Consider the following 56,579-nt stretch of genomic DNA (forward strand, 5'->3'; position numbering starts at 1 on the left):
CCGGTAACAACAGTACCACGGCCAGAGATTGAGAATACGTCTTCGATTGGCAGCAGGAACGGCATATCGATCGCACGCTGTGGTTCTGGGATGTAGTTATCCAGATGCTCAGCCAGTTCGATGATTTTCGCTTCCCACTCAGCTTCGCCTTCCAGCGCTTTCAGAGCAGAACCACGAACGATTGGAGTGTCGTCGCCTGGGAAGTCATATGCTGACAGCAGGTCACGAACTTCCATTTCTACCAGTTCCAGCAGCTCTTCATCATCAACCATGTCACACTTGTTCAGGAACACGATGATGTAAGGAACGCCAACCTGACGACCCAGCAGGATGTGCTCACGGGTCTGTGGCATTGGGCCATCAGTCGCAGCAACAACCAGGATCGCGCCGTCCATCTGCGCAGCACCGGTGATCATGTTTTTCACATAGTCGGCGTGGCCTGGGCAGTCAACGTGCGCATAGTGGCGGGTTGGGGTTTCATACTCAACGTGTGAAGTGTTGATGGTGATACCACGTGCTTTCTCTTCTGGTGCGTTATCGATCTGATCGAATGCACGAGCCTGGCCGCCGTAAGTTTTAGACAGTACGGTGGTGATAGCTGCAGTCAGGGTGGTTTTACCGTGGTCGACGTGACCGATGGTGCCCACGTTTACGTGCAGTTTGTTACGCTGAAATTGCTCTTTCGCCATGGCGATAATTCCTTACGTTGTGCCTTCACCCTTTAGGTGAAGGCATCAGTTCAAATTTAAACCGTAGCTTATTTGCTACGAGCTTCAATAACGGCCTGCGCTACGTTGTTCGGCGCATCGTCATACTTCAGGAACTCCATGGAGTAAGAAGCACGACCTTTGGTCAGAGAACGCAGCTGAGTTGCGTATCCGAACATCTCAGACAACGGAACTTCAGCGTGAATCTGAACGCCAGTAGCGTTAGATTCCTGCCCTTTAAGCATACCACGACGACGGCTAAGGTCACCGATGACATCACCCGTGTTCTCTTCTGGCGTTTCAACTTCAACCTTCATGATAGGCTCAAGCAGGACTGGTGTCGCTTGTTTAAAGCCTTGTTTGAAGGCAATAGACGCGGCCAGTTTGAACGCCAGTTCTGAGGAGTCAACATCGTGGTAAGAACCGAAGTGCAGACGCACGCCCAGATCCACAACCGGATAGCCGGCCAGAGGGCCTGATTTCAGCTGTTCCTGAATACCTTTGTCAACCGCAGGGATGTATTCACCAGGAATCACACCACCTTTGATATCGTTGACGAATTCGTAACCTTTCGGGTTAGAACCTGGCTCCAGTGGGTACATGTCGATAACAACATGACCGTACTGACCACGACCACCAGACTGCTTGGCGTGTTTACCTTCAACATCGGTAACTTTGTTACGAATCGCTTCACGATAAGCAACCTGTGGTTTACCCACGTTCGCTTCAACGTTGAACTCACGCTTCATACGGTCAACGATGATGTCGAGGTGCAATTCACCCATACCAGCGATGATGGTCTGGTTAGATTCTTCATCAGTCCATACGCGGAATGATGGGTCTTCTTTCGCCAGACGGCCCAGAGCCAGACCCATTTTTTCCTGGTCAGCTTTGGTTTTCGGTTCAACGGCGATAGAGATTACCGGCTCCGGGAACTCCATGCGCTCAAGGATGATGACGTTATCTGGGTCACACAGGGTGTCACCAGTGGTCACATCTTTCAGGCCGATCGCAGCTGCGATATCACCCGCACGAACTTCTTTAATCTCTTCACGCTTGTTAGCGTGCATCTGAACGATACGGCCCAGACGCTCACGGTTTGATTTAACCGGGTTGAATACGGTATCACCCGTGTTAACAACACCAGAGTAAACGCGGAAGAACGTCAGGTTACCCACGAATGGGTCGGTAGCGATTTTGAACGCCAGTGCAGCAAACGGCTCGTTGTCATCAGAGTGACGAACAGCCGGCGTGTCTTTACCGTCGTCCAGCATACCGTTAATCGCGGTAACGTCAGTCGGTGCTGGCAGATATTCAACAACTGCATCCAGCATCGCCTGAACACCTTTGTTCTTAAATGCAGAACCACAGGTTACCAGGATGATTTCGTTGTTCAGAACACGCTTACGCAGAGATGTTTTGATCTCTTCTTCAGTCAGTTCTTCACCACCGAAGAATTTCTCCATCAGCTCATCAGAGCCTTCAGCAGCGGCTTCAACCAGCTTCGCATGCCATTCTTCAGCCAGTTCCTGCATATCAGCTGGGATATCTTCGTAGTCGAAGGTTACACCCTGATCTGCGTCGTTCCAGTTGATTGCTTTCATTTTCACCAGGTCAACAACACCGGTGAATTTCTCTTCTGCGCCGATAGCCAGCTGCAGAGGAACTGGAGTTGCGCCCAGACGAACTTCCATCTGTTTAACAACTTTCAGGAAGTTAGCACCCATGCGGTCCATTTTGTTAACGAACGCAATGCGTGGAACTTTATATTTGTTAGCCTGACGCCATACGGTCTCAGACTGTGGCTGAACGCCACCAACTGCACAGTAAACCATTACCGCGCCATCAAGCACACGCATAGAACGTTCAACTTCGATGGTGAAGTCAACGTGTCCTGGGGTGTCGATGATGTTGATGTGGTGTGGTTCGAACTGCTTTGCCATACCAGACCAGTAACAGGTGGTCGCAGCGGAAGTGATGGTAATACCACGTTCCTGTTCCTGCTCCATCCAGTCCATGGTTGCTGCGCCGTCATGTACTTCACCGATTTTGTGGTTTACACCGGTGTAGAACAGAACGCGTTCGGTAGTGGTAGTCTTACCGGCGTCGATGTGCGCACTGATACCGATGTTACGGTAGCGGGCAATGGGTGTTTTACGAGCCATTTGATTCCTCTGATTCTCGGGCGTTCAAGGTAAGTCGACCCCAGCGGGTTGGCTGATTGAGCGCCCGCTGGTTTAACTACGTGGTAATTACCAACGGTAGTGTGCGAACGCCTTGTTGGCTTCTGCCATGCGGTGAACGTCTTCACGTTTCTTCACTGCAGTACCTTTGTTCTCTGCAGCATCAGAAAGTTCGTTCGCCAGGCGAAGAGCCATTGATTTATCACCGCGTTTACGAGCAGCATCTACGATCCAGCGCATTGCCAGAGCATTACGACGAACCGGGCGGACTTCAACTGGTACCTGATAAGTAGAACCACCAACGCGACGTGACTTAACTTCGACAGTCGGACGCACGTTTTCCAGGGCTACTTCAAAAGATTCCAGTGCGTTTTTACCTGAACGCTGAGCCAGGGTCTCGAGCGCGGTATAAACGATTGATTCTGCAGTAGATTTTTTACCATCTACCATCAGGATATTTACAAATTTGGCCAGCAGCTCTGATCCGAACTTAGGATCTGGCAGAATTTTACGCTGACCAATGACGCGACGACGTGGCATGGAAATACTCCGTTGTTAATTCAGGATTGTCCAAAACTCTATGAGTTTATTATGACATTTAATTTAAAACGTTTGGCCTTACTTAACGGAGAACCATTAAGCCTTTGGCTTCTTCACGCCGTACTTGGAGCGAGCCTGCTTACGGTCTTTAACACCTGAGCAGTCAAGCGCGCCACGAACGGTGTGGTAACGCACACCTGGCAGGTCTTTTACACGACCGCCACGGATCAGGATCACGGAGTGTTCCTGCAGGTTATGACCTTCACCACCAATGTAGGAGGTAACTTCAAAACCGTTGGTCAAACGCACACGGCAGACTTTACGCAGTGCGGAGTTTGGTTTCTTAGGAGTGGTGGTGTACACACGAGTACAAACGCCACGTTTTTGCGGGCAAGCTTCCAGCGCCGGCACGTTGCTCTTTGCAACTTTGCGGACGCGTGGTTTGCGAACCAGCTGGTTAACTGTTGCCATTAAATAGCTCCTGGATTTGCTTTTGCTTCGTAAACACGTAATAAATCGCCTCGTAGAATTACGAGGAGGCAGAATTTTAGGGCTGAGTCAAAGGGGTGTCAAGAAATAACCAGGTTTTAGCCGATTACCACACGATTTGTTGCTGATGCCTGATCGTTAGCGTGACAAAGCCATTATAGTCTATTGACTGTACGCTGCTCGAAATTTGTCCAGCGAGACCGCGAGCCTGAACATCTTCGTCCAGCACCCACAGCGTCAGGCCGCTCTCTGAGAGCCGCATTAATGCACGGCTTCCGGTTAAGGCGGCCAGCACTCCATCCTGCAACAGCAGCAGGTCATCTCCGGCGCCCGCCATTAAAAGCAGAGTATCAAGATCACTGTAGGCCGGTGAGTGCATTAAAGTGTGCAGCATTAACGTCTCTTAGAAAGTAAGAATGCGATCGTAGCTGGCCAGCATCTGCCGCAGTGCCGGCGCGTCCAACAGGGTAACATCCAGCAACCGGTCAGCGTCAACCTTTAACCCTCGCGCAATCAGGGAGTCCTGGCAGAGATAGCACTGTTCAATGTCATACAGCGGCAGCACGCCAAAGGTCGCGGCATAGTGACGGCTCTTAATCGTCTCTGGTTGCTGATGAAGATTAAGCTGCAATACGCCATCACCAATAAAAAACAGGCCGATATCGTCACTGAGCGCGCCCGTGGCCAGCGCGGCATCCAGCCCTTCGCGCCCTGCACTGCTGCCGTGCGGCGCACGGGTAAAAACAAATGCGACACGATTCATCAGAACTGCACCATGCGTTCACAGCTCAGCGCGGCTTCCGCCAGCGCACCCAACCCACTCAGGGTAAAACCCGGCTGCAGGTTACTGCCCGCCAACTGGAGCCGGTCCGCTTCCTGCGAATCGCTGACGCCGCGACGCAGCGCGGCCGCGACACAGATGTTCAATGCCACACCGTGCTCCTGATGCAAGGCCTGCCACGCACGTACAAGGTCAAATTCATCACTGGCAGGCGCGGTGAGCTGATTAGCATTCAGCACCCCTTCGCGATAGAAGAACACGCTGTCGAGTTGATGGCCCGCCGTCAGCAGTGCACGGGCGAACAGGTATGCACTGGTCGCCTGTTGCGTCCCATAAGCCGGGCCGGTCACCATCAGGGTGTAGCGCATTACCGATCCTGTCCCACAAAGTCGCCATTTTTAAACTGGCGGATGTAGAGATAGACAGTGTGTTTCGAAATGTTCAGCCGATCCGCAACCTGGTTGATGGCATCTTTGATGTCGAAGATCCCCTTCTCATACAGGTTCAGCACAATCTGACGATTCTTGGCGTTGTTCGATACATTGCGGTCAGCACTCACCTCTTCAATGGTGAACTCCAGCGTCTGCATCACCAGATCATCAACCGAACTGGCGAAGTTGACATTGGAGTCAACCTGCTGCATCTCGGGTGGCATAAAGGTCGACATGATTTGTGAAAACGGCACATCAAGGTTCATGTTGATGCAGAGCAGGCCAATGACCCGTTGCTGACGGTTGCGAATCGCAATGGTGACAGACTTCATCAGCACGCCGCTTTTGGCGCGCGTAAAATAGGCACGGGAGACATTGCTGTCCGCGCCATGCATGTCGTGCAGCATACGCAGGGCTAAATCAGTGATAGGCGAACCGACTTTACGACCGGTGTGTTCTCCATTGGCGATACGTACGGCCGAACACTTAAGATCTTCAAGCGAATGCAGGACAATTTCACAATGCGAGCCGATCAGCATCGCCAGGCCATCCACGACAGCCTCGTACGATTTCAGAATATCGTAATCGGATTGTTCGAACGGGCGCTGCTCCAGAAGATCGAAGTCGCTCAGTTCACCCGGATTGAATGGATTAGACATTGAAGAGTATCACCCTGAATGGCTGGAGCCTGTCACAGCGGCTTATGGGCAGACTCAATATTGGGATAATTAGGCAGGCATTAGTCTGGCAAATGTCGTCGGCTTATGCCAGAGGTTTGTCGTGAAGCTAAAATGAAACCGCCGCACGGAGGCGGCGGTCAGCAGATTACTGCGCTTTTTCTGCCGCAGCAGGCGCAGGCGCCTGTGCTTTTTCATCTGCTTTAGGCGCTGGTTTGATATCAAGCAGTTCAACATCAAATACCAGGGTGGAGTTAGCCGGGATGCCCGGAACGCCATTTTTGCCGTAAGCCAGATTTGGTGGGATCACCAGCTTGATCTTGCCGCCTTTCTTCACATGCTTCAGACCTTCGGTCCAGCCTGGGATAACACCATCCAGACGGAACGAGAGTGGCTCACCACGGGTATAAGAGTTGTCGAATTCAGTACCATCAATCAGCGTACCTTTGTAGTTCACCACTACGGTATCGCTGTCTTTAGGTTCGTCGCCGGTCCCTTCTTTCTCAACTTTATACAGCAGGCCGCTTTCGGTTTTCTTCACGCCGCTCTCTTTAGCAAATTTGGTCGCGAACGCTTCACCCTTTTCAGAGTTCTCTTTCGCATCTTTTTCCATTTTCGCTGAGGCTGCGCCTTTCACGCGGCCTTCAAAGGATTGCAGCGTCTGCTCAATCTCTTCATCAGACAGTTTGCTCTTACCACCAAATGCATCCTGAACACCAGCAATCAGCTGCTGCTTATCCAGTTTGATGCCCAGTTTTTCCTGCTCCTTCAGGGAGTTGTCCATGTAGCGACCCAGTGAAGCACCCAGTGCGTAGGCAGACTGCTGGTCTTCATCTTTGAAAGCAGCATTCTTAGGTGCCTGTGGCGCGGACTGTGGCGCAGCAGCGGGTGCAGCCTGTGGGGCCGCAGCGGTGTCTGCCGCCATTGCCAGCGGAGCATTCAGTGCAACAGCCATGGTGGTAGCTAACAATGTGACTTTAAACAGTGATTTCATCCATTCTCCAAAACCGAAGCGTCTAACCTCGGGAAACATTGCGGACTTCAGGGTCCACACTATAACTTTACGTGGCAGTGGCGAACACTCCCACAATGTAATTACCCGGTCTACCTCCGACCTTTATAACATCGGGAAGTTTCATCAGAGATGATGCCGCGCAGCCTTTTTTCAAGCGCAACGCTGGAGGTAGTGAAAAAAACAGGTGATTCCTGGCATTCAGGTCGTAGAATCACGCCCCGAGTCGCACCTTAACAGAGGAACAGGTCATGCAACAATCTGAGTGGGAACAGCGTCTGGAGACGTTAGAGAGTAAACTGGCCTTTCAGGAGATGACGATCGATCAGCTAAACAGCGCAGTGGTTCAGCATGAGCTTGAGATGAATAAAATGCGTGAACAGATGCGCATTTTGACTGACAAGCTCAAAGCGAATGCGCCCTCGATGGTCGCCTCACAGTCTGAAGAGACGCCACCCCCGCACTACTGATCGCGGGCCATCTGGCCCCGGTTCAGCCGGGCTGAACCAGAGTAACGACCAAAAGAAAGGCCACCCGGAGGTGGCCTTTAAAGGACTGTTGAGACTTAGTGGCTGCAACCGCAACCGCCAGTTCCGCAACCGCCTTTACCGTGATCATGGTCGTGGTCGTGATCATGGCCGTGATCGTGGTCATGATGATGGCCATCTGCACCGTGAACATGGCCATGAGCCAGTTCTTCTGGTGTGGCTTCACGGATAGCAACCACTTCAACGTTGAAGTTCAGGTTCTGACCCGCCAGCATGTGGTTACCATCAACCACGACGTGTTCATCTTCAACTTCAGTGATTTCTACTGGCACCGGACCCTGATCGGTCTCTGCCAGGAAACGCATGCCAACCTGCAGTTCATCAACACCCATGAACACGTCTTTAGGAACGCGCTGCACCAGGTTGTCGTCATACTGACCGTAAGCATCGTTTGCCGGGATATGCACGTCAAACTTGTCGCCGGCAATGTGGTTTTCCAGCGCATTTTCCAGACCAGAAATCAGGGAACCATGACCGTGCAGGTAGTCTAACGGTGCACTCACCGGTGACTCGTCAACTAACACGCCGTCTTCTGTACGTACCTGATAGGCCAGGCTTACCACCAGGTCTTTTGCTACTTTCATGATATCTCCTAACCGTTGAGAGCTGAGATCCCGTCTCATTGGTCTATTCTTGCGTGCAATAACACCAACCAGAAAGGTTCGGGGCTGAGTACAAGAGGGATTTCACATTCTCTTGCGACTTAAGCCTTAATGGCGGTAATTGTAACGGAATTCAATCCCGCTGTAAGTTCAAGCGTAAAAAAAGCTGCCCGATTCCGCTACTCAGGATGGAAAATGCCAATAACCTGTTCATTTGAGCGAACCTGATCGCGCGCCTGCTTATCCGCCTCGCGCATCTGATGACCACACTTCACGCACTCCACCACATCAACATTATTTTCACGCCACATCGCCAGCGTGTCCTTTTCCTGACAGTGCGGGCATGTCGCACCGGCAATAAAACGTTTACGCATTAGCTTCTGCCTGTTTTAAGAGATTATTGGTCATCGTCCCAGCCGTCGAACTGCCGCTTCTCGTGCTGCATTTCGCGCTGGAAGATATCTTCCAGTTCACGCCGTGCTTCACGGACTCGTGAAGCCTGCGCCGCACTTTCAGAGAGATTAGGCATCAGCTCACGCAACATCCGCATATCAAGCCGGCGGAAATGTTGCTGGGCGCGGTGCGCCTGATGCGGATGCATCCCCAGCGTCATCAATGTTTTACGTCCCAGCTCCAGCGCACTGGAGAAGGTCTCACGCGAGAACTGCGTGACGCCTGCCTGTAACAGCTCATGGGCTTCGACGCGGCCACGGGCGCGCGCCTGAATCTGCAGCTGCGGAAAATGCTGCTGGCACAGATGCACGATCGTCATCACATCTTCAGGTTCATTGCAGGTGATGACAATTGACTGCGCGTTGGCTGCACCGGCTGCCCGAAGTAACTCCAGTTCGGTCGCATCGCCGTAATAGACCTTATAGCCATATTTCCGCATCAGACTTACCACACTGATGTCGCGCTCCAGCACGGTGATGCGTTTATTGTTCGCCATCAACAAGCGTCCCACCACCTGACCGAAGCGACCAAAGCCCACCACAATCACCTGTGGCTGATCATCTTCAACAAAGTGTTTTTCTGCATCTTCATCCGTCTCGTTGAAGCGGCGTGCCAGCAGACGATCGACTCCCTTCATCAGCAGCGGCGTGGTCATCATCGACAGCGTCACCGTCACCAGCAGCATCGGCAGTTGCTCGCCTGAGAAGAGCTTTGCCGAGGATGCCGCTGAAAATAGCACAAAGGCGAACTCACCACCCTGACTCAGCACACCCGCGAACTGCTGTCGCTCTGAACTGCGCAGGCCATAAATACGCGCCAGCACATAGAGCACCCCTGTTTTCACCGCCACCAGCGTCACCACACCCAGCAGGATGGTCACAATATGGGTATAGAGCACACCGAGATTGAGCGCCATGCCTACCGAAATAAAGAACAGGCCCAGCAGTAAACCTTTGAACGGGTCGATAGCCACTTCCAGCTCATGGCGGTATTCGCTCTCCGCCAGCAGGATCCCGGCAATAAACGTACCCAGCGCCATCGACAGGCCCAGCGCATCCATAAACAGCGCGGAACCCAGCACCAGCAGCAGCGACGCCGCGGTAAAGACCTCGCGCACGCCCGATGCGGCGATGTAACGGAAGATTGGTCGCAGCAGATAGCGTCCGCCTACCAGCATGCCGGCAAACGCCAGCACTTTCATGCCAACCTTCATCCAGTCGATATGGCCGCTGTCGGTCCCGGCCAGCAGCGGGATCAGCGCCAGGGCAGGAATAACCGCGATATCCTGGAACAGCAGCACCGAAAAGCCCAGCTGACCCGCTTCGCTGCGGTTCATGCCTTTATCCATCATCAGCTGCAGCGCCATGGCGGTCGAGGACATCGCCAGGCCAATCCCACCGATGATCGCCGCCTGCCAGCTAAAATGGGTCAGCCACAATAAGCCGCCGAGAATGGCTGCGGAGAAGATGACCTGCGCCGCGCCGACCCCAAAAATGGAGCGGCGCAGCGCCCACAGCTTTGCCGGGTTCAGCTCCAGCCCGATAATAAACATCAGGAAAACCACGCCGAGCTCAGAGAAGTGAAGAATCTCGTCGACGTCGCTGATAAAACCTAATCCCCACGGGCCGATGGCGATACCCGCCACCAGATAACCCAGAACTGCACCAATACCGAGGCGAGCCGCCACCGGTACAATCAAGACCGCCGCGACCAGATAAATCACCCCCGCGGTCAGCAGCGTTTGCCCTTCCATCTATACCCCTCCATTCAGCAGCGGTGCCGCGAGCCAGTCACCATAAGCGCGGGCGTAATTTTTCAATAATTCAGGACTCTGACGACGTGCCATGTAAACAATCATCGGCGGCATCCAGTGCATACGGCACATCCGGGCGGTCAGCTCAAAAGGCCGCATAATGTCATTGAGCGAATAGCGGTTCAGACCCTGCTGCTTAAAGGCACTTTCCGGTTCGCCGGTCGTCACCACGCTGCGCCAGTATTTACCTTCAAGTGCATTGCCATCCACGCCATTGGCGAAGCCGCGGGACAGAACCCGATCCAGCCACTCTTTCAGCAATGCCGGACAGCTGTAGGTATAGAGCGGATGCTGAAAAATGATCACGTCATGTTCGCGCAGTAACTGTTGTTCATGATGAATATCGATAAAAAAATCCGGATAGGCCGCGTACAGATCGTGCACGGTGACGTGTTCCAGTGCCTGAGCCGGCTGTAACAAAATCCGATTCGCGATCGAATCCTGTGATTCCGGATGAGCATAAAGCAGCAAAACCCTGGGTGGCTGCGACATCCTTTCCCTCCAAAGCGTCGTCATTGGTGCGGTTTTCAGCTACCATGCACGACGCAGCAAAATCTCATTATGTTGCCAGTAAATTAACATATTCTGACGATACGGCGCTTACATGATTGTCTTCTCAGCCTTACAAATTCGCCGCGGCATCCGCGTCCTGCTCGACAATGCCACCGCCACCATTAATCCCGGTCAGAAGGTCGGGCTGGTGGGTAAAAACGGCTGTGGGAAATCCACGCTGCTGTCGCTGTTAAAAGGTGAAATCACCAGCGATGCCGGCACCGTCACGTTCCCCGCTCACTGGGCGCTGGCCTGGGTGAATCAGGAAACGCCAGCGCTGGATAAAGCCGCGCTGGAGTACGTGATTGATGGCGATCGCCAGTTTCGTCAGCTTGAAGCCGAGCTGGCGGACGCCAATCTGCGTGACGATGGCAATGCCATTGCGCTGCTGCATGGCCAGCTGGACGCGGTGCAGGCGTGGAGCATTCATGCGCGCGCCTCAAGCCTGTTGCACGGCCTGGGCTTCAGTCAGGAGCAGTTGCAACGGCCGGTCAGCGACTTTTCTGGTGGCTGGCGCATGCGCCTCAATCTGGCACAGGCGTTGATTTGCCGTTCCGATCTGCTGTTGCTGGATGAACCGACCAACCACCTCGATCTCGATGCGGTGATCTGGCTGGAGCGCTGGCTGAAAAGTTATGAAGGCACACTGATCCTAATCTCGCACGATCGTGACTTCCTCGATCCGGTCATCGACAAAATTATTCATATCGAACAGGAGTCGATGTTCGAATATACCGGCAACTACAGCTCCTTTGAACGGCAGCGCGTCGCCAAGCTGGCTCAGCAGCAGGCGCTGTATGAGAGTCAGCAGGAGAAAGTCGCGCATTTGCACAGCTACATTGATCGCTTCCGCGCCCAGGCGACCAAGGCGAAGCAGGCACAGAGCCGCATCAAGATGCTGGAGCGCATGGAGATGATTGCGCCCGCCCATGTTGATAATCCATTCAGCTTCACCTTCCGCAAGCCGGAAAACCTGCCTAATCCACTGATGAAGATGGAGAAGGTCACCGCAGGTTATGGCGATCGCATCATTCTCGACGCGATCAAGCTCAACCTGGTGCCAGGCTCACGCATCGGCCTGCTGGGACGTAACGGAGCCGGTAAATCCACCCTGATTAAGCTGCTGGCAGGTGAGCTGGAGGCGATGCATGGCAAGATGGGGCTGGCGAAAGGGATCAAGCTTGGTTACTTCGCCCAGCATCAGCTGGAGTACCTGCGGGCCGATGAGTCACCGCTGCAGCATCTGTCGCGCATTGCGCCTGACGTGCTGGAACAGCAGCTGCGCGACTATCTGGGCGGCTTCGATTTCCGCGGCGACAAAGTCACGGAGAACACTGAGCGCTTCTCCGGCGGTGAGAAAGCGCGACTGGTGCTGGCGCTGATTGTCTGGCAACGCCCTAACCTGCTGTTGCTCGATGAACCAACCAACCACCTGGATCTTGATATGCGCCAGGCGCTGACCGAAGCGCTGATCGACTTCGAAGGTGCACTGGTGGTGGTCTCGCATGACCGTCACCTGCTGCGCGCGACCACGGACGATCTCTATCTGGTGCATGATGGCAAAGTGGATGTGTTTGAGGGCGACCTCGAAGATTATCAGCAGTGGCTGAGCGATCTGCAGAAACAGCAGGCGCAACAGGATGCCGCGCCGAAACTGGATAACGGTAACAGCGCCCAGGCGCGTAAAGATCAAAAGCGACGTGATGCCGAACTGCGCACCCAGACCCAGCCGCTGCGCAAAGAGATAGAGAAGCTGGAAAAGCAGATGAGCAAATGGCAGAGCCAGCTGGCCGATGCCGAAGCGCAGCTCGCAGACAGTGCGATTTATGATCAGAGCCGAAAAGCGGACCTGACCACTGCACTCAAGCGGCAGGCGGAAAGTAAATCTGCGCTGGAAGAGGTTGAGATGGCGTGGCTGGAAGCACAGGAACAGCTCGAACAGATTATGGCCTCATAAAAAATCTCCCCGCTTGCGGGGAGATGCTTTTTAACGGGGTTTGTCGCCCAGTACCGTTGCCCGCTGCATGATCCGACGGGCCGGATAATAGTCGGCATTGGCATAATGCTGCGTGACCCGATTATCCCAGATAGCCAGATCGTCTGGCTGCCAGCGCCAGCGCACCTGAAACTCCGGTTTGGTGGCGTGCGCAAACAGGAAGCCCAGCACCGCATCACTCTCCTTCTCGCTTAAATCCAGGATCCGCGTGGTAAAGCCTTCATTCACAAACAGCGCTTTTTTGCCGCTGACCGGATGCGTGCGGATTACCGGATGCTGCACGGGTGGATGTTTTGCCACCGCCTGCTGCCAGCGCAGATGTTCTTCCTCCGTTTTGCGGTACTTATACTCCTGGAATGATTTTTTAAAATCATGCTCGGCGCGGAGACCCTCCAGCAACTGCTTAAAAGGCACTGACAGCGCCTCGTAAGCGGCGATGCCACTGGTCCAAAGCGTGTCACCGCCCGCTTCCGGTAAGACTTTGGAGGCCAGCAGCGCGACAGCCGGCGGTGTTTCGATAAAGGTGACATCGGTGTGCCAGTTGTCATTATCCGGCGGATTATCCTGATGGGTATCGAGCACGATAATCTCTTCGACGCCCTCCGCATGGGGATAGACCGGATGGATATGCAGGTCGCCAAAACGGATCGCCAGTGCGCGATGCTGTTCCGGCGTTATTTTCTGGTCCCGCAGAAACAGCACCTGATGACGCAGCAAGCCATGATACAACTGCTCAAACTGCGCATCACTCAATGGCCGTGAGACATCCAGGTTTGAGACCTGCGCGCCTATGTAAGGGCCAAGCGGGGTAAAACTCAGACGTTCATTCATGATTGTTCTCCACTCCAGGGCGTCAGACGGCGCTGCAACGCACGAAGCCCGAGTTCTAAGCTAAAAGCGATAAAAGCGATCACGGCGATACCCGCCAGCACCACATCGGTGGCGAGGAATTCTCCCGCTGACTGCACCATAAAACCGAGGCCACGCGTGGCGGCAATCAGCTCCGCCGCCACCAGCGTTGACCAGCCCACCCCGAGCCCAATGCGCAGGCCGGTCAGAATCTCCGGCAGCGCGCCCGGCAGAATCACCCAGCGCAGCAGCTGCCAGCGGTTAGCTCCCAGCGAGCGCGCCGCACGAATCCGTACCTGCTGGGTGTTACGCACCCCGGCCAGCGTGGAGAGCGTCACCGGCGCGAAGATGGCCAGGCTGATCAGCAGGATTTTCGACGTCTCACCAATGCCAAACCAGATCACCATCAGCGGCAGATAGGCAAGTGGCGGAATCGGGCGATAAAGCTCAATAAGCGGATCAAGCAGACCGCGAGCTACCGGGCTGAGGCCCATCATAATCCCCACCGGAATGCCGCTGACGGCCGCCGCGGTCAGCGCAATCAGCATCCGCGTCAGGCTGGCGGCCAGATGCTGCCACAGCGTGGCATCCATAAAGCCCTGGGCGCTGGCAATCAGCAGCAGCTTGCTGAACACCTGCTGTGGCGACGGCAGGAACAGCGGAGCAATCAGGCCCAGCGCGGTCACGCCCCACCAGAGCAGCAACAGCAGAGAGAGACTCAGCATGCTCAGCGTGAACGTGGTTGAAAATGGCCAGCGCAAACGACGGCGCACCGGCAGAGACTTGTCGTGGATTAACGCGCTCATGCAAACGCCTCCCGCTGGTCAAATACGCGGCTCAGCACATATTCGCGCTGGGCGATAAACTGCGGATCGGATTTTATGCTGCGGCACGACTCACCTGCGGCAAAGCGCTGACCAAAGCCGGGCCGCAAGCGTTCCACGATGCGGCCGGGTCCTGGCGACAGCAGAATCAGTTCGCTGGCCAGGAAAATAGCCTCTTCTATATCGTGCGTAATCAGCAGGATCTGTTTACCGCTGTCGCGCCACAGCGTCAGCAGCAGGGTCTGCATCTGCTCGCGGGTAAAGGCATCCAGTGCGCCAAATGGCTCGTCAAGCAGCAGCAGTTGCGGATCGGTCGCCAGCGCGCGTGCAATGCCGACCCGCTGCCGCTGACCGCCTGACAACTGCCAGATGGCGCGCTTCTCCGCCCCTTCCAGCCCCACCTGCCTGATGAGCTTCCGTGCGATGGCCTCGCGCGCCGGACGCGACATCCCCGCCAGCTGCAGACCAAAGGCAACGTTATCCAGCACGTTACGCCATGGCAGTAAGCCTTCATGCTGAAACACCACGCCGCGCTCCGCACCAGGCCCCGTCACTGGCTGGTTATCCAGCGTGATGCTGCCCGACTCCACCGGCAGAAATCCGGCAACCAGATTGAGCAGCGTGGTTTTGCCGCAGCCGGAGGGGCCGAGCACCACCAGCAGTTCATGGCTATCCAGCTGCAGATTGATATCCTGCAACACCGGTTGTCCGGCATAACGGGCATGAAGATGAGCGATACGCAGCATCGTGCCTCCTTAGGGTTTAACTAATGGTGCGACGAAACGGGAGGTCACATAGCTGCTGTAGTCGTTATCCGCCTGCGGCACCCGGCCCTGTGCTTTCAGAAACTGCGCAGTATCGACGATCGCTTTATTGACCGGTTTGCCCAGCTGCTCAACCTGCTGCTGCGCCGTGAGGTAGGTATTGCCCTTCACCAGATCCGGCACCTGCGCTTCCGGCACACCGCTAAGGCGGGAGAGTTTGCTGAGATTATCGGGCTGCTTCAGCCAGCTATCGGGGCTGTTAAGATAGGCCTGCTGCGCATCAAGCGCGCTGCGGGCAAATGCGGTCACGATCTCCGGATGCTGCTCAGCGAAATCTTTGCGGACCACCCAGACATCCAGCGTCGGCGATCCCCAGCTCCCCACTGCCGCCGAGTCGGTCAGCACTTTGCCCTGTTTTTCCAGTTCATTCACCGCAGGCGCCCAGACGTAAGCGCCATCAATGTCGCCACGCTGCCACGCCGCGATAATCGCAGGCGGCTGCAGATTAACCAGCTGTACCTGCGACGGCTTGATGCCCCAGTGTTTCAGTGCAGCAAGCAGGCTGTAGTGAGTGGTAGAGATGAACGGCACCGCGATGCGCTTGCCGATGAGATCGTTGGGAGTGATGATGTTCTTCTTTACCACCAGCGCTTCAGAGTTGCCCAGCTGTGAGGCAAGCAGAAACGCTTCGATTGGCAGCTTTTGCGCCGCTGCGACCGCTAACGGACTGGAGCCGATATTGCCAATCTGGACGTCGCCGGACGCCAGCGCGCGCAATACGCCTGCACCGCTGTCAAACTTACGCCAGTCGACGCTGGCCCCGCTCTCTTTGGCAAAACTGCCATCAGCCTGTGCCACTTTCGCCGGTTCGGCAGAGGTCTGGTACGCAACGGTGACATTGACTGCATCAGCCCGAAACGCCAGCAGCGCCATCGCTGCGGCTAAGAAAGTTAAACGTGTTGCTGCCATGATCACTACCCCACCGGTTTTATCGTGGAGGCAGTGTCTCTGCACGCAATAGTTTCATAAAGGAATTAAAAATTATCCCTAATAGAAATAAGTTCTTAGATTACTATCTGCAAAACTAAGCTGAAAATCGCAAATGCTGAAAATAGCTAAAGTAAGCAAAAATGTCAGGCGCTCACATTGTGCCTGTGTTATTGATATGCGTTCCCAATTATTGCCTGTTAAGGTCTTTAAATCCGATGTCGATCGAGAAAGTCGCTCAGCTGGCTGGCGTTTCCAAAGCCACGGTATCGCGGGTTCTCAACGCGCATCCCGGCGTAAAGCCCGATACGCGTGAGAAAGTTCTGGCGGCAATCTCTGCCTGCGACTATCAGCCCAACTTACTGGCACGTCAGCTGCGGACGGCACAAAGCCACATGCTGCTGGTGCTGATCTCGGATATTACCAACCCCTTCTGTTCGCGCGTGGTTCAGGGCATTGAAGCCGAAGCAGAACTGCACGGCTATCACATTCTGCTTTGCAACTCCGCCTCGCAGCTTCAGCGTGAAGCCGCCTATCTTTCGCTGCTGACCGGAAAAGTGGTGGATGGTGTAATAACGATGGATGCCGCATCAGGGTTGCAGGATTTGCAGGCGCTGATCGCCGGGGCGCCCTGGGTGCAATGCTGTGAATTTGATCCGGATATTCCCGCCTCCTCGGTCAGCATTGATCACCTTGAAGCCGCGCGTGACACCATCCATTACCTCGCGGGTAAAGGGCGGAAACGCATTGGGCTGGTCAATGGCGACATGCGTTACCTCTACTCGCATCATCGTGAAAAGGGCTACCGCCAGGCCATTGAGGAGCTGGGCTATGCGTGGTCCGCCGTCTCCTATACCTATGAAATCTCCCCAGAGGCAGGCATTCAGGCGATGAAGGAATTAATGGCATTGCCGGAACCGCCGGATGCGGTGTTTGCGGTTTCAGATGTGCTGGCGATGGGCGTGGTGCATGCGGCGCTGGAAGCGGGTCTGCGCGTGCCGGAAGATCTGGCGGTGGTGGGGTTTGACGGAGTGCCCTTTACCCGCAGCCTGAATCCGCCACTGACTACCATTGAACAGCCGATGAATCAGCTGGGCGCACGCAGCGTACAGCTGCTGCTGCAGAAGATCCGCAACCCGAACGCGCCGGTGATGCGTGAGGTGCTGCCCTGGACGCGCGTTGAACGCGCATCCAGCTGACTCAGTGCCAGATTAATAGCACGCAGGCAGCGGTCAGCAGCCCCATGGCGAGGTTAAATATTCTCCAGGCGCGGCGACTGCGCAGAATGCGACCAATCATCGCGCCAAATCCCATCCAGATGACGCCCGACACCAGATTAACCAGAAACATACCGACGCTTATGGCCATCACGGAATGACGATACGCATCACCGGCCAGACTGAAGCTGGCGACCGCGCCCAGCGCCATCAGCCAGGCTTTGGGGTTGATCAGCTGTAGCAGCCCGCCCTGCCAGAACGGCATTGGCGCATCCGGTGCCTGGTCAGTTTCCAGCTTTGCATAGCTGGCGGTGGCTATCTTCCACGCCAGCCAGAGCAGATAGAGGCTACCGGCGATTTTCAGCATCAGATGCAGCGAGGGATAGAGCAGGATCAAACCGCCTACGCCAAAGGCCACCATCAGCAGCATCACCTGCATGCCGATCATGATGCCGATCATCAGCGGAATCGTGCGCAGAAAGCCAAAATTAGCGCCCGAGGCGGTGAGTAACATATTATTGGGGCCTGGCGTAATGGCCGCGACCCACAGAAATCCCAACATTGATAAGAAAAGACTCAGTTCCATGGCAATCGGGTACTCCTTACCCTGCAATAAAAAACTTATCGAAGCTAACAGTGTGATATGGAACAGACAAGCTTTTACCACATGAAATTTACCGGCCCGGAAAACGAGCAGTTCAGACCACCTGACACGCTGCGTAACGCGCATCTGCAGACGATGCTGCCGCGCCTGTTACGTCGCCGTATCACCTTCGCTCCTCACTGGCAGCGTCTCGATCTGCCCGATGGCGATTTCGTCGATCTCGCCTGGAGCGAAGATCCGCAGCTGGCGCAGCATAAACCGCGCGTGGTGCTGTTTCATGGACTGGAGGGCAGCTTTCAGAGTCCCTATATTCATGGCCTGATGGCGATCTGCCGCGCACGCGGCTGGCTGGCAGTAGTGATGCATTTTCGCGGCTGCAGCGGCGAACCTAACCGGCTGAACCGCATCTATCACTCCGGCGAAACTGAAGATGCCCGCTTCTTCCTGCGCTGGCTGCGCACCCGCTGGGGTCATGTGCCTACCGCCGCCGTGGGTTTCTCGCTGGGCGGCAACATGCTGGGCTGCCTGCTCGGCCAGCAGGGTGCCGCAGCGGAGGTAGATGCCGCCGTGATTGTCTCCGCCCCGCTGCTGCTGGAACCGTGCAGCGTGAAACTGGAACGCGGCTTCTCGCGCTTCTATCAGTACTACCTGCTGGCGCAGCTCAAGAAAAATGCCCGCCGCAAACTGCATGCCTGGCCGGACACCCTGCCGGTTAATCTGGCACAGCTCAAAGCGATGCGGCGACTGCGCGATTTTGATGATGCGATTACAGCCCGCGCCCACGGTTTTGTCGATGCAGCAGATTACTATCATCGTGCCAGCGCCATGCCCTGGCTGAAACACACAGAGAAACCGCTGCTGATTATCCACGCCAAAGACGATCCCTTTATGAGTGATGAGGTGATCCCGCACAGCAGCCAATTATCTGCCACTATTACTTATCAACTGACACCCCACGGCGGCCACGTCGGTTTTGTCGGCGGAACGCTACGCCAGCCTGAAATGTGGCTGGAACAGCGCATCCCGCAGTGGATCGCCCCTTTTCTGGATAACTGATCTTGTGATTATTCCCTGGCAACAGGTCTCACCTGAGACCCTTGAAAATCTGATTGAAACCTTTGTGCTGCGTGAAGGCACAGACTACGGCGAGCAGGAACGCAGCCTGCTGGACAAGGTAGCTGATGTGCGACGCCAGCTGGAAACCGGTGAAGTGGTGCTGGTGTGGTCGGAACTGCATGAATCGGTCAATATCATGCCGCGCAAAGAATTTCGTGGCTGATGCACCCGGCATCATTTCATGATAACAATGCTCATCGCCCGATCTCACAGGGAGCTTTTCTATGTCTGCACGTCATCCCATTATCGCGGTGACCGGTTCCAGCGGTGCAGGAACCACCACCACCAGCCTCGCGTTTCGTAAAATCTTTCAGCAGCTCGATCTTCATGCTGCTGAGCTTGAAGGCGACAGCTTTCACCGCTTTACCCGCCCTGAAATGGATATGGCGATTCGTAAGGCGCGCGATTTAGGACGTCACGTCAGCTACTTTGGCCCGGAAGCCAATGACTTTGGTCTGCTGGAGCAGAGCTTTAAAGAGTATGGTCAAAGCGGACAGGGCCAGTCGCGTAAATATCTGCACACCTACGATGAAGCCGTACCGTGGAATCAGGTGCCCGGCACCTTTACGCCCTGGCAGCCGCTGCCGCAGAACACTGACATTCTGTTCTATGAAGGACTGCACGGCGGCGTGGTGACGGCGCAGCATAACGTGGCGGAACAGGTTGATTTGCTGGTGGGCGTTGTGCCCATTGTTAACCTGGAGTGGATTCAGAAGCTGGTGCGCGACACCGGCGAGCGCGGTCATTCACGCGAAGCAGTGATGGATTCCGTGGTGCGTTCGATGGAAGATTACATCAATTTCATCACGCCACAGTTCTCGCGCACCCACATCAACTTTCAGCGCGTCCCGACCGTCGACACCTCAAACCCGTTCGCTGCCCGCGCCATTCCGTCACTGGATGAGAGCTTTGTGGTGATTCATTTCCAGGCGCTGGAAGATATCGACTTCCCCTACCTGCTGGCGATGCTGCAGGGTTCGTTTATCTCGCACATCAATACGCTGGTCGTGCCCGGCGGCAAAATGGGTCTGGCGATGGAGCTGATCATGGGTCCGCTGGTGAAGCGGCTGATGGAAGGTAAGCGGATAGAGTAAGAGGTCAGCAAAAAAAACGCAGAGAGCAGAGGCCTTTCGCAAAGAGGTAAAACTGGCATTTCTGCGGGGAAAGGCTTACTGCTGAGCTGGCTTCAGGGAGCATACACCTTTCGCAAAGACGCAAAACCGCCATCCCTGGCAGGCTCAGCGCGGGCCATCCCTGGCCCGCTATGCTTTGCTACAGGCATATGCTCCCTTCGCTTCACGTCCGGCAGCCACATCCGTTTTCAGAAAGGTCGCCACTGAAAAAACCTGGTGACAAAGAATCTGACAGCAACACCTAAGCTCAACACGCCGGGAACCGGGTCAGAAGAGGAAAGCGTCCCGCGACTGGGACAAAAACGCCGGGAGCGTTTTTGAACAACGCAAAGCGTTGGCCCGGTATGGGCGCACCTCAGGGATGAGGTGCGTAATAGCGCGGGCACAGTCTTAAAGCGGACTCTCTATGCAGGAACGGCCCGACACCAGACCGACTCCGAATTGGCCCGCGACTTTAAAATGCCCTTCAGCCTGTTACAGCTCAATCACTTCATAGCTATGCGTAATCGTCACGCCTTTACCCAGCATGATGGCCACCGAACAATATTTTTCAGCAGAAAGATCCACCGCGCGTGAGACCGCTTTATCCTGGAGCGCTTTACCACTCACGATAAAATGCAGGTTGATGTGCGTAAAGATTCGCGGCGCCTCTTCACGACGTTCTGAGATCAGTTTTACTTCACAATCAGCCACATCGTTACGGCCTTTTTGCAGAATTGATACCACGTCAATCGCGCTGCATCCGCCGGCCGCCATCAGCACCATCTCCATTGGGCTGGGCGCTTTATCGCCCGAATTTCCATCCATCAGTATCTGATGGCCGGATGAGGATTCTCCGAGGAATGTCAGTCCTTCTACCCACTTCACTCTTGCCTGCATGATTTTTGCTCCGGAATACGCTGTTTTGTCGCCAGAGTACGCTTTCGCCTGGTAAACAGCAATCCAGAGAAATCCGCCTGTAGCTGAAGCGAGACAACACAAGACAGTCGGCAAAAGCTGTGCTACAAACAGTGCTGAAAATATTTTTCGTCACCCGATGGCGAAGCCGGGAAGAATGATGCGCACTGCGCCTGATGCGGCCCGAATAATTTCCTGAAAGGGAAACGCTTGAAGCTTTCACCGCCTGACAGGGAAAACTGCCCCCTGTATTTTGGGCACGATTACAACAGAGGATAATAGCGAATGGTTCTCGGCAAACCGCAAACAGACCCTACACTCGAATGGTTCCTGTCCCATTGCCATATTCACAAGTATCCATCCAAAAGTACGCTGATTCACCAAGGTGAAAAAGCAGAAACGCTTTACTACATCGTGAAAGGTTCCGTCGCGGTTCTGATTAAAGATGAAGAAGGCAAAGAGATGATTCTTTCCTACCTGAATCAGGGCGATTTCATTGGTGAGCTTGGCCTGTTCGAAGAAGGCCAGGAGCGCAGCGCCTGGGTACGTGCGAAAAGCGCGTGCGAAGTGGCGGAGATTTCTTACAAGAAATTCCGTCAGCTGATTCAGGTTAATCCCGACATCCTGATGCGACTCTCCTCGCAGATGGCGCGTCGCCTGCAGGTCACGTCTGAAAAAGTGGGTAACCTCGCTTTCCTCGACGTCACCGGACGCATTGCACAGACCCTGCTCAACCTGGCGAAGCAGCCAGATGCCATGACGCATCCCGACGGCATGCAAATTAAAATCACTCGTCAGGAAATTGGCCAGATTGTTGGTTGTTCACGCGAAACCGTGGGCCGTATTTTGAAGATGCTGGAAGATCAGAACCTGATCTCCGCACACGGCAAAACCATCGTCGTTTACGGCACCCGCTAATTCCTGTCACCCACGGCGTGATGGCAACATCACGCCGTTATTGTTTGTGTTGGGCCGATGTGGCGTCGAATTATTTACCATCCTGAAGTCAACTACGCCTTGCGGCAAACGCTGGTGCTTTGTCTGCCCGTCGCGCTGGGCTGGCTGGCTGGCGACCTGCAAAAAGGTCTGCTGTTCTCGTTAGTGCCTGCCTGCTGCAATATTGCCGGTCTGGATACCCCGCATAAACGCTTTTTCAAACGCCTGATTGTGGGTGGCAGCCTGTTTGCCCTCGGCAGCTTCCTGATTCAGTGGCTCACACTGCATGCCATTCCGCTACCGCTCATCCTGTTCGCCATGCCCCTGCTGCTCGGCGTGACGGGTGAGATCAGCCCGCTGCATGGTCGTCTGCTGCCCGGCACGCTTATCGCCGCCATTTTTACCCTGAGCCTCATTGGCCGCATGCCCATCTATGTTACCCCGCTGCTCTACATCGGCGGCACGCTCTGGTATGGGCTGTTTAACTGGTTCTGGTTCTGGCTGTGGAAAGAGCAGCCGATGCGCGAAAGCCTCAGCCTGATCTACCGCGAGCTGGCTAACTACTGCGACGCCAAATACACCCTGCTGACGCAGCTGACTGACCCGGAAAAGGCACTGCCGCCGCTGCTGGCGCGTCAGCAGAAAGTGGTTGATCTGATTAACACCTGCTATCAGCAGATGCACATGCTGTCGGCAAGCCGCGATCACAGCCATAAGCGGCTGACGCGCGCCTTTCAGGTGGCGCTGGATCTGCAGGAACACATCTCGGTCAGCCTGCATCGGCCGGAAGAGGTGCAGAAGCTGGTCGAACAGAGCCATGCCGAAGCGGTAATCCGCTGGAATGCCAAAACCATTTCGGCCCGGCTGCGGGTGCTGGCGGATAACATCCTTTATCACCAGCTACCCGATCGCTTTGCGATGGATAAACAGCTCGGCGCGCTGGAGAAGATCGCCCATCAGCATCCCGACAATCCGGTGGGTAACTTCTGTCTTTACCACTTCAACCGCATTGCGCGGGTGCTGCGCACGCAGAAACCGCTGTATCAGCGTGATCTGATGGCGGATCGTCAGCGCCGTCTGCCGCTGTTACCGGCGCTGCGCAGTTATCTCTCTTTTCGCTCGTCAGCGCTGCGCACCGCCGGACGCTTTGCGGTAATGCTGATGCTGGGCAGTGCACTGGCGCTGTTCTTCAACATCCCCAAACCTTACTGGATCCTGATGACCATCATGTTCGTCAGCCAGAACGGTTACAGCGCTACGCGTGTTCGCATCCAGCACCGTGCGCTGGGCACCTTTGCCGGTCTGGTGATTGCGGCCGCCACGTTGCGGCTGGCGGTACCGGAGTCGCTGGTGCTGCTGATCATGCTGGCAATAACCTTTATCAGCTATCGCTTTACGCGCCAGTTCTATGGCTGGTCAATGATTGGCTTTACGGTCACGGCGGTTTACTCGCTGCAATTGCTGTCGCTGAATGGCGCGCAGTTTCTGCTGCCGCGACTGATGGATACGCTGATGGGCTGTCTGATCGCCTTTGGCGGAATGCTGTGGCTGTGGCCGCAGTGGCAGAGTGGCTTACTGCGACAGAACGCCCATGATGCGCTGGAAGCCGATCAGGACGCACTGAGATTGTTGCTGGGTAACGAACAGTCACCTGAGAAACTGGCGTATCAGCGCGTGAAGGTGAATCAGGCGCACAATGCGCTGTTTAACTCGCTGAATCAGGCGATGCAGGAACCCGCGTTTAACTCCCGCTATCTGAGTGATATGCGGCTCTGGGTCACGCACAGTCAGTTTATTGTTGAGCACATTAATGCCATAACGATTCTGGCGCGGGAGCACACTATGCTGACCGACTCGCTGGCAGAACGCTATCTGCAATCCTGTGAAATCGCGCTACAGCGGTGTCAGCAGCGGCTGGAATATGATGGTGAAAGCTCACAGGTTAATCTGCTGGATGATCTTGAGAACATCAGTGAGGGACCTGTCACGGTGGTTGAACAGCATGTGCGACGTATTCTTGACCATCTGAGCGTGATGTACACCATCTCCTCACTGGCATGGAACCAGCGACCACAACATGGCCGCTGGCTGATCAGACGCTTACGTAAAAACTAGCCTAGCCGTTAAGCACCTTGCCGACGGCGGTGGCGAAGCGGCGCATGCCCTCTTCGATATCGGCCGGTTCGATAATCAGTGACGGCGCAAAACGCATCACGTCGGTGCCGGCAACCAGCACCATCACGCCCTCAGCGGCGGCGGCATTCAGTATGTCGCGTGACTTCCCGGCATGCTGAGGTTTAAGCGCGGCGCCAATCAGCAACCCCTTGCCGCGAATGTCACTGAACAAGTCATACTTCGCATCAATGGCCTGCAGCGCTGTGACAAAGTGCTCACGCCGCATATCGACACCCGCCAGCACGTCCGGCGTATTGATAATATCCAGCGCCGTTTCAGCGATGGCGCAGGCCAGCGGATTGCCGCCATACGTGGTCCCATGCACGCCTGGTGCCATGGTCGAGGCGATCTCGTTAGTGGTCAGCATGGCGCTGACCGGGAAACCGCCGCCCAGCGCTTTGGCTGAGGTCAGAATATCGGGCTGGACGCCATAATGCTCATAGGCGAACAGTTTGCCGCTGCGTCCCATGCCACTCTGCACTTCATCCAGCACCAGCAGCGCCTGATGCTGATCGCAAAGCTCGCGCAGTCCCTGCATAAATTCCTGCGTCGCGGGCACTACGCCGCCTTCGCCCTGAATCGGTTCAACCACGATGGCGCAGGTGTGGTCGTCGATTACCGCTTTCACTGCATCAAGGTCATTAAACGGCACGTGAACGATATCCGCCGGTTTCGGCCCGAACCCGTCGGAATATTTTGGCTGTCCGCCGACCGTAACGGTAAACAGCGTCCGGCCATGAAAGGCGTTATGGAAGGCGATGATTTTACTTTTAAACGGGCTGTGACGTTTGCAGGCGTAGTAGCGCGCCAGCTTAAACGCGGCTTCGTTGGCTTCGGCACCGGAGTTGGCAAAGAAGACGCGATCGGCAAAGGTCGCCTGGATTAACTTACTGGCAAGGCGCAGCGCCGGTTCGTTGGTGAAGACGTTGCTGGTGTGCCACAGCGTCTCGCCCTGGCTTTTCAGCGTCTCCACCAGCGCAGGATGGCAGTGTCCAAGTGCGGTGACGGCGATACCACCCGAGAAATCGATATACTCTTTGCCCTGCTGATCCCATACACGGCTGCCCTTGCCTTTTACCGGCACGAACTGCGCAGGTGCATAAACAGGCAAAATAACGTTATCGAACGTCTCCCGCGTGACCGCAATTTTTTCCGCTGCCATTGATGACCCCATTTAAATGATTATTGTGCAAACATGAAATAATAATCACAAAATATGCATAAAAAATCACTCAAAGGCAACTTATTGCTCAAGGAAATTGCGCAGCAGCAGATGTCCCTGCTCGCTGAGAATGCTCTCGGGATGGAACTGTACGCCTTCCAGCGCCAGAGTTTTGTGGCGGAATCCCATAATTTCGTCAGGCTCGCCGTCACGCATCGTCCAGGCCGTCACCTCGAACGCCTCGGGCAGAGTATCGCGCTGCACAATCAGCGAGTGATAGCGGGTCACGGTAAGGGGATTATTGAGATTGCGAAACACGCCCTGGCCGGTGTGCTGAATGGCAGAGGTTTTGCCGTGCATCACCTGACGCGCACGTACCACCTGCGCGCCATACGCCTGCGCAATCGCCTGATGGCCCAGGCAGACGCCCAGCACCGGCAGCTGTCCGGCGACGTGCCGGATTGCCGCCAGCGAGATGCCTGATTCCGACGGCGTGCAGGGGCCAGGCGAGATGACCAGATGGGTCAGTGGCAGCGCCGCCATCTGCTCCAGCGTGATGGCATCATTGCGCACCACCTGAACCTGCGCGCCCAGCTCGCAGAAATATTGATAGAGATTCCAGGTAAAGGAGTCGTAATTGTCGATAAGCAGCAGCATGACGTGTCCAGAATGATAAACCGCGCCGCTATTCTACGCGGTCAGGCCGCCTCACTCACCACTTTCGCAAAGACCTGCTCCAGCGGGACCAAATCTCCGGCTACACCGGCCTGATTCGCCGCTTTCCAGCTTTCAGCATCCGTCTCTTCCCAGTTCAGCAGATATCCGGCATGCAGTGCAAGCTGTTCAAAGAAAATCCGCTGCGCCCGACCATTTCCGTGGCGGAAAGGATGCAGCATATTGATTTCGCAATAGTAGTGAGCGAGGCGCTGAATAAATTCGTCACGCGGCAAATCAGCTAACCCCTTCTCTTCTTCCAGCGCGGCCATCAGGGCATTGCCTTCCTTTTCGATATATTCGAAATGACAGAACGGCGTCTCATCACGCCAGATATCAATGGTGCGCAGTTCCCCCGCCCAGCTGTAGACATCCTGGAACAGCGTGCGATGGATCTGGCGCAGGTAAGGCAGCCCGGGATTACGCGGGCCCAGCTCCAGCGTAGCGGCGCGTGCCGCACTAAAGCTCAGCTCTGCCTTGCGCAGCTGCGCAGCGTCATGAATATCGGGCAGGTTTTTCAGCACGTTGTCGTGCTGCCACAGGTAGGGATCCTGGCTGACGGCGGTATTAGAGTCCATATTGCCTCCTCAGTGACGCCAGACGTGCGGCTGCATCATCGCTGTTAACACTGGTTTCATTTGGCATGAAACCTTCCAGCCGACAGCTGGCCTGATAGCTGGCGCTACGTCGCTGTTGCCACAGGGTGACCTTCTGTTTTTCGGTGAGTTTGTTCGCCATGCCGCCTCCTGCTCAGGTTTTTGCCCTAAGTATAAGAGCAATTTCTGGCTTTGCCGGAGGCGACAGACGGTCGCCATCCGCAGATGGCGACGAAAAGCGTTAAGGCAGGACTTTAGCGGAGAGGATAACTACCGGTTTGGACGGAACATTCTGGTAAGGACCCACATCTTTGGTCGGAACCTGAGAAATTTTTTCAACCACATCCTGACCTTTCACAATCTTGCCAAATACGGCATAGCCAAAATCGCGCTGTCCGTGGTCGAGGAAGGCATTATCCGCGACGTTGAGGAAGAACTGGCTGGTCGCACTGTCTTTATCGGCGGTACGCGCCATAGAGATGGTGCCGCGCAGGTTACGCAGGCCATTGTCCGCTTCGTTTTTAATTGGCGCGTTGGTCTGCTTCTGCTGCATGTCTGTGGTGAAGCCCCCACCCTGCACCATAAAGCCCGGGATCACGCGGTGAAAAATGGTGTTGTTGTAAAAACCATTGTTGACGTAATCAACGAAGTTTTTCACAGAAACCGGCGCTTTTTGGTTATTCAGTTCGAGTTCAATATTGCCGGCGGAGGTGGTGAGCAGAACGTGGGTGTCACCTTTTGCGGCCAGCGCCTGGGCGGAAACGGAAGAGAGCGCTAACAGGGTGATGGCCGCTGTTAAAGTACGTTTAAACATGAAAGATTCCTTACCTGGGAGAGCGGGCACAAAAACGTGATTGATTGTAAAGAGACTCTATTCCATGAGCCAGCGTTTTACCTATATTTACGCTGTTGCAGCAAAAGGTCTGAGCAAACGTTAAACACCCGCAATTGCGTGATTAAAATCACACAATACATGAAATATGGATCTGTAGTTTCACTGCTTGTTTATTAAGATCACAGTTCCGTTTACACTTTCTGACACTTTTTGCCACCCGGTTCTCAACAGGTTCAGAACATGACAAACCGTAATCGTATTGGCCTCACCTGGATAAGCTTCTTCTCCTATGCACTGACCGGCGCGCTGGTGATCGTTACCGGCATGGTAATGGGCGATATCGCAAAAGATTTCCAGATCCCCATCTCCAGCATGAGTAATACCTTCACCTTCCTCAACAGCGGCATTTTAGCTGCGGTCTTCCTGAACGCCTGGCTGATGGTCATTGTGCCGCTGAAGCGCCAGCTTATTTTCGGCTTCGTCCTGATGGTGCTGGCGATAATCGGATTGATGACCAGCCGCGATCTCACTGTCTTCTCGCTCTGCATGTTTGTACTGGGTGTGGTGAGCGGCATTACCATGTCGATCGGCACCTTCCTGATTACCCACATGTATGAAGGTCGTCAGCGTGGTTCACGCCTGCTGTTCACCGACTCCTTCTTCAGCATGGCGGGCACACTGTTTCCGGTGCTGGCAGGGATTCTGCTGGCGCGTCAGTTGCCGTGGTACTGGGTCTACGTCTGCATCGGCTTTATCTACGTCGCCATCTTCATCATGACGCTGTTTGTTGAGTTCCCGGTGCTGCGTAAGCCTGAAAACAGCCCGACGGTTGAGAAAGAAAAATGGGGTGTGGGCGTGCTGCTGCTGGCAGTGGCGGCACTCTGCTACATTCTGGGCCAGCTCGGCTTTATCTCCTGGGTGCCGGAATATGCCACCAAAGTCATGGGCATGAACATCAATGACGCAGGACAACTGGTGGGCAGCTTCTGGACGGCGTATATGGTGGGTATGTGGGCCTTCAGCTTCCTGCTGCGTTTCTTCGATCTGCAACGCATTCTGATGGTGCTGGCAGGCCTGGCGACCGTGCTGATGTACTGGTTCGTCAGCAGCAGCGATGCTGGCATGCTGAAGTGGATCATCATGATTCTTGGTTTCAGCTCAAGTGCTATCTACACCACCATTATCACTCTGGGTTCACTACAGACCAAAGTGGCTTCACCGAAGCTGGTGAACTTCATCCTGACCTGCGGCACCGTCGGCACCATGCTGACCTTTGTGGTCACGGCACCTATCGTTGAGAAAAGTGGTGTGCATACCGCACTGGCGACGGCTAACGCGCTCTACGCCGTGGTGTTTGTAATGTGTGCCCTGCTCGGCTTTGTCAGCCGTCATCGTACTCACGGTCACGTCACGCATTAATCCTTCAGAGCGGCGAGTCATCGCCGCTCTGCTTTCTACCGCCGGAAGTCGATGCGCTCCCGTTCCCGCCAGTAAATCTCGCTTTCTGCGGGCTTTGTCTCTGCCACCACGACACCACGACGCAATGAATAGCGCACCGGCACCTGCCTTCTGACCGCATCAAAACCGCTTTCCGCTGGCAGAATGATCAGGCTGGCCTCGTTGCCGCTCTGAATGCCATAACCTGACAGCTGCATCGTCTTCGCGCTGTTATGCGTAATCAAATCCAGACCCGCATCAATCTGCTCATAGCCCATCAGCTGACAGACATGTAATCCCATATGCAACACCTGGAGCATATTGGCGGTGCCCAGCGGATACCAGGGATCAAACACATCGTCGTGGCCGAAGCAGACGTTAATCTCTGCCTCCAGCATCTCTTTTACGCGCGTTATCCCGCGCCGCTTAGGATAGGTGTCAAAGCGACCCTGCAGATGAATATTGACCAGCGGATTGGCAACAAAGTTAATGCCCGACAGTTTAAGCAGCCGGAACAGCCGTGAGGCGTACGCGCCATTGTAAGAGTGCATTGCGGTGGTATGACTGGCCGTCACACGTGCGCCGTTGCCATCGCGATGTGCCAGCGCCGCCACGGTTTCCACAAAACGCGACTGTTCATCATCAATCTCATCGCAGTGAACATCGATCAGCCGGTCGTAGCGGTTAGCCAGCGCAAAGGTTTTATGCAGCGACTCGACGCCATATTCGCGGGTGAATTCGTAGTGCGGAATGGCGCCGACCACATCCGCGCCCAGCCGTAACGCCTCCTCCAGCAATGCTTCGCCGTTGGGATAAGAGAGAATGCCCTCCTGAGGAAACGCGACAATCTGAAGGGTGATCCATGGGGCCATCTCCGCTTTCAGCTCCAGCATCGCTTTCAGCGCCGTCAGTGACGGATCGGACACGTCAACGTGAGTGCGGACAAACTGGATACCGTTGGCGATCTGCCACTTCAGCGTCTGCAACGCCCGCTGTTTAACATCTTCGTGGCTGAGCAGCGCCTTGCGTTCGGCCCAGCGCTCAATGCCTTCAAACAGCGTCCCGGACTGATTCCATGCCGGTTCACCCGCCGTCTGGGTGGTATCCAGATGAATATGAGGCTCAATAAAGGGCGCGCAGGCTATGCCGCCCTCACCGTCCAGTGATTGATCCGCGGGTGAAGGCTGCTGCGGCTGAGCTGAAATGCGGGCAATTTTTCCGTCGGCGATTTCGATTTGCCACAATCCTTCCCGCCAGGGTAAACGCACGTTATTGATCCACTTGGGTGACAACATGGCTGATTCCTTATCCGGTTAACCTGAGTGGTTAAAACTAGCACGATTCATACCACGCACGGCAATGCAGGATATTCAGCAGGTTAGCCTCACCAGATAAACTTAATTAAAATCAAAAACATACCTCTTAATAGGTATATAGGACCGTGGTTGATGTATATCAATAAGCGTCAGAAATGGCGCGCTATTGTAGCCGCAGATATCGCAAATTTGAGGCAAAAATGAGCAAGCACAATGTCGTCGTTATTGGTAACGGCATGGTCGGCCAGCCGGAGAGGTGACCAGTCCCAGCCTGATGATCATCGGCAGCGTGGTGAGTCTGCGTGAAAGCCTGCGCTGGTTTTAAATCCTGCAAATAAAAACGGCGGGCACAAAGCCCGCCGCGTTGTTTGTCTGCTCAGCCATTATGGCATCGCGACAAAGCCTACCGCCTGATAAACCTTCTTCAGCGTTTCCTGCGCCTGTGCGCGTGCTTTGGCCGCGCCATCACGCATTACCTGCTCCAGCAGGGCTTCATCGTTGCGGAAGCGATGATAACGCTCCTGAAGCTCAGAGAGCATGCCCGACACAGCATCGGCTACCGCGCCTTTCAGATGGCCATACATTTTGCCTTCGAACTCCTGCTCCAGCTCAGCAATGGGTTTACCGGTCACGCCTGACAGAATATCCAGCAGGTTAGACACGCCCGCTTTTTCTTTGATGTCGTAGCGCACCACTGGCGGCTCTTCAGAATCAGTAACGGCACGTTTGATCTTCTTCACGACCGCTTTCGGATCTTCCAGCAGGCCGATAACGTTATTGCGGTTATCGTCAGACTTGGACATTTTTTTGGTCGGTTCCAGCAGCGACATGACGCGCGCACCCGATTTCGGAATGAACGGCTCTGGCACTCTGAATATGTCGCCATAGATCGCATTGAAGCGATGTGCGATATCGCGGCTCAGCTCCAGATGCTGCTTCTGATCTTCACCCACCGGCACCTGATTGGTCTGATAAAGCAGAATGTCCGCCGCCATCAGCACCGGATAATCGAACAGACCAGCGTTGATGTTCTCTTCGTAGCGCGCTGATTTATCTTTGAACTGCGTCATGCGGCTCAGTTCACCGAAGTAGGCGTAGCAGTTCAGGATCCAGCTCAGCTGCGTGTGTTCTGGCACATGCGACTGAACAAAGATGGTGCTTTTTTCCGGGTCGATACCACAGGCCAGATAAAGCGCCAGCGTGTCCAGCGTCGCTTTGCGCAGTGCTGCAGGATCCTGACGCACGGTGATTGCGTGCAGATCAACGATGCAGTAAATGCAGTGAAAATCATCCTGCATCTGCACCCACTGACGCAGCGCTCCCATATAGTTGCCAATGGTCAGTTCGCCGGACGGCTGTGCGCCGCTGAAAACGATGGGTTTCATACTTAAGTCCTGATATTTACAGCCCCAGAGCGGGCAAAAGTTCGTCGAAAGAGTCGAGGGTTAAATCGGGCTGGCTGGTCACAATCGGCTCGCCATAATTATAACCAAAGGTCATACCCACATTCGGTACGCCTGCCGCCTGCGCCGCCTGAATATCATTGCGAGAGTCGCCAACAAACAGCAACTCATTCTGCAATACGCCGAAGGTGCCCAGCACCATAAAGATCGCTGCAGGGTGCGGTTTTTTAACCGGCACATCGTCGCCACCAATAATCAGCGAAAACGCATCGGCAATGCCCAGCGATTCCAGCAACGGTGCCACAAACGGCGTCGGCTTGTTCGTCACAATCGCCATCGACAATCCGGAAGCCTTTAATGCCTCCAGCGTCTGCTTTACCTGTGGAAACAGCGTGCTACCCGCCTCTACCGTATCGGCGTAGTGCCGGTCAAACAACGCCCGCGCATCACGCTGCTCTTCAGGCTGCGGTTCGCGACCCAGCGCGAAGGTCAGCGCGCGGGCCATCATGATATCGGCACCGTTGCCGATCCAGGTGGAGACCCGCTCAAGGCCCGCCTGCGGCAGGCGGAGATCGCTCAGCGTACGGTCGATCGCATCAGCAAGGCCTGGCGCGCTATCCACCAGCGTGCCATCGAGATCAAACGCCAGCGCACGAATCTCAGTGAAATGAGCCATTGGCTTTCTCCAGTTCATTGCGCATATCGTCGATCACTTTTTTATAGTCAGGATGACCGAAGATGGCAGAACCGGCGACAAACATGTCAGCACCGGCAGCCGCTATCTCGCGGATATTGTCGATCTTCACGCCGCCATCCACTTCAAGGCGAATGTTGTAACCGCTCTGATCGATACGTCTGCGCGCTTCACGCAGTTTATCCAGGGTGCCGGGAATAAATGACTGACCGCCAAAACCAGGGTTCACTGACATCAGCAGAATGATATCCAGCTTATCCATGACGTAATCCAGATAGCTAAGCGGGGTCGCCGGGTTAAACACCAGACCGGCTTTACAGCCATGCTCTTTAATCAATTGCAGGGTGCGGTCAACATGTTCGCTGGCTTCGGGATGAAAGGTGATGTAAGTGGCGCCGGCTTTGGCGAACTCAGGGATCAGCGCATCTACCGGCTTCACCATCAGATGCACATCGATGGGAGCGGTGATGCCATAGTCCCGCAGTGCTTTTAGCACCATCGGACCCATGGTCAGATTAGGGACGTAGTGGTTATCCATCACGTCGAAGTGCACCACGTCACCTCCGGCCGCCAGCGCTTTGGCTGTGTCTTCGCCCAGACGGGCAAAGTCCGCCGAAAGGATTGAAGGGGCCAGCAAATATTGTTTCATCCGATTCTCCCACTGTTGTGCGCCAGCCCGGAGGCTGGCGTGATGCGTTGGTCGCGGACGAAACAGACTAGCGATAAAGTGCCAGCAGTTCGTCGACCTTGGTGCGACCCGTTATGCTTCGGCTGATAGAACGCCGGGCTTTGACCACATGTAACACTGCATCCTGATACCACAAACGCGTCAGTGCAGTGTCGTGGTTAGAAATCAGAACCGGAATACGGTTCTCCGACGAAGCGAGCTGTGCCGCTAACGCCGCCAGATTCTCCTGCTCACGCAGACTGAAGCTGTTGGTGTGATAAGCCGTGAAATTAGCCGTTGCCGACAGCGGTGCATAAGGCGGATCGCAATAGACCACAGAGCCCTTGCCAGCATTGGTCAGCGTAACATCGTACGATTCACAGACAAACGTCGCTTTTTGCGCGCGCTCGGCAAACCATAACAGTTCTGCTTCCGGAAAGTAGGGTTTGCGATAGCGGCCAAACGGCACGTTGAACTCACCACGCAGGTTATAGCGACAGAGGCCGTTGTAACAGTGACGGTTCAGATAGAGGAACAGCAGCGCGCGCTGGTAGGCGTCGGTGCTGGTGTTGAATTCGGTGCGCCGCTGGTAATAACAGACCTCGTTGTTACCTTCCGGCGTAAACAGCAGCTGCGCGTCACGAATGAAATCCGCCGTGCGCGTTTTAACAATGTTGTAGAGATTAATCAGGTCACTGTTGATATCTGCAAGATGGTAGCGATCAAACTCCGTGTTCAGAAACACTGAACCTGCACCCACAAAGGGCTCGACCAGACAGTCGCCTTGCGGCAGGTGACGATGGATCTCTTCTACTAAGGGAAATTTTCCCCCTGCCCATTTCAGGAAAGCGCGATTTTTTTTCATGCTGTCGTGGTTATTACATCTTATTGTGAGGCTGTGGCTTTACCGACAGCAGATCTGCGCTTAAAACGGGGCCAGAACATGGCCCCACATCCGCTATTGGCTGGCTTCTTTCTTCACCTGGCTAACGGGTTTTACCCAGGGGTTTTTTGCACGTACTTCCGCAGGCAGCGACGCGACAGCGCGTTTGGCATCCGCCGGTGTGGCATAAGATCCACTCACCAGCACATACCACGGCTGACCGTTACGGGTGGTTTTGTAGACGTGATACCCGCTCAGATTCTGTTGTTTAGCCCAGGCATTCAGGCTTTCCGCTTTCGATGCACCGCTCAGCTGCAGCGTATAGCTGCCGCCTGGCACGGATTTGCTGGCTGAACTGCTGCCGGTGGACGCAGTGGCCGGAGCAGAACTGGCTGGGGAATGCGCTGGCGTGGTATGCGTTTTGCTGTCACGGGTTGCAGGTTTCGACGCCGTTTTATGCGATGAATCATGCGCCGGACGTGCAGAAGCATTGGATTTGTTGGGCGTCTGACGTGAAGGTGCGGCGACAGGATTGGCTGCCGTTCCTGCATTACCGCTGACCGTCGCGGGCGCCGTCGGCAGTGAACTGCCACCCTGCGTTCCCATCGCAGCGTTATCGACCTGCTGCTGCTGATTCGTCAGCGCGCTGTTCAGATCGCCTGGCAGCGTGACGCGCTGCTGATTTGCTGGCGCGTCAACCGGCGCGGCCTGGGTAGGCGTTGACGCCACAGGCGGCATGGAAACGTCACGCTGAGGAGCAGAGGCACCCTCACCGCTGGTCGATGCGTTATTTGCGTCAGCCGCTGGCGTGGTTTGACCTGACGGAGGAGTCTGCCCGGCTGACATGGAAGAGGAGCCGCCCAGATCGATATTCTTCTCGCTACCGGAACCGCCACTGGCGGCAGGAGTCGTGCCCGCAGTCGCTGGCTTTTTCTCATCCGGGCCATTCAGCGCTGAACCAATACCCAGTACCAGTAACAGCAGAACCAGAATCCCGACACCCATCATGATGCGCTGGCGCGACGCCGGTACTTTGGCTGCGGCAGACGGCTTACGCGGGCGCGAGGGACGGCGGTCGCTGGCGTCAGGTTTTAACTCGTCTTCCGGTTTAAACTCATCCATTTTGCCTCCTCCGTAAAGCGGCATTCCGCACTGCGCACCCTGCGCGCCGCGTCACCACTCAACTGCTTAATCTCAGGGTTGCTGACAATCATTAATCGCAGCCAGCACCATATCATGTGCCACGCCACCACGCACTTCAGAGCGACCAATCGACAGCGGGAGTATCAGCCGCAGTTCGCCCGCCAGAACTTTTTTATCGCGCATCATGTGCGGCAGATACATCTCCGCACTCATCGCCTGCGGCCCATGCACCGGTAAACCGGCACGGCGGAACAGCGCAATAATGCGGTCGGTCTCCTGCGCCTGGAACTGCCCCAGACGTTCAGCCGTTCGTGCTGCCATCACCATGCCTGCCGCAATGGCTTCACCATGCAGCCAGTTGCCATAGCCCATATGTGCTTCAATCGCATGACCAAAAGTATGGCCCAGATTAAGCAACGCCCGCTGACCGTTTTCACGCTCATCGGCCGAAACAACCTCGGCTTTCAGCTCACAGCAGCGACGAATGCAGTACGCCAGCGCCTGTTCATCCAGCGCCAGCAGAGCATCAAGATTCTGCTCCAGCCACTCAAAAAATGTCCCGTCGAGAATGATGCCGTACTTAATGACTTCCGCCAGACCCGACGCCAGTTCGCGCGCGGGCAGTGTCTTCAGACAGGCCGTATCAATCACCACCGACGCGGGTTGATAAAACGCGCCGATCATGTTTTTGCCCAGCGGATGGTTAACGGCCGTTTTACCGCCAACCGAAGAATCAACCTGCGACAGTAAGGTGGTCGGTACCTGAATAAAGCGTACGCCACGCTGATAACTGGCCGCAGCAAAACCGGTAAGATCGCCAATGACGCCACCGCCTAAGGCGATAAGCGTCGTATCACGACCGTGCGGCTTTTGCAGAAGTGCGGTAAAAACCTGATCCATTACGGCCAGCGTCTTGTATTGCTCGCCGTCGGGTAAGATCACCTGATCCACTTTTACACCAGCCGCCTTCAGCAGCGCTGTAAGCGGGTCAAGATAAAGCGGAGCCAGCGTCTGGTTTGTCACCACCATGGCGTTTTCGCCCGCGCGTAGCGGCCAAAAAGAAGCCGGATCGTTAAACAGTCCGGCGGCGATAGTGATGGGGTAACTGCGTTCCCCTAGTGAGACGGTGATCTTCTCCATGATGCTCGATACCTGTTAAAGAGCCTTCGAACGTTGGATCAACTTTTTTCCAACATGTGGATAATCTGATTCGCCACCACTTTCGCACTCTGATCATCTGTGCGAATGGTTACATCGGCGATCTCTTCGTAGAGCGGGTTACGTTCGCCAGCCAGCGCTTCGAGCACTTCACGCGGCGGTGAATCCACCTGCAGCAACGGACGTTTTTTGTCACGTTGGGTGCGCGCCAGTTGCTTCTCGATGGTGGTTTCAAGATAAACCACAACACCGCGAGCGGAGAGCCGATTACGCGTTTCCCGGGATTTGACGGAACCCCCGCCTGTCGCCAGGACGATGCCTTGCTTCTCGGTCAGTTCGTTGATGATTTTTTCTTCGCGATCGCGAAAGCCAGCTTCGCCTTCGACATCAAAAACCCAGCCCACATCCGCTCCGGTGCGTCGCTCAATTTCCTGATCGGAATCGAAGAACTCCATGTTGAGTTGCTGAGCCAACTGACGGCCAATAGTGCTTTTGCCGGCACCCATCGGCCCAACCAGAAAGATATTGCGTTTCTCTGCCATTTTGTCGGTATTACTAAGAATTCGTTAATGATACCCCGCGTTCAGCATTCGCTGGCGGGACAGGAACTGAGACCTCATGAGCGTTAGCAAGAGTCAGATGAAAAATTATCTCAACACTCAAGGCTGTTTGGCAACCGATTATATTGCCTTCAGCACATCCATTTCTGAATTGGCCTGTGTTCGCGAAACTGTAACGCGCCAGCGCTGCGTCTTTTACAACGCTGCTTACAGAGAAGTTTTCTGATCTGTTTGCCGGGATTTACCCAGCCTAGACGGTTACACCGTATTGAAAATCGCTAAACCTTGTAAGCTAATTCCTCTCCTGCGTCAACGCAGATGGCCTTAAGGGACGCATTTTCCGTTTTATCCAGCCGTAAGCGCTGCTTCCCTGACCAATCGTGGCGTAATGAAGATCACCAGCTCTCTTTTTTTGCGCTGCTCAGATTGCTGGCGAAATAACCCGCCAATCAGCGGCACATTTCCCAGTAGCGGCACCTTATTCTCGCCACGACTACGCTGCTGCTGAAAGATACCCCCTAACGCCAGTGTTTGCCCGTCACTGACCGTGACCTGAGTCTCAATTTCCTGTTTATCAATGGATAATATGTTGCTGTCACCGGTTCTGATGCTGCGACCCGGCATATTCTGGCTGATATGAATTTTCAGCTGGATGCGACCATTGCCAGAAAGGGTCGGTGTCACCTCCATGCCCAGCACCGCTTCTTTAAACTCAATACTGGTTGCCCCGCTGTTTCCTGCGGACACTTCGTAAGGAATCTCCGTGCCCTGTTTAATTGATGCGGTCTGCTGATGCGAGGTAAAGAGGCGCGGACTGGCGATGATTTCAATCTGGTTTTCCTGTTCCAGCGCGCTTAACTCCAGATCCAGAAGCTGGCCGCCTATACGCGCCAGCGCCATCCCCACGCTGATGCCGGGTGAACTCAACGCCAGCGGGATATCCAGACGGGGATGGTGCAGAATGTCAGTCACTGCGGCGTCACCCGCCTGCAATCCCCACTTCACCCCCAACTCCTGCAAATGCTCTTCGCTGATGGTAACGATATGCGCTGAGAGCTCAATCTGCTCCAGTGGCAGATCCAGCGCCCGTATCCAGCGTTCTGTCTCTTTTAAAGCCGCTGCGGTATCGCGCAGTAACAGCGCATTGGTCCGTTTATCGACTGTCACGCTGCCGCGCGCCGTCATCAGCGACTGCCGCTCACTCAGCAGACTGGCATGCACCTCGCTGGCGCTGGCATAACGCAATGTGACCGCGCGCTGCTGCAAAGGTACCTGCTGCAACTGCGCCTGCTGCTCAGCCGCACGAGCCTGCTGTTGCGCCTGTTGCCAGCTTTCCGGATAGACCAGCAGGACATTATCCTGTTCAATCAGCGTCAGCTTTGCCATGCGCGCCACCAGCTCCAGCGCCTGATGCCACGGCAGGTTATCCAGCCGCAGCGATAACGAACCTTCCACCTCTGGCGCAATCATCAGATTGATCTGCTGATAATCAGCCAGCGCCTGCAAAATACGCTCTACCGGTGCATTATCAAATGTCAGGCTGAGCGGTTCCTCATCAGCGGCGTAAACCGGCAGCAGGCAGCTGATGACCAGCAGCAGAGTGGCTATCCAAACCATACGAACGTCCTTTTAAATAGAATGTAGTCTGTTGTGCGGTGCAGCTGTTTTGCACCGCTAAGGTGATGCTGCGGCGGGTCATGTCAGTGAGTTGCCAGGGCGCTACAGGAAAAGGTTTGCCGATGCGGGCGATGACAATCTCTTTATGCGGACCAATCAGCCAGGCATGGAAATGCGCCTCCCGGCCAATAATCCCCTGCAGACGCCAGCCAGTGAGCGGTTCCACTGACGCTTCACACACTGAACCGGCAACCGGCCTGAACGGATCACGCGCCACCACACTGCTACAGCACAGCAGTAAAATCAGCAGGCTATGGCGCATCGTCAGATTCCAGCCAGAGTTGAGCGATCAGGAACTGCGGCTGCGCCAGCAGCAGGAAATGCACCGGAAACGGTGCGGAGGCATCGGCAAGCTCGGCAAAAAGCGACTGGAATGCCGGCCACTGCAGATGCAGCGTCAGCACGCGGGAGGGTGCATCCGGCTGCCACTCTTCCAGTTGGTTACGACGTGCCGCCAGAATCGCTTCCAGTGCCAGGCCTGATGTGCCAGATACAGACCGGGCACGCTGAATTTCCGCCAGTTGCACCTGCAACACCTCATTATCAGGATGCTGACGCCACTGCTGCTGGCGCTGCTGCAGGGTACGGGTCAACTGCAACAGCGCCACCTTTTCAGTTGTCAGCGCCTGCTGCTGTGGCCGCAGCCAGAGAATCCACGAGAGCAGGAGCAGGCAGAATGCGAGGGCGGCGAGCAAGCCGTAACGCGGAAGCGCGGCCATCTGCCACCACCGCTCCCACCACTCATTCATCAGCCACCGCCTGGACCGTTGCCCGCAGTGAAAAACGATAACTGCCATCGGCCTGCCGCTTTACACCGCCCTGCTTAACCTGATCCAGCAGGGCGACCGTAGTTAACTGCTGGCGGAATTGCCGGACCGAGGCCATATCCTGCGCCTGGCCCTCCAGAGTCAGATGATTGTCACGCTTCTCCAGACGGGTCAGCCAGGCGGAATCGGGCATCAACACGGGTAAATTGAGCCAGAACTGCTGCCAGGCAGCCAGTTGCACGGCCTGCTGACGCTGCTTTGCCTGCTGTTTTTGTACGACGGCGAGCCGGGCGAGTAACTGCTTTTGCTGCGCGAGTTGTTGTCCCAGAGCGTCCAGCGCCTGCTGCTGTAAACTGCGCGTCTGCGCCACCTGCTGACGCGCCTGATGGATCTGCCAGGTTTGTTGCACAACAACCAGAAACAACGTACCCAGCATCAGTAACAGCATCACCAGACTCTGCCGCTGCTGCTGTTGCCGACGGTGCTGCCGCCAGGGCAGCAGATTAACCGCCACCATTATTCATCTCCATCACGTAGCGCCAGCCCGGCCGCCAGCGCAAAGGCTCCCGGGTTTTCCGGCAAAGGAGGTTGCTTATAGCGAAAGAGATCAAAAGGGGAAAAGCGGGTGGCTTCGGCGGGCAGTACACCCGGCTCTGCGGCGCACCAGGCAACAAAACTGGCGTCGGGGAAAGCCTGCTGCCGCAGGGCCGCCAGTGTGGCGACTTCGCCGATGTCAGCCGCTGAGTGCGCATCGCTCCAGAGCCAGCGGTTATCCTGCTGCAGAACCAGTACCGCGCCGGATTTCAGTGCTGCCTGCCGGGCTAATCGCTTCAACGCATTAGTGGTCAGTTCAAACACCTGCGGCTTTAATCCTGACTGTAACAGTGGCGCTGCCCACTGATCGATAATCTCCAGCCGCGCGGCCGTGACGCAGAGTTGATCACGCTTTGCATCCGGCCGGTAATCCAGCGCCAGCGCAGTGGGCTCCAGAGGAAAGAGACGGCGCGCGGCCGCCTGCACGTAATGCCCCAGCGCGGGTTCGTTCAGCGCCTGCGCAGGCAGGGGAAGCTGGCGCTGTAACACCAGCCGGGCGGGCAGTGCGACACGCAGCGAATAACGACGCGGCAACCGCTGACGCCATGCCGTTAAGGCCGCCAGTAATTCAGGCGAAGATTGCAGCACGCCGTTTCTTAACGTATCTTGCGGCAGCCGCTGCTGCCACCAGTGGCGTAGCTGCCAGCCATCACGACGAGGCTGGAGGGCAAGGGCACAAATCTGCCTATTCTGAATATCCAGCCCAATTTGCCAGGTATGAAAAGCCATGCGCGCGATCTCCTTATCGTCCGGGAAAATGGACATATCAAAGCGTCTGGCTTGCCTTTATACTACCGCGCGGTTGTTTATAAACTGCTCAAACGACAACAGATGGGAAATTCCAGGTGAAGTTCGTAAAGTATTTATTAATCCTTACAGTGTGTTGCATCCTGTTGGGAGCTGGCTCGATTTATGGTTTATACAAATATATAGAGCCACAGCTGCCCGACGTGAACACGCTGAAAGATGTGCGTCTGCAAACCCCTATGCAGGTTTACAGCGCCGATGGCGACCTGATCGCCCAGTATGGCGAAATGCGCCGTATCCCTTTGACTCTGCAGCAAGTGCCACCTGTCATGGTGAAAGCGTTTATTGCGACCGAGGACAGCCGTTTTTATGAGCACCATGGTGTTGATCCGGTGGGTATTTTCCGTGCGGCCAGCATTGCACTGGTCTCCGGTCATGCTTCACAGGGTGCAAGTACCATCACTCAACAGCTGGCCCGTAACTTCTTCCTGAGTCCGGAACGCACCCTGATGCGTAAAATAAAGGAAGCGTTCCTGGCGATCCGCATTGAGCAGTTGCTGAATAAAGATGAAATCCTTGAGCTCTACCTGAATAAGATCTACCTGGGCTATCGCGCTTATGGCGTCGGTGCAGCCTCACAGGTCTATTTCGGTAAGCCCGTTGACCAGCTGTCGCTGAGTGAGATGGCGATGATTGCCGGTCTGCCGAAAGCGCCGTCTACCTTTAACCCGCTTTACTCGCCGAGCCGCGCCCTGTCGCGCCGCAACGTGGTACTGGCGCGTATGCTGGATCAGCATTACATCACGCAGCAGCAATATGACGAGGCCCGTAATACACCGCTGGTGGCGAAGTATCATGGCCCGGAAATCGCCTTCTCTGCCCCTTATCTCAGCGAGATGGTGCGTCAGGAGATGGTGAAACGCTACGGCAATAATGCCTACACCGACGGTTACAAGGTTTACACCACCGTGACTCGTCGTCTGCAGGAAGCCGCGCAGACCTCGGTGCGCAATAACGTCATGGCCTACGATATGCGTCATGGTTATCGCGGACCGACCAGCGTGCTGTGGAAAGTGGGTGAACCGGCCTGGGATCAGACGAAGATCGAGAAAGCGCTGAAGGTGCTGCCGGTTTATGGCCCGCTCCACCCGGCCGTCGTAACGGAAGCACGCAGCGATGAAGCGACCGTTATGATGCAGGATGGCAGCAATGTGTCGCTGTCATTAGCCGGTGTGCGCTGGGCGCGTGCTTATAAGTCTGACACCGTGCAGGGCCCGACGCCGAAAAGCGTGACGCAGGTCCTGCAGGCTGGCCAGCAGATTTGGGTGCGTAAAGTGGGTGACGACTGGTGGCTGGGTCAGGTGCCGGATGTGAACTCGGCACTGGTCTCACTGGATCCGAATGATGGTGCGGTGCGCGCGCTGGTAGGTGGTTTTGCCTTTAACCAGAGCATGTTTAACCGTGCGACCCAGGCACTGCGCCAGGTCGGCTCTAACATCAAGCCTTTCCTTTATACCGCCGCCATGGATCGCGGGTTGACGCTCGCCTCCATCCTGAACGATGTGCCGATTTCACGCTGGGATGCAGGTGCCGGTGCAGACTGGCGTCCGAAAAACTCACCGCCAACTTACGATGGTCCGATTCGTCTGCGTCAGGGATTAGGTCAGTCGAAAAACGTCGTGATGGTGCGTGCGATGCGTGCGATGGGCGTGGATTATGCCGCAGAGTATCTGCAGCGCTTTGGTTTCCCGGCGCAGAACATTGTTCACACCGAGTCGCTGGCACTGGGTGCGGCCTCATTCACCCCATTACAGGTGGTGCGTGGCTACTCCGTGATGGCGAATGGCGGCTTCCTGGTTGATCCTTACTTCATTACGAAGATTGAGAACGAACAGGGCGGCACCGTCTTTGAAGAGAAACCGAAGATCGCCTGTCCGCAGTGCAATCTGCCGGTGATCTATGGTGAGACCAAAAAAGCGCTGGCGCTGAATGAAGAGAGTGTTGAGAACGTTGCTGCCTCAAATAACAACCAGAATCAGGCAGTTCCTCAGCCTGAACTGGAGCAGGTTCCTGCTCAGGCTCAGCAGGGCGATCAGCAATATGCACCTCACGTGATCAATACGCCGCTCAGCTTCCTCATCAGGAGCGCGCTGAACAGTAATATCTTTGGCGAACCGGGCTGGATGGGAACGGGCTGGCGTGCCGGACGTGACCTTAAACGTAATGATATCGGCGGGAAAACCGGTACCACCAACAGCTCGAAAGATGCCTGGTTCTCGGGTTACGGCCCTGGCGTAGTGACCTCCGTATGGATCGGTTTTGATGATGCGCGCCGTAATCTGGGCCGCAGTACGCTTTCCGGCGCGATTCCCGATCAGATATCGGGCTATGAAGGTGGCGCGAAGAGTGCGCAACCGGCATGGGATGAGTTCATGAAGAGCGCGCTGGACGGTGTACCGGTGCAGCCATTGACACCGCCGGATGGCGTCGTCACGGTGACAATCGATCGCAGTACCGGCAAGCTGGCAAATGGCGGCGGTAACACGCGTCAGGAGTACTTCATCAATGGTACCCAGCCGACCGAATATTCGGTTCACGATGTGGGTACCACTATTATGGATAACGGCGAGAGTCACGAACTGTTCTGATGTGATCCCTGTTATTGCACGATAAAAAAGCCGACATCTGTCGGCTTTTTTATTCATTAAAGCATCCTGTTCAGTAACGCAGCCGTCCCTGTTTCACCAGCCATTCGCGCGCCATAAACAGTGCACTGACATTACGCGCCTCGCGGAAATCGGGTTCGTCCAGCAGCGACAGCATATCGCTGAGCGGCCAGCGGTGGATAATCAGCGGCTCCGGCTCATCACCCTCCAGCTTTTCAGCATAGAGACCTTCCGCGATCACAATATTCATTTTGCTGGAAAAGTAAGAAGGTGCCATGGTGAGCTTGCCCAGCGTGGTAAGCTGATCTGCACCAAAGCCGACTTCTTCTTTCAGTTCGCGCACCGCCGCTTCATTCACGGTTTCGCCTGCATCGATCAGCCCTTTCGGGAAGCCGAGTTCATAGGTTTCCAGTCCGACGGCGTACTCCTGAATCAGGATCAGATGATCATCAATAATCGGCACAATCATCACCGCTTCGCGCTCTGAAGGCTTCATCCGCTCATAGACGCGATGTGCACCATTGCTGAAAGCCAGATCAACCGACTCAATAGTGAATAACCGTGAACGTGCCACGGCGGTGATATTGAGGATGTCAGGTTTTTTTGGAATTTTCATATCAGCCTCAAATTATTCTGCGCCGGCTATCAGTAGCGAATTAGCATACCTAACCGCAGGCAATTGTGCGACAGTCAGACAGTGACGTTATCGTTGCACAGATTCAGTCGGTTGAATAACAGGCTTTAGTTATCAGTTAAGACTAAATTTGCATTAGTCAATACGCTGCGATAAGTTTCAGATAATACCGATATTTAATCCAGTCTGTGCCGGTTACCATTCGGACAAGGCAGGGTTTAACAAATGCCAATCAGATATACGCTGGCACTATTTCATCGGGTGTCTGACTCCTCAGGGTTATATAATCTTTCGGAATGTCTCTTTTATAGTGAGCATAACCGGGAGCGAAAGTTTAAAGTGAAGGCAGCATTTTGGCTGAATTGAGCAGAGCATGAGCACAATCTTGATGATCCTGGCCATAGTGCTGACCTGTTCAATCCTGGCAGGCATGGGGTTTTGGTACGCTATGCGGCATCGTCCGCCGTTGGCGAAACCACTGCCATTCATCAGTCCGCCCTGCCGTAAGCTCTCTCCGCAGGAACGTGAGGCTGTCGATAAGTATGTCGCCGCGCTGGAAAAACAACTCAGTACGCCTGTCACTACCCATAAGCGAAGCGCGTCTGAACGGCTGACGCTGACAGCGCAGAGCAACAATGTCTATCCGGTTACCCGCGCAATTACCCGTTACGGCCTCTCTACAGACGATCCCCATAAATGGCGCTATTACCTGGATGAGGTTGAAGTTCATCTGCCGCCGCTGTGGGAACAGTACATTACCGACGAAAACTATGTGGAGTTAATCCGCACCCAATCTATTCCGCTGGTGATCTCGCTGAACGGCCACTCGCTGGTTGATTACGCTGTGGATCAGCAATCGCTGCCTGTGCTCATGCGTCCTGTGTCCACCAACGCCTCAATCCGCAAAGCAGAAACAGAAAATGTTGAGCTGCTGCAGGTGCGTAAAGAGACGCCAGAAGAGTATCGTCTGTCGCGGCCAGACGGCACGCGTGAAGCGGTGACGATCTCTCTGGCCTTCTTACTGTTCTTCTTCAGCCTGTTAGTGCCTGCCACGCTGATGATCTGGCTGGTGTTGACGGGGACATTAATGATTGGCGCCAGCCTCTGGCTGCTTTATCGCATTCCCGGCGAGCGCGGACTGCGTGATATACACTGCCTGCGCGGCGCACCAAAACGCTGGGGTCTGTTCAGTGAATCGAACCAGGAGCAGAGCAATATCACGCTGGGCATTATTGACCTTGCCTATCCGCCACATTGGCAGCCTTACGTCGCACACGATCTCGGTCAGGTAACGGATGTCGAGATCTACCTTAATCGTCAGGTGGTGCGTCAGGGTCGCTTCCTGTCGCTACAGGATGAGGTCAAAAACTTCCCTATCCAGCGCTGGCGGAAAAACGTGGTGCTGGCGTGTGGTTCACTGTTGGTGCTGACTATGCTGGTCACCTGGATCCCGCTCACGATGCCGATTAAACTCAGTCTGGCCTGGGCAAGAGGGACCGACAGCCTGGAGGTCAGCAGCGTTGATAAGCTCAGCAACGTGGCACTGAACATTGGCGATAACCTCAAAGTGAGTGGCACCGGTATGTGTTCAGTGCCGGACAACTATCAGAGCAACCGCAGCTACGCCTACATGCCGTTCGACTGTTCGGCGATCTACTGGAATAACGCGACGCCACTGCCGCAGCCGCAATCGGACATTATTGATAAAGCGGCGGCGCTGCTGGAGACCACCACAAAGCAGCTGCATCCCGAAACCAATACTGACCCTAAACTGAACCCACAGCTGGCTTCCGCGATTCAAAAGTCCGGAATGATTTTGCTGGATGACTTCTCAGATCTGGTGATGAAAACGCAGGATCTCTGCAATCAGCCGCAGGATTGTATGCGGCTGAAAAACGCCCTGGTAAACCTTGGCAATGCCAAAGACTGGGAAGCTTTGATGCGTCGGGCAGATTCCGGTCAGTTAAACGGCATGAATGTGCTGCTGCGCCCGGTGAGTGCGGAAGCGCTGGAAAACCTGGTTAATACCGCTACATCCACCTTCTTTTTCCGCGAAACCCGTCGGGCGGCAGAAAATCTTAACAGCCCGCCGCCAGGGGGATTCCTGATCGTCAGCGACGAAGGTCGCCAGTTAGTGAATCAGCCGCAGCCCACCGTATCGCTGTTTGATCTCGATCCGCCTTCTCAGTGGCGTGAGCTGCAACGACTCTCCACCGTACTGCTGCATACACCTTTCAGCGCCAGCGGCATCATCACCAGCATTTCAACGGATGCCAACGGCACGCGTCACATTGTCCTGCACAATGAACCGGATGCCATGGCGCAGTGGCGCTATCTCGGCACCGTATTGCTGCTTCTGATGCTGCTGACCTGTGGGATAATTAACGGCTTACTGGCGCTTCGCCGCATGCACCGTAATCGCCAGCGCATGATCGATATCCAGCAGTATTACGAAAAGTGTTTCAACCATAACCTTGGCACTTTGCAGGGTGTGCGCTCGATATTCTGAGTCCTGCCCTTCTGTGCTACCCTGTCGCCCGGTTTTTTCACAGGGTGAACCTGGATGCTCAACTGGTCTGAGATTGATACCGTGCTGCTCGACATGGATGGCACGCTGCTGGATTTGGCGTTTGATCGTCACTTCTGGCTGGAGCATGTGCCTGAACAGCTCAGCCAGCAACGCGGCATCAGCCGGGCGGAAGCCGACGCGATCATTGCGGAAAAATATCAGGCCGTCGCCCATACGCTAAACTGGTATTGTCTGGATTACTGGGCAGACGCGCTGAAGCTGGATATCCGTGCCATGACGCTGGCGATGCGCAGCCTAATTGCCCTGCGTGACGATACGCTGCCTTTTTTGCAGGCGCTGCGTCGCGCGGGCAAGTCCACCATCCTGCTGACCAACGCGCATCCTTACAATCTGGACGTCAAACTGGCGCAGACAGGTTTAGCGCCGCACCTTGATTTATTACTTTCCACCCATACCTTTGGGTATCCGAAAGAAGACCAACGTTTATGGCAGGCGGTACAACAGCACACCGGCTTTTCTGCGGCGCGCACGCTGTTTATCGATGACAACGAAGTGATTCTGGATGCTGCAACGTTATGGGGCATCGGCTGGTGCTTAGGCGTGAAGAACCCTGATTCGGGTCGTCCTGAGCAAATCTTTCAGCGTCACCGGGCCACTGGCGATTACCGGACGCTGATCTGAGTCAGGAGCAGCAATGAAAGAGAAAAGCAGCGAAGAGGTCCGCCTCGACAAGTGGCTGTGGGCCGCGCGCTTCTACAAAACCCGGGCGATTGCGCGGGAGATGATTGAAGGCGGCAAAGTCCATTACAACGGCCAGCGAAGCAAACCCGGCAAAGTGGTGGAACTGAATGCGGAACTGACACTGCGTCAGGGCAATGATGAACGCACCGTGATCGTGGCGGATATCAGCGCCCAGCGCCGTCCCGCCAGTGAGGCCCAGCAGCTCTATCGCGAAACCGATGCCAGCATTGAAAAACGCGAAAAAATGGCGCAGGCGCGCAAACTCAATGCGCTGACTATGCCCCATCCCGATCGGCGACCTGACAAAAAAGAGCGTCGCGATTTGATGAAGTTTAAATTATCGGGCGATGAATAACGCCGTCTTCGCTGACGCACCGTCGCCCCGTTCCAGTGAGAGAAAAAATATGTCAGTCCAGGATCAACTGCACCGTTATCTGTTTGAAAATGCCGCCGTGCGCGGCGAGCTGGTGAATGTCTCTGACACCTGGCGTGAAACCGTGAAAAACCACGACTATCCGGCCCCGGTTAAAACGCTGCTGGGTGAGATGCTGGTGGCGACCAGCTTACTGACCGCCACGCTGAAGTTTGATGGCGAAATCACCGTACAGCTGCAGGGTGACGGTCCGCTGTCGCTGGCCGTGATCAACGGCAACAACAATCAGGAGCTGCGTGGCGTTGCGCGCATCAAAGGCGATATCCCGGACGACAGCACCCTGAAAAGCATGGTGGGCAACGGTTATCTGGTGATCACGATTTCGCCTGAAAAGGGTGAACGTTACCAGGGTGTAGTGGGGCTGGAAGGTGAAACCCTGGCAGCGTGCCTGGAAGATTACTTCATGCGCTCAGAGCAGCTGCCAACGCGTCTGTTTATCCGCACCAGCGACAAAGGCGCCGCCGGTATTCTGCTGCAGGTGCTGCCCGCGCAGGACACAGAGAAAGAGGTCTTCGAGCACCTTGCGACGCTGACCGAAACCATTAAAACAGAAGAGCTGATCGATCTGCCTGCCAATGAAGCGCTCTGGCGTCTCTATCATCAGGAAGAGGTTACCCTCTACGATCCGCAGCCGGTGATCTACAAATGTACCTGCTCGCGTGAACGTTGCGGCGAAGTGCTGACTACGCTGCCACAGGAAGAAGTGGACGAGATCATCGCGGAAGATGGCAAAATCGACATGCACTGTGACTATTGCGGTTCAAACTACGTGTTTGATGCTGTCGATATCGCCGGTATTCGCAGCCACTCCCTTGAGAATGATGACCGTCTGCATTGATTTGATTGTTCGGGCGGCGTCTGCCGCCCCTTCTCCTCTCCCCCTTTCCTATCCCCATAATTTTCCAGACAAATTATCTTTTTTTACTTTCATAACATCTTTTAAACGTTCGAAACATAGCCTTAACGCGCCCTGAGTCGCATTTTTAGATCACTGCCCTTTTTCCCGTAACGCAGAAGAGTAAACTGCGCGCGATCGTGCAAACGCCCGGAAGCCAGAGGCAGATGCCCTGAAAAGTCCGGTTCTCTTTGCAGGCTGTCGTGACGAAGCGCAGTGGACTGTCAGTGATTCGCCGCACCTGATGCAACAGCCGGTTGGCACGATCCCAACCTATCTCTGCTTTGCAGAACAGACACCGATTTAAGGAGCAGTAAAATGCGCGTTAACGGCCTGACCTCGCAAGACCTTGCCGCTTTGGGCATCGTGGATACCACGGAAGTGGTTTACAACCCTGATTACGACACACTATTTCAGGAAGAGACGCGCCCGGACCTGGAAGGTTTTGCTCGTGGCACCCTGACGCAGAGCGGCGCGATTGCAGTAGACACCGGGATTTTCACCGGGCGATCGCCTAAGGATAAGTACATTGTGCGTGATGACACCACGCGCGATACCCTGTGGTGGAACGACCAGGGCACCGGCAAAAACGACAATCAGCCTCTGTCGCAGGAGACCTGGAACGCACTGAAAAGCTGCGTCACCCGCCAGCTTTCCGGCAAGCGTCTGTTTGTTGTGGATGCGTTCTGCGGGGCCAATGCCGATTCACGTCTGAGCGTACGTTTCGTCACCGAGGTCGCCTGGCAGGCGCACTTCGTGAAGAATATGTTCATCCAGCCTGACGATGCTGAGCTGGCCGACTTCAAACCTGACTTTGTGGTGATGAACGGAGCTAAATGCACCAATCCTGACTGGCAGGCGCAGGGTCTTAACTCAGAGAACTTTGTCGCTTTCAATCTGACTGAGCGTATGCAGCTGATTGGCGGAACCTGGTACGGCGGCGAGATGAAGAAAGGTCTGTTCGCCATCATGAACTACCTGCTGCCGCTGAAAGGCATCGCCTCCATGCACTGCTCTGCTAACGTGGGTAAAGCAGGTGATGTGGCGGTCTTCTTTGGCCTTTCGGGTACCGGCAAAACCACCCTATCCACCGATCCTGATCGCCAGCTGATTGGCGATGATGAACACGGCTGGGACGATGATGGCGTGTTTAACTTTGAAGGCGGTTGCTACGCCAAAACCATCAACCTCTCTGAGCAGGCTGAGCCGGAGATCTACCGCGCCATTCGCCGCAACGCGCTGCTGGAAAATGTGGTGGTACGCGAAGATGGCAGCATTGATTACGCAGATGGCAGCAAAACGGAAAACACCCGCGTCTCCTATCCGATCAATCACATCGACAATATCGTGCAGCCGGTCTCAAAAGCGGGCCACGCGAAGAAAGTGATTTTCCTGACCGCCGATGCGTTTGGCGTGTTGCCACCGGTTTCACGTCTGACGCCGGAGCAGACACAGTATCATTTCCTGTCAGGATTTACGGCCAAACTGGCCGGTACCGAGCGTGGCGTGACGGCACCCACCCCAACCTTCTCCGCCTGTTTCGGCGCGGCATTTCTGACGCTGCATCCGACGCAGTACGCTGAAGTGCTGGTGAAGCGAATGGAAGCGTCCGGTGCGCAGGCTTACCTGGTGAACACTGGCTGGAACGGCAGCGGCAAACGCATCTCACTGAAAAATACCCGCGCCATCATCAATGCGATCCTGGCGGGTGAGCTGGATGATGCGCCAACGGAAACGCTGCCGATCTTTAATCTGCAGATGCCGGTTGCGCTGGGCGAGCTGGATAGTGACACGCTGGATCCGCGTCGTAGCTGGGAGAGTGAAGAGAAGTGGACTGCTGCTGCCGAGGGTCTGGCACAGCGCTTTATTGATAACTTCGACAAGTACACCGATAACGCCGCAGGTGCTGCGCTGGTGAAAGCGGGCCCGCAACGCTAAAAGAACCGGCGCGGCAATAACAGTGCCGCGCCGTTTTTTTATCCCGACACGCTGTTGCTGCCGTTGTTGTGGCTCAGCGCCATGCTTTCCACTAACGGCAACCAGGCACGAATACGCAAACCTCCGCGCTCGCTCTCGCCAATCTCCAGCGAGCCCTGATGAGCATCGATAATACGCTGTACAATCGCCAGACCGAGACCGGTACCGCTGGTGCTGCGGGCACTGTCGCCCCGCACAAACGGCTGGAACAGATGCGCCAGCTGATCCGGCTTGATGCCAGGGCCATCATCTTCTACCTGAAACCACGCGCGATGCAGTTCCCGTCCGCTGCTGACCTTGATCCAGCCATTGCCATATCGCGCGGCATTAACCACCAGGTTAGCCAGCGCCCGTTTAATCGACAGCGGGTTGATATCCAGCATAAGCTCTTCCGGCATCACTGCATTTTCGATTTCACGTTCATAGCCACTTTCAGCCGCCACCACTTCGCCCAGCACGCTGTTCAGATCCGCGCGCTCGGTCTGCATCTCCTGACCAGTGCGCAGATAGTCGATGAACTGCTCAATGATGGCGTTGCACTCTTCGATATCTTTATTAATCGATTCGGCAAGATAGCCATCCTGCTCGCTCATCATCTCGGTGGCGAGACGAATGCGGGTCAGCGGCGTTCGCAAATCATGGCTGACGCCCGCCATTAACAGCGTACGGTCATCCGCCAGCTGCTTCACCCCGGCTGCCATCTGGTTAAAGGCACGGGTCACCGATCGTACTTCTGACGCGCCATACTCGCGCAGCGGCGGCGGAATAATCCCGCGCCCGACCTGCAGGGCGGCGTGCTCCAGATCCACCAGGGGTCGGTTCTGGATACGGATAAACAGCCAGGCACCGCCTATCGCCAGTAGCATAATCGCCAGGGTATAGCGGAACAGCGGGGAGAAGTCGCCCTGATGAATTTCAGTCAGCGGCACCCGCACCCAGATATCGGGCGACAGCCAGGTTTTCAGCCAGACCACCGGCGAGTTTTTGTTAACCTCAACCCGGACATCGGTCGGACCGCCAAGCTGCTGTCCCATCTGCTCGCTCAGGAATTCATAATGCTGCGCCCAGCGCAATCCGCTCTCCTCTGCTGCTGCATTGGTGTAGAGCGAGATCCCCAGTTCGCGATAGATTTCCCGGCGAAACGCCGGTGGCACTTCCAGCTGCGTGCCATCCTCCAGCTGCAACCGGTCGGTCATCAGCATACGAACTTCGTAAGCGAGCACCTTATTGAACTGTTGCAGACTGGGAAGAATGGCGAAGTTCAGCACCACCAGATAGGTCGTTACCAGGCTGACGAACAGCAGGGTAACGATCAGCAGCAGGGTGCGGGCAAACGAACTCCGTGGCGAGAAGCGCAGTCGCTTCATGCTTTACTGCCGTCCGGCACAAAGACGTAGCCCAGACCCCAGACGGTCTGAATATAACGCGGATGCGCAGGATCCTCTTCCACCATGCGACGCAGGCGGGAGATCTGAACGTCAATCGAACGTTCCATGGCGCTGTATTCACGGCCACGCGCCAGGTTCATCAGCTTGTCGCGAGACAGCGGCTCACGCGGATGGCTTACCAGTGCTTTCAGCACGGCAAACTCACCACTGGTCAGCGGCATCGGCTCATCTTCACGGAACATTTCGCGAGTGCCGAGGTTCAGTTTGAATTTGCCAAAGGCAATAATCGCCTCTTCCTGCGAAGGTGCACCTGGCAGTTCATTGGCCTGACGACGCAGTACCGCCCGGATACGCGCCAGCAGCTCACGCGGGTTAAACGGTTTGGGAATATAGTCGTCAGCGCCGATCTCCAGCCCCACGATACGATCCACTTCTTCACCCTTAGCCGTCACCATAATGATTGGCATCGGGTTGCTCTGGCTGCGCAGACGACGGCAGATAGAGAGGCCATCTTCACCTGGCAACATCAGGTCGAGCACCATCAGATGGAAGGATTCACGGGTTAACAGGCGATCCATCTGCTCAGCATTAGCGACACTGCGCACCTGAAAGCCCTGCTCGGTGAGATAGCGTTCAAGCAGTGCACGCAGACGCATATCGTCATCGACGACCAGAATTTTGTAGTTCTCTTGCATTTTCAACTCCCAAAGGCGCTATTGCCTGAACCAACATTGTTAAAAAAAGATGCCTTATAGTGACAGTCATTATTGGTTTATATTCTAGCCAAAATTGTTACAAAGCATATTAAACAGGGGCTTATATTTGATTTAAGGCGTTTTGGGGTCAGTTTTAGCGCTTTTAACCCCGCCCGACAGCCGATACGGCAAATCTGAAAAAAAGGCCCTATTTCTCTGAATCGCTGGCGTTGGAAGCGTGCCAGCTTTTAATCAATGTATTAATTCAGTGAGTTAGCAGATAATTTGACTTAATGATCAGCCATCACTGTGAATATGCTCCAGATAATCTACCTCAACCACAGCCAGACAGCATAATATTCCAGCAACCCCGCATAATGCCCGACGCTCCTCTCGGATTAGTTTCAGTCGTGCCATTAGCAAGGCCAGTTGTAATTAAAGTCCTTTAAATCAATCAGTAAAGCCAACTTTTCGCCTTCCCCTTTTTAAACCAGACTGCTCAGGCAACATTCGATGTCTCAACGGGGATTACATACAATGAAAAAAACAATTTTACTGCTGAGCGCGCTGGCCTTAGGCAGCGTCAGCCCAGGTTATGCAGCCACTGCAACCGGTGAAGCGGCCGGCGCAGCAGCGACAACAACAGCACAAGGTAACTCTAACGCCATCGGTGTTGGCGCAGTCGCAGCCCTGCTGGGCGTAGCACTGGCCACCATGGGCGGCGGCGGCGGTGACGGTCACAGCACCGGCACATCGACCACCACGGCGACCCACGCCGGAAAATAAGTTTACGCACGCTTTTTCGCCGGCTTCAGATGACTGGCTCTATTTCAATCACAGCACCAACCCTTTCGCCGCCGGGGAAATCAACGTGGGTTTTTAACCTTTAAAAACCCTTTCCCCGACTCTTTTTTGCCGCGCCCTCTTTGCCTTACACTGTCGCTCTTTAGATCTCTCTGGCCGGTATAGCATGAAAACCCGACTCATTACCCGCGAAGGCTTCGACAAACTGAAAGCGGAACTCGACTATTTATGGCGTGAAGAGCGACCGGAAGTGACAAAGAAAGTCACCTGGGCTGCCAGCCTTGGCGATCGCAGTGAAAATGCCGACTACCAGTACAACAAAAAACGGCTGCGTGAAATTGATCGCCGCGTACGCTATCTGACCAAAAGCCTTGAGCAGCTGCGAATCGTTGATTACTCACCCCAGCAGGATGGCAAAGTATTCTTTGGTGCCTGGGTGGAAATTGAAAACGATGAGGGCGACCTCAAACGCTTCCGCATTGTGGGCTACGACGAGATTTTTGGCCGCAAAGATTACATCTCCATCGACTCACCTATGGCGCGGGCGCTGCTGAAAAAAGAGGTCGGTGATGCCGCCACTGTTGAGACACCCGTGGGTCCGGCGCTGTGGTATGTCAACGCCATTGACTACCCGCAATAACGATTCAGATTATCGCTGAAAGCCGCCCGCTTCTCTGGCAATTTTAACCATCAATCCGTATAACTGTCGGCTATTTCTCAACCCGGAAAGCAAGACAGTCCTGATGATGAAAGTTCTGAGCCAGATAATTGCCAGTGAGCTACAGGCGCGACCAGAGCAGGTTGACGCCGCCGTTCGCCTGTTAGATGAAGGGAATACCGTGCCGTTTATCGCACGCTATCGTAAAGAGGTAACCGGCGGGCTGGATGACACCCAACTGCGTCAGCTGGAAACCCGTCTCAGCTATCTGCGCGAACTTGAAGATCGACGCCAGTCGATTCTGAAGTCGATTGACGATCAGGGAAAACTCACTGACGACCTCGCCCGCGCCATCAACACCACCCTCAGCAAAACCGAGCTTGAAGACCTCTACCTGCCCTACAAACAGAAACGCCGGACGCGTGGACAGATCGCTATTGAAGCCGGTCTGGAACCGCTGGCGGACACGCTCTGGCAGGAGCCCTCTCACATCCCTGAGCAACTTGCTGAACAGTATGTCGATGCGGACAAAGGCGTTGCTGACGTCCGTGCCGCGCTGGATGGTGCCCGCTATATTCTGATGGAGCGTTTCGCCGAGGATGCCGCGCTGCTGGCCAAAGTGCGTAACTATCTGTGGAAAAATGCCCATCTGGTGTCACGTGTGGTGGAAGGCAAAGAGGAAGCGGGCGCGAAGTTCCGTGACTACTTTGACCACCACGAAGCGCTGAGCAGTGTGCCGTCACACCGTGCGCTGGCGATGCTGCGTGGCCGTAACGAAGGCGTACTGCAACTGTCGCTGAATGCTGACCCGCAGTTTGATGAAGCACCACGTGAAAGCCACGGCGAAACGCTGATCGCTGAACACCTGAATCTGCGCCTGAACAACGCGCCAGCCGACAGCTGGCGTAAAGCGGTGGTGAGCTGGACGTGGCGCATCAAGGTGATGCTGCATCTGGAAACGGAGTTGATGGGTACAGTGCGCGAACGCGCAGAAGACGAAGCCATTAACGTCTTTGCCCGCAACCTGCACGATTTGCTGATGGCGGCGCCAGCGGGCATGCGCGCCACTATGGGACTGGATCCCGGCCTGCGCACCGGCGTTAAAGTCGCGGTGGTCGATGCCACCGGTAAAGTCGTGGCGACCGATACCGTCTATCCGCACACCGGCCAGACTGCCAAAGCCGCCGCTGCCGTCGCCGCGCTCTGCATTAAGCATCAGGTTGAGCTGGTGGCGATTGGCAACGGAACCGCCTCACGTGAAACCGAGCGCTTCTTCCTGGATTTGCAGCAGCAGTTCCCGCAGGTGACGGCGCAGAAAGTCATTGTCAGTGAAGCCGGCGCCTCCGTTTACTCGGCCTCTGAACTGGCGGCGCTGGAGTTCCCGGATCTCGATGTTTCACTACGTGGCGCGGTGTCTATCGCACGACGTCTGCAGGATCCGCTGGCTGAGCTGGTGAAAATCGACCCGAAATCCATCGGTGTCGGTCAGTACCAGCATGACGTCAGTCAGAGCCAGCTGGCGAAGAAACTCGACGCCGTGGTAGAGGATTGCGTGAACGCCGTCGGCGTTGACCTCAACACCGCCTCGGTGCCGCTGCTGACCCGCGTCGCGGGCCTGACGCGCATGATGGCGCAGAACATTGTCGGCTGGCGTGACGAGAATGGCCGCTTCCAGAACCGCCAGCAGTTGCTGAAAGTGAGTCGTCTTGGGCCAAAAGCCTTTGAACAGTGTGCGGGCTTCCTGCGCATCAACCACGGTGATAACCCGCTGGATGCCTCAACGGTTCACCCGGAAGCGTATCCGGTCGTCGAACGTATTCTGGCCGCCACCGAGCAGGCCCTCAGCGATCTGATGGGTAATGCTGGCAGCCTGCGTAACCTCAGCCCGCGCGATTTTATTGATGAGCGTTTTGGTCTGCCGACCGTTACCGACATCATGAAAGAGCTGGAGAAACCGGGTCGCGATCCGCGTCCTGAGTTTAAGACTGCGCAGTTTGCGGAAGGCGTTGAAACACTGAACGATCTGACGCCGGGCATGATCCTTGAAGGTGCCGTCACCAACGTCACTAACTTCGGTGCGTTTGTGGATATCGGCGTGCATCAGGATGGCCTGGTGCATATCTCGTCGCTTTCTGATCGCTTCGTGGAAGATCCCCATCAGGTGGTGAAAGCCGGCGATATCGTCAAAGTGAAAGTGATGGAAGTCGATCTCCAGCGTAAACGTATCGCCCTCACCATGCGTCTTGATGAGCAGCCAGGCGAAGGCAATGCACGGGGTGGCGCGAAGAATGCCGCGCCGCGCGAAGAGAAACGTCCGGCTGCAGGTAAAGGCCGTCCGCGTCCAGCCAGCGCATCCGCAGGCAACAGTGCAATGGGTGATGCACTGGCTGCGGCATTCGGTAAAAAACGCTAAGCTTTTCAGGGGGCCGCATCAGGCCCCCTCTTCACACGCTTTCCCCCGGTTGAAAATCCCCATCATCGCGCTACGCTAAAAAGAAGCCTGTCATAAAAACAACACC

Annotated in this window: 58 protein-coding genes; 18 read left to right on the forward strand and 40 right to left on the reverse strand. The window is 55.3% G+C overall.

The features are described 5' to 3' along the window. The 9 genes from Q7C21_RS09935 to fkpA form a co-directional block, all read right to left on the reverse strand. Positions 1–689, reverse strand: a 689-nt coding sequence (locus Q7C21_RS09935; RefSeq protein ID WP_260059390.1) for a GTP-binding protein, incomplete at its 3' end; no start/stop codon positions are given. Positions 690–757: 68 nt separating this feature from the next. Then, the gene (fusA, locus tag Q7C21_RS09940) at positions 758–2,872 is read right to left on the reverse strand and encodes an elongation factor G (protein WP_003852908.1); all 2,115 of its coding nucleotides are present in this window, start codon (positions 2,870–2,872) and stop codon (positions 758–760) included. An 87-nt stretch (positions 2,873–2,959) separates the two neighbouring features. Next, positions 2,960–3,430 (reverse strand): 30S ribosomal protein S7, encoded by a 471-nt coding sequence (rpsG, locus tag Q7C21_RS09945; protein ID WP_003852909.1) that lies wholly within the window; start codon positions 3,428–3,430, stop codon positions 2,960–2,962. Between the two features lie 96 nt (positions 3,431–3,526). Then, a complete protein-coding gene (rpsL, locus tag Q7C21_RS09950) occupies positions 3,527–3,901 on the reverse strand; it encodes a 30S ribosomal protein S12 (protein ID WP_003852912.1) in 375 nt (124 codons plus the stop codon). A 124-nt stretch (positions 3,902–4,025) separates the two neighbouring features. After that, a complete protein-coding gene (gene tusB, locus Q7C21_RS09955) occupies positions 4,026–4,313 on the reverse strand; it encodes a sulfurtransferase complex subunit TusB (RefSeq protein ID WP_003852914.1) in 288 nt (95 codons plus the stop codon). A 9-nt stretch (positions 4,314–4,322) separates the two neighbouring features. After that, positions 4,323–4,682 carry a sulfurtransferase complex subunit TusC gene (tusC, locus tag Q7C21_RS09960; RefSeq protein ID WP_008926258.1) on the reverse strand — a complete coding sequence of 120 codons (360 nt, stop codon included), beginning with the start codon at positions 4,680–4,682 and terminating at the stop codon, positions 4,323–4,325. Continuing rightward, complete coding sequence (tusD, locus tag Q7C21_RS09965) at positions 4,682–5,068, reverse strand: sulfurtransferase complex subunit TusD (protein ID WP_008926259.1); 387 nt, start codon at positions 5,066–5,068, stop codon at positions 4,682–4,684. Before tusD ends, tusC begins: the two co-directional genes overlap by 1 nt. Next, positions 5,068–5,790, reverse strand: a complete 723-nt coding sequence (locus Q7C21_RS09970) for a transcriptional regulator (protein ID WP_003852919.1) — start codon at positions 5,788–5,790, stop codon at positions 5,068–5,070. The genes tusD and Q7C21_RS09970 overlap by 1 nt, the downstream gene beginning before the upstream one ends. A 166-nt stretch (positions 5,791–5,956) precedes the next feature. Further along, positions 5,957–6,802 (reverse strand): FKBP-type peptidyl-prolyl cis-trans isomerase, encoded by an 846-nt coding sequence (gene fkpA, locus Q7C21_RS09975; protein ID WP_375150698.1) that lies wholly within the window; start codon positions 6,800–6,802, stop codon positions 5,957–5,959. A 269-nt stretch (positions 6,803–7,071) separates the two neighbouring features. Here fkpA and Q7C21_RS09980 point away from each other — a divergent pair, with 269 nt between their 5' ends. Further along, positions 7,072–7,290, forward strand: coding sequence for a SlyX family protein (locus Q7C21_RS09980; RefSeq protein WP_003852923.1), 219 nt, complete (start codon positions 7,072–7,074; stop codon positions 7,288–7,290). 95 nt (positions 7,291–7,385) lie between these two features. Here the strand turns inward: Q7C21_RS09980 and slyD are convergent, their stop codons facing one another. The 4 genes from slyD to kefG form a co-directional block, all read right to left on the reverse strand. Beyond that, the gene (slyD, locus tag Q7C21_RS09985) at positions 7,386–7,952 is read right to left on the reverse strand and encodes a peptidylprolyl isomerase (RefSeq protein ID WP_003852924.1); all 567 of its coding nucleotides are present in this window, start codon (positions 7,950–7,952) and stop codon (positions 7,386–7,388) included. Between the two features lie 197 nt (positions 7,953–8,149). Beyond that, positions 8,150–8,344 carry a YheV family putative zinc ribbon protein gene (locus Q7C21_RS09990; RefSeq protein WP_003852926.1) on the reverse strand — a complete coding sequence of 65 codons (195 nt, stop codon included), beginning with the start codon at positions 8,342–8,344 and terminating at the stop codon, positions 8,150–8,152. Between the two features lie 23 nt (positions 8,345–8,367). Further along, positions 8,368–10,176, reverse strand: coding sequence for a glutathione-regulated potassium-efflux system protein KefB (gene kefB / locus Q7C21_RS09995; RefSeq protein ID WP_003852928.1), 1,809 nt, complete (start codon positions 10,174–10,176; stop codon positions 8,368–8,370). Continuing rightward, a complete protein-coding gene (kefG, locus tag Q7C21_RS10000; RefSeq protein WP_003852930.1) occupies positions 10,177–10,728 on the reverse strand; it encodes a glutathione-regulated potassium-efflux system ancillary protein KefG in 552 nt (183 codons plus the stop codon). A 112-nt stretch (positions 10,729–10,840) separates the two neighbouring features. On the opposite strand from kefG, the gene Q7C21_RS10005 reads away from it, so the two are divergent. Next, entirely contained in the window at positions 10,841–12,745 is a 1,905-nt protein-coding gene (locus Q7C21_RS10005; RefSeq protein ID WP_003852931.1) for an ABC transporter ATP-binding protein, read from the forward strand. A gap of 30 nt (positions 12,746–12,775) precedes the next feature. Here the strand turns inward: Q7C21_RS10005 and tauD are convergent, their stop codons facing one another. The 4 genes from tauD to tauA are packed head-to-tail and all read right to left on the reverse strand — an operon-like array spanning position 12,776 to position 16,190. Beyond that, positions 12,776–13,615 (reverse strand): taurine dioxygenase, encoded by an 840-nt coding sequence (gene tauD, locus Q7C21_RS10010; RefSeq protein WP_003852933.1) that lies wholly within the window; start codon positions 13,613–13,615, stop codon positions 12,776–12,778. Then, positions 13,612–14,439, reverse strand: coding sequence for a taurine ABC transporter permease TauC (gene tauC, locus Q7C21_RS10015; protein WP_110410952.1), 828 nt, complete (start codon positions 14,437–14,439; stop codon positions 13,612–13,614). The genes tauD and tauC overlap by 4 nt, the downstream gene beginning before the upstream one ends. Continuing rightward, positions 14,436–15,203 carry a taurine ABC transporter ATP-binding subunit gene (gene tauB / locus Q7C21_RS10020; protein ID WP_039660809.1) on the reverse strand — a complete coding sequence of 256 codons (768 nt, stop codon included), beginning with the start codon at positions 15,201–15,203 and terminating at the stop codon, positions 14,436–14,438. The genes tauC and tauB overlap by 4 nt, the downstream gene beginning before the upstream one ends. A gap of 9 nt (positions 15,204–15,212) precedes the next feature. Further along, complete coding sequence (gene tauA / locus Q7C21_RS10025) at positions 15,213–16,190, reverse strand: taurine ABC transporter substrate-binding protein (RefSeq protein ID WP_082040849.1); 978 nt, start codon at positions 16,188–16,190, stop codon at positions 15,213–15,215. Positions 16,191–16,426: 236 nt separating this feature from the next. On the opposite strand from tauA, the gene Q7C21_RS10030 reads away from it, so the two are divergent. Further along, complete coding sequence (locus tag Q7C21_RS10030; RefSeq protein ID WP_105099974.1) at positions 16,427–17,407, forward strand: LacI family DNA-binding transcriptional regulator; 981 nt, start codon at positions 16,427–16,429, stop codon at positions 17,405–17,407. 1 nt (position 17,408) lies between these two features. Here the strand turns inward: Q7C21_RS10030 and Q7C21_RS10035 are convergent, their stop codons facing one another. Then, positions 17,409–18,011 carry a LysE family translocator gene (locus Q7C21_RS10035; protein ID WP_003852942.1) on the reverse strand — a complete coding sequence of 201 codons (603 nt, stop codon included), beginning with the start codon at positions 18,009–18,011 and terminating at the stop codon, positions 17,409–17,411. Positions 18,012–18,068: 57 nt separating this feature from the next. Here Q7C21_RS10035 and Q7C21_RS10040 point away from each other — a divergent pair, with 57 nt between their 5' ends. From Q7C21_RS10040 to Q7C21_RS10050, 3 genes are all read left to right on the forward strand, one after another. Continuing rightward, on the forward strand, positions 18,069–19,085 hold the full coding sequence (locus tag Q7C21_RS10040; RefSeq protein WP_154926859.1) for a hydrolase: 1,017 nt from the start codon (positions 18,069–18,071) through the stop codon (positions 19,083–19,085). A gap of 4 nt (positions 19,086–19,089) precedes the next feature. Then, positions 19,090–19,308, forward strand: a complete 219-nt coding sequence (locus Q7C21_RS10045; protein ID WP_003852945.1) for a YheU family protein — start codon at positions 19,090–19,092, stop codon at positions 19,306–19,308. A gap of 61 nt (positions 19,309–19,369) precedes the next feature. Then, positions 19,370–20,239, forward strand: a complete 870-nt coding sequence (locus Q7C21_RS10050) for a phosphoribulokinase (RefSeq protein WP_003852946.1) — start codon at positions 19,370–19,372, stop codon at positions 20,237–20,239. Between the two features lie 513 nt (positions 20,240–20,752). On the opposite strand, the gene Q7C21_RS10055 is transcribed toward Q7C21_RS10050, so the two are convergent. Further along, complete coding sequence (locus Q7C21_RS10055; protein ID WP_375150699.1) at positions 20,753–21,157, reverse strand: OsmC family protein; 405 nt, start codon at positions 21,155–21,157, stop codon at positions 20,753–20,755. Between the two features lie 303 nt (positions 21,158–21,460). Here Q7C21_RS10055 and crp point away from each other — a divergent pair, with 303 nt between their 5' ends. Further along, positions 21,461–22,093: a cAMP-activated global transcriptional regulator CRP gene (gene crp / locus Q7C21_RS10060; protein ID WP_003852956.1), complete on the forward strand. Its 633-nt coding sequence runs from the start codon at positions 21,461–21,463 to the stop codon at positions 22,091–22,093. A gap of 57 nt (positions 22,094–22,150) precedes the next feature. Then, positions 22,151–24,226, forward strand: a complete 2,076-nt coding sequence (locus Q7C21_RS10065; RefSeq protein WP_003852957.1) for a YccS/YhfK family putative transporter — start codon at positions 22,151–22,153, stop codon at positions 24,224–24,226. 1 nt (position 24,227) lies between these two features. Here the strand turns inward: Q7C21_RS10065 and Q7C21_RS10070 are convergent, their stop codons facing one another. From Q7C21_RS10070 to ppiA, 5 genes are all read right to left on the reverse strand, one after another. After that, the gene (locus Q7C21_RS10070; RefSeq protein ID WP_003852959.1) at positions 24,228–25,448 is read right to left on the reverse strand and encodes an aspartate aminotransferase family protein; all 1,221 of its coding nucleotides are present in this window, start codon (positions 25,446–25,448) and stop codon (positions 24,228–24,230) included. 81 nt (positions 25,449–25,529) lie between these two features. After that, a complete protein-coding gene (locus Q7C21_RS10075) occupies positions 25,530–26,105 on the reverse strand; it encodes an aminodeoxychorismate/anthranilate synthase component II (RefSeq protein WP_375150700.1) in 576 nt (191 codons plus the stop codon). Positions 26,106–26,146: 41 nt separating this feature from the next. Next, positions 26,147–26,740 (reverse strand): putative adenosine monophosphate-protein transferase Fic, encoded by a 594-nt coding sequence (locus tag Q7C21_RS10080; RefSeq protein ID WP_003852963.1) that lies wholly within the window; start codon positions 26,738–26,740, stop codon positions 26,147–26,149. Next, positions 26,730–26,900, reverse strand: a complete 171-nt coding sequence (locus Q7C21_RS10085) for a YhfG family protein (protein WP_003852968.1) — start codon at positions 26,898–26,900, stop codon at positions 26,730–26,732. The genes Q7C21_RS10080 and Q7C21_RS10085 overlap by 11 nt, the downstream gene beginning before the upstream one ends. Before the next feature lie 99 nt (positions 26,901–26,999). Then, positions 27,000–27,572 carry a peptidylprolyl isomerase A gene (gene ppiA / locus Q7C21_RS10090; protein ID WP_003852970.1) on the reverse strand — a complete coding sequence of 191 codons (573 nt, stop codon included), beginning with the start codon at positions 27,570–27,572 and terminating at the stop codon, positions 27,000–27,002. 261 nt (positions 27,573–27,833) lie between these two features. Here ppiA and tsgA point away from each other — a divergent pair, with 261 nt between their 5' ends. Continuing rightward, complete coding sequence (gene tsgA, locus Q7C21_RS10095) at positions 27,834–29,012, forward strand: MFS transporter TsgA (protein WP_003852972.1); 1,179 nt, start codon at positions 27,834–27,836, stop codon at positions 29,010–29,012. A gap of 35 nt (positions 29,013–29,047) precedes the next feature. Here tsgA and Q7C21_RS10100 read toward each other — a convergent pair whose 3' ends face one another. From Q7C21_RS10100 to pilM, 13 genes are all read right to left on the reverse strand, one after another. Next, positions 29,048–30,325, reverse strand: coding sequence for a cytosine deaminase (locus Q7C21_RS10100; RefSeq protein ID WP_039660817.1), 1,278 nt, complete (start codon positions 30,323–30,325; stop codon positions 29,048–29,050). 404 nt (positions 30,326–30,729) lie between these two features. Beyond that, the gene (gene trpS / locus Q7C21_RS10105; protein ID WP_312041395.1) at positions 30,730–31,731 is read right to left on the reverse strand and encodes a tryptophan--tRNA ligase; all 1,002 of its coding nucleotides are present in this window, start codon (positions 31,729–31,731) and stop codon (positions 30,730–30,732) included. Between the two features lie 16 nt (positions 31,732–31,747). Next, a complete protein-coding gene (locus tag Q7C21_RS10110) occupies positions 31,748–32,425 on the reverse strand; it encodes a phosphoglycolate phosphatase (protein ID WP_375150701.1) in 678 nt (225 codons plus the stop codon). Next, positions 32,409–33,092, reverse strand: coding sequence for a ribulose-phosphate 3-epimerase (rpe, locus tag Q7C21_RS10115; protein ID WP_003852981.1), 684 nt, complete (start codon positions 33,090–33,092; stop codon positions 32,409–32,411). The genes Q7C21_RS10110 and rpe overlap by 17 nt, the downstream gene beginning before the upstream one ends. 67 nt (positions 33,093–33,159) lie before the next feature. Then, positions 33,160–33,975: an adenine-specific DNA-methyltransferase gene (gene dam / locus Q7C21_RS10120; RefSeq protein WP_375150702.1), complete on the reverse strand. Its 816-nt coding sequence runs from the start codon at positions 33,973–33,975 to the stop codon at positions 33,160–33,162. A 93-nt stretch (positions 33,976–34,068) separates the two neighbouring features. After that, on the reverse strand, positions 34,069–35,115 hold the full coding sequence (locus tag Q7C21_RS10125; RefSeq protein WP_182630239.1) for an SPOR domain-containing protein: 1,047 nt from the start codon (positions 35,113–35,115) through the stop codon (positions 34,069–34,071). A 72-nt stretch (positions 35,116–35,187) separates the two neighbouring features. Beyond that, the gene (aroB, locus tag Q7C21_RS10130; protein ID WP_039660822.1) at positions 35,188–36,276 is read right to left on the reverse strand and encodes a 3-dehydroquinate synthase; all 1,089 of its coding nucleotides are present in this window, start codon (positions 36,274–36,276) and stop codon (positions 35,188–35,190) included. 38 nt (positions 36,277–36,314) lie between these two features. Then, positions 36,315–36,836 carry a shikimate kinase AroK gene (aroK, locus tag Q7C21_RS10135; RefSeq protein ID WP_003852989.1) on the reverse strand — a complete coding sequence of 174 codons (522 nt, stop codon included), beginning with the start codon at positions 36,834–36,836 and terminating at the stop codon, positions 36,315–36,317. A gap of 363 nt (positions 36,837–37,199) precedes the next feature. Continuing rightward, complete coding sequence (gene hofQ / locus Q7C21_RS10140; RefSeq protein WP_071591710.1) at positions 37,200–38,471, reverse strand: DNA uptake porin HofQ; 1,272 nt, start codon at positions 38,469–38,471, stop codon at positions 37,200–37,202. After that, positions 38,410–38,793 carry a HofP DNA utilization family protein gene (locus tag Q7C21_RS10145; protein WP_003852993.1) on the reverse strand — a complete coding sequence of 128 codons (384 nt, stop codon included), beginning with the start codon at positions 38,791–38,793 and terminating at the stop codon, positions 38,410–38,412. Before Q7C21_RS10145 ends, hofQ begins: the two co-directional genes overlap by 62 nt. Then, positions 38,783–39,280 (reverse strand): hypothetical protein, encoded by a 498-nt coding sequence (locus Q7C21_RS10150; protein ID WP_008926267.1) that lies wholly within the window; start codon positions 39,278–39,280, stop codon positions 38,783–38,785. Before Q7C21_RS10150 ends, Q7C21_RS10145 begins: the two co-directional genes overlap by 11 nt. Beyond that, positions 39,273–39,815, reverse strand: a complete 543-nt coding sequence (locus tag Q7C21_RS10155; protein ID WP_003852996.1) for a PilN domain-containing protein — start codon at positions 39,813–39,815, stop codon at positions 39,273–39,275. The genes Q7C21_RS10150 and Q7C21_RS10155 overlap by 8 nt, the downstream gene beginning before the upstream one ends. Beyond that, on the reverse strand, positions 39,815–40,621 hold the full coding sequence (gene pilM / locus Q7C21_RS10160; RefSeq protein WP_140916367.1) for a pilus assembly protein PilM: 807 nt from the start codon (positions 40,619–40,621) through the stop codon (positions 39,815–39,817). Before pilM ends, Q7C21_RS10155 begins: the two co-directional genes overlap by 1 nt. Before the next feature lie 116 nt (positions 40,622–40,737). Between pilM and mrcA the strand changes: the two genes are divergently transcribed. Continuing rightward, complete coding sequence (gene mrcA / locus Q7C21_RS10165) at positions 40,738–43,287, forward strand: peptidoglycan glycosyltransferase/peptidoglycan DD-transpeptidase MrcA (protein ID WP_008926270.1); 2,550 nt, start codon at positions 40,738–40,740, stop codon at positions 43,285–43,287. A gap of 70 nt (positions 43,288–43,357) precedes the next feature. On the opposite strand, the gene nudE is transcribed toward mrcA, so the two are convergent. Further along, the gene (gene nudE, locus Q7C21_RS10170) at positions 43,358–43,921 is read right to left on the reverse strand and encodes an ADP compounds hydrolase NudE (protein WP_003853003.1); all 564 of its coding nucleotides are present in this window, start codon (positions 43,919–43,921) and stop codon (positions 43,358–43,360) included. A gap of 391 nt (positions 43,922–44,312) precedes the next feature. Here nudE and Q7C21_RS10175 point away from each other — a divergent pair, with 391 nt between their 5' ends. From Q7C21_RS10175 to pckA, 5 genes are all read left to right on the forward strand, one after another. Next, on the forward strand, positions 44,313–46,448 hold the full coding sequence (locus Q7C21_RS10175) for an intracellular growth attenuator family protein (RefSeq protein WP_033743308.1): 2,136 nt from the start codon (positions 44,313–44,315) through the stop codon (positions 46,446–46,448). Positions 46,449–46,502: 54 nt separating this feature from the next. Further along, positions 46,503–47,150, forward strand: a complete 648-nt coding sequence (gene yrfG, locus Q7C21_RS10180) for a GMP/IMP nucleotidase (protein WP_003853007.1) — start codon at positions 46,503–46,505, stop codon at positions 47,148–47,150. Between the two features lie 13 nt (positions 47,151–47,163). Continuing rightward, the gene (hslR, locus tag Q7C21_RS10185; RefSeq protein WP_003853009.1) at positions 47,164–47,565 is read left to right on the forward strand and encodes a ribosome-associated heat shock protein Hsp15; all 402 of its coding nucleotides are present in this window, start codon (positions 47,164–47,166) and stop codon (positions 47,563–47,565) included. A 49-nt stretch (positions 47,566–47,614) separates the two neighbouring features. Then, entirely contained in the window at positions 47,615–48,481 is an 867-nt protein-coding gene (gene hslO / locus Q7C21_RS10190) for an Hsp33 family molecular chaperone HslO (protein ID WP_003853011.1), read from the forward strand. Between the two features lie 375 nt (positions 48,482–48,856). Further along, positions 48,857–50,476 (forward strand): phosphoenolpyruvate carboxykinase (ATP), encoded by a 1,620-nt coding sequence (gene pckA / locus Q7C21_RS10195; protein WP_039660825.1) that lies wholly within the window; start codon positions 48,857–48,859, stop codon positions 50,474–50,476. Between the two features lie 38 nt (positions 50,477–50,514). Here the strand turns inward: pckA and envZ are convergent, their stop codons facing one another. Next, a complete protein-coding gene (gene envZ / locus Q7C21_RS10200; RefSeq protein ID WP_003853013.1) occupies positions 50,515–51,882 on the reverse strand; it encodes a two-component system sensor histidine kinase EnvZ in 1,368 nt (455 codons plus the stop codon). Next, positions 51,879–52,598 (reverse strand): two-component system response regulator OmpR, encoded by a 720-nt coding sequence (ompR, locus tag Q7C21_RS10205; protein ID WP_003853014.1) that lies wholly within the window; start codon positions 52,596–52,598, stop codon positions 51,879–51,881. The genes envZ and ompR overlap by 4 nt, the downstream gene beginning before the upstream one ends. 537 nt (positions 52,599–53,135) lie before the next feature. Here ompR and yjbE point away from each other — a divergent pair. From yjbE to Q7C21_RS10220, 3 genes are all read left to right on the forward strand, one after another. Next, a complete protein-coding gene (gene yjbE / locus Q7C21_RS10210) occupies positions 53,136–53,384 on the forward strand; it encodes an exopolysaccharide production protein YjbE (RefSeq protein ID WP_003853015.1) in 249 nt (82 codons plus the stop codon). Between the two features lie 184 nt (positions 53,385–53,568). After that, positions 53,569–54,042: a transcription elongation factor GreB gene (gene greB / locus Q7C21_RS10215; protein WP_003853016.1), complete on the forward strand. Its 474-nt coding sequence runs from the start codon at positions 53,569–53,571 to the stop codon at positions 54,040–54,042. 103 nt (positions 54,043–54,145) lie between these two features. Continuing rightward, entirely contained in the window at positions 54,146–56,473 is a 2,328-nt protein-coding gene (locus Q7C21_RS10220) for a Tex family protein (RefSeq protein WP_008926271.1), read from the forward strand. The last annotated feature ends 106 nt before the right edge of the window (positions 56,474–56,579 follow it).

Source organism: Pantoea sp. ANP04 (genome assembly GCF_041982285.1).
Taxonomy (GTDB): domain Bacteria; phylum Pseudomonadota; class Gammaproteobacteria; order Enterobacterales; family Enterobacteriaceae; genus Pantoea; species Pantoea eucalypti.

Excerpts from the sequence above, each read along its gene's own strand:
- fusA (WP_003852908.1), bottom strand. The coding sequence starts at position 2,872 with ATGGCTCGTAAAACACCCATTGCCCGCTACCGTAACATCGGTATCAGT.
- rpsG (WP_003852909.1), bottom strand. The coding sequence starts at position 3,430 with ATGCCACGTCGTCGCGTCATTGGTCAGCGTAAAATTCTGCCAGATCCT.
- rpsL (WP_003852912.1), bottom strand. The coding sequence starts at position 3,901 with ATGGCAACAGTTAACCAGCTGGTTCGCAAACCACGCGTCCGCAAAGTT.
- tusB (WP_003852914.1), bottom strand. The coding sequence starts at position 4,313 with ATGCTGCACACTTTAATGCACTCACCGGCCTACAGTGATCTTGATACT.
- tusC (WP_008926258.1), bottom strand. The coding sequence starts at position 4,682 with ATGAATCGTGTCGCATTTGTTTTTACCCGTGCGCCGCACGGCAGCAGT.
- tusD (WP_008926259.1), bottom strand. The coding sequence starts at position 5,068 with ATGCGCTACACCCTGATGGTGACCGGCCCGGCTTATGGGACGCAACAG.
- Q7C21_RS09970 (WP_003852919.1), bottom strand. The coding sequence starts at position 5,790 with ATGTCTAATCCATTCAATCCGGGTGAACTGAGCGACTTCGATCTTCTG.
- fkpA (WP_375150698.1), bottom strand. The coding sequence starts at position 6,802 with ATGAAATCACTGTTTAAAGTCACATTGTTAGCTACCACCATGGCTGTT.
- Q7C21_RS09980 (WP_003852923.1), top strand. The coding sequence starts at position 7,072 with ATGCAACAATCTGAGTGGGAACAGCGTCTGGAGACGTTAGAGAGTAAA.
- slyD (WP_003852924.1), bottom strand. The coding sequence starts at position 7,952 with ATGAAAGTAGCAAAAGACCTGGTGGTAAGCCTGGCCTATCAGGTACGT.
- Q7C21_RS09990 (WP_003852926.1), bottom strand. The coding sequence starts at position 8,344 with ATGCGTAAACGTTTTATTGCCGGTGCGACATGCCCGCACTGTCAGGAA.
- kefB (WP_003852928.1), bottom strand. The coding sequence starts at position 10,176 with ATGGAAGGGCAAACGCTGCTGACCGCGGGGGTGATTTATCTGGTCGCG.
- kefG (WP_003852930.1), bottom strand. The coding sequence starts at position 10,728 with ATGTCGCAGCCACCCAGGGTTTTGCTGCTTTATGCTCATCCGGAATCA.
- Q7C21_RS10005 (WP_003852931.1), top strand. The coding sequence starts at position 10,841 with ATGATTGTCTTCTCAGCCTTACAAATTCGCCGCGGCATCCGCGTCCTG.
- tauD (WP_003852933.1), bottom strand. The coding sequence starts at position 13,615 with ATGAATGAACGTCTGAGTTTTACCCCGCTTGGCCCTTACATAGGCGCG.
- tauC (WP_110410952.1), bottom strand. The coding sequence starts at position 14,439 with ATGAGCGCGTTAATCCACGACAAGTCTCTGCCGGTGCGCCGTCGTTTG.
- tauB (WP_039660809.1), bottom strand. The coding sequence starts at position 15,203 with ATGCTGCGTATCGCTCATCTTCATGCCCGTTATGCCGGACAACCGGTG.
- tauA (WP_082040849.1), bottom strand. The coding sequence starts at position 16,190 with ATGGCAGCAACACGTTTAACTTTCTTAGCCGCAGCGATGGCGCTGCTG.
- Q7C21_RS10030 (WP_105099974.1), top strand. The coding sequence starts at position 16,427 with ATGTCGATCGAGAAAGTCGCTCAGCTGGCTGGCGTTTCCAAAGCCACG.
- Q7C21_RS10035 (WP_003852942.1), bottom strand. The coding sequence starts at position 18,011 with ATGGAACTGAGTCTTTTCTTATCAATGTTGGGATTTCTGTGGGTCGCG.
- Q7C21_RS10040 (WP_154926859.1), top strand. The coding sequence starts at position 18,069 with ATGGAACAGACAAGCTTTTACCACATGAAATTTACCGGCCCGGAAAAC.
- Q7C21_RS10050 (WP_003852946.1), top strand. The coding sequence starts at position 19,370 with ATGTCTGCACGTCATCCCATTATCGCGGTGACCGGTTCCAGCGGTGCA.
- Q7C21_RS10055 (WP_375150699.1), bottom strand. The coding sequence starts at position 21,157 with ATGCAGGCAAGAGTGAAGTGGGTAGAAGGACTGACATTCCTCGGAGAA.
- crp (WP_003852956.1), top strand. The coding sequence starts at position 21,461 with ATGGTTCTCGGCAAACCGCAAACAGACCCTACACTCGAATGGTTCCTG.
- Q7C21_RS10065 (WP_003852957.1), top strand. The coding sequence starts at position 22,151 with ATGTGGCGTCGAATTATTTACCATCCTGAAGTCAACTACGCCTTGCGG.
- Q7C21_RS10070 (WP_003852959.1), bottom strand. The coding sequence starts at position 25,448 with ATGGCAGCGGAAAAAATTGCGGTCACGCGGGAGACGTTCGATAACGTT.
- Q7C21_RS10075 (WP_375150700.1), bottom strand. The coding sequence starts at position 26,105 with ATGCTGCTGCTTATCGACAATTACGACTCCTTTACCTGGAATCTCTAT.
- Q7C21_RS10080 (WP_003852963.1), bottom strand. The coding sequence starts at position 26,740 with ATGGACTCTAATACCGCCGTCAGCCAGGATCCCTACCTGTGGCAGCAC.
- Q7C21_RS10085 (WP_003852968.1), bottom strand. The coding sequence starts at position 26,900 with ATGGCGAACAAACTCACCGAAAAACAGAAGGTCACCCTGTGGCAACAG.
- ppiA (WP_003852970.1), bottom strand. The coding sequence starts at position 27,572 with ATGTTTAAACGTACTTTAACAGCGGCCATCACCCTGTTAGCGCTCTCT.
- tsgA (WP_003852972.1), top strand. The coding sequence starts at position 27,834 with ATGACAAACCGTAATCGTATTGGCCTCACCTGGATAAGCTTCTTCTCC.
- Q7C21_RS10100 (WP_039660817.1), bottom strand. The coding sequence starts at position 30,325 with ATGTTGTCACCCAAGTGGATCAATAACGTGCGTTTACCCTGGCGGGAA.
- trpS (WP_312041395.1), bottom strand. The coding sequence starts at position 31,731 with ATGAAACCCATCGTTTTCAGCGGCGCACAGCCGTCCGGCGAACTGACC.
- Q7C21_RS10110 (WP_375150701.1), bottom strand. The coding sequence starts at position 32,425 with ATGGCTCATTTCACTGAGATTCGTGCGCTGGCGTTTGATCTCGATGGC.
- rpe (WP_003852981.1), bottom strand. The coding sequence starts at position 33,092 with ATGAAACAATATTTGCTGGCCCCTTCAATCCTTTCGGCGGACTTTGCC.
- dam (WP_375150702.1), bottom strand. The coding sequence starts at position 33,975 with ATGAAAAAAAATCGCGCTTTCCTGAAATGGGCAGGGGGAAAATTTCCC.
- Q7C21_RS10125 (WP_182630239.1), bottom strand. The coding sequence starts at position 35,115 with ATGGATGAGTTTAAACCGGAAGACGAGTTAAAACCTGACGCCAGCGAC.
- aroB (WP_039660822.1), bottom strand. The coding sequence starts at position 36,276 with ATGGAGAAGATCACCGTCTCACTAGGGGAACGCAGTTACCCCATCACT.
- aroK (WP_003852989.1), bottom strand. The coding sequence starts at position 36,836 with ATGGCAGAGAAACGCAATATCTTTCTGGTTGGGCCGATGGGTGCCGGC.
- hofQ (WP_071591710.1), bottom strand. The coding sequence starts at position 38,471 with ATGGTTTGGATAGCCACTCTGCTGCTGGTCATCAGCTGCCTGCTGCCG.
- Q7C21_RS10145 (WP_003852993.1), bottom strand. The coding sequence starts at position 38,793 with ATGCGCCATAGCCTGCTGATTTTACTGCTGTGCTGTAGCAGTGTGGTG.
- Q7C21_RS10150 (WP_008926267.1), bottom strand. The coding sequence starts at position 39,280 with ATGAATGAGTGGTGGGAGCGGTGGTGGCAGATGGCCGCGCTTCCGCGT.
- Q7C21_RS10155 (WP_003852996.1), bottom strand. The coding sequence starts at position 39,815 with ATGGTGGCGGTTAATCTGCTGCCCTGGCGGCAGCACCGTCGGCAACAG.
- pilM (WP_140916367.1), bottom strand. The coding sequence starts at position 40,621 with ATGGCTTTTCATACCTGGCAAATTGGGCTGGATATTCAGAATAGGCAG.
- nudE (WP_003853003.1), bottom strand. The coding sequence starts at position 43,921 with ATGAAAATTCCAAAAAAACCTGACATCCTCAATATCACCGCCGTGGCA.
- Q7C21_RS10175 (WP_033743308.1), top strand. The coding sequence starts at position 44,313 with ATGAGCACAATCTTGATGATCCTGGCCATAGTGCTGACCTGTTCAATC.
- yrfG (WP_003853007.1), top strand. The coding sequence starts at position 46,503 with ATGCTCAACTGGTCTGAGATTGATACCGTGCTGCTCGACATGGATGGC.
- hslR (WP_003853009.1), top strand. The coding sequence starts at position 47,164 with ATGAAAGAGAAAAGCAGCGAAGAGGTCCGCCTCGACAAGTGGCTGTGG.
- hslO (WP_003853011.1), top strand. The coding sequence starts at position 47,615 with ATGTCAGTCCAGGATCAACTGCACCGTTATCTGTTTGAAAATGCCGCC.
- pckA (WP_039660825.1), top strand. The coding sequence starts at position 48,857 with ATGCGCGTTAACGGCCTGACCTCGCAAGACCTTGCCGCTTTGGGCATC.
- envZ (WP_003853013.1), bottom strand. The coding sequence starts at position 51,882 with ATGAAGCGACTGCGCTTCTCGCCACGGAGTTCGTTTGCCCGCACCCTG.
- ompR (WP_003853014.1), bottom strand. The coding sequence starts at position 52,598 with ATGCAAGAGAACTACAAAATTCTGGTCGTCGATGACGATATGCGTCTG.
- yjbE (WP_003853015.1), top strand. The coding sequence starts at position 53,136 with ATGAAAAAAACAATTTTACTGCTGAGCGCGCTGGCCTTAGGCAGCGTC.
- greB (WP_003853016.1), top strand. The coding sequence starts at position 53,569 with ATGAAAACCCGACTCATTACCCGCGAAGGCTTCGACAAACTGAAAGCG.
- Q7C21_RS10220 (WP_008926271.1), top strand. The coding sequence starts at position 54,146 with ATGATGAAAGTTCTGAGCCAGATAATTGCCAGTGAGCTACAGGCGCGA.